Source organism: uncultured Thiocystis sp. (assembly GCF_903866365.1).
GTDB lineage: Bacteria > Pseudomonadota > Gammaproteobacteria > Chromatiales > Chromatiaceae > Chromatium.
Map to the genome: position 1 here is coordinate 1 of NZ_CAIPNF010000187.1, position 50960 is coordinate 50960.

Here is a 50960-nt window from a genome sequence, read left to right on the forward strand (position 1 = left end):
CCAACTGCCAACTGCCAACTGCCAACTGCCAACTGCCAACTGCCAACTGCCAACTGCCAACTGCCAACTGCCAACTGCCAACTGCCAACTATCGTTGTTCGATCGGCACCCACTGAAGATTCTCGACCCCGACATAATTCGCGCTCGGGCGGATGATCTTGCCGTCCTGCCGCTGTTCGATGACGTGGGCGACCCAGCCGGCGGTGCGCGAGATGACAAAGATGGGCGTGAACAACGGGGTCGGTACGCCCATCTGTGCATAGGACACGGCCGAGAACCAGTCGAGATTGGGGAACATCTTCTTCTGATCCCACATGACGCATTCGAGCCGCTCGGCGACCTCGAACATCGCCAGGTTCTGGTTGGCCTCGGACAGCCGCCGGGCGACCGACTTGATGACCTCGTTGCGCGGGTCGGCGATGGTATAGACCGGATGGCCGAAGCCGATGACGATTTCCTTGCGGGCGACCCGTTCGATGACGTCCTTCTCGGCTGCGTCGGCGCTCGCGTAGCGTTGCTGAATCTCGCAGGCGGCCTCGTTGGCGCCGCCGTGCTTGGGTCCGCGCAACGCGCCGGTGGCGCCGGTGATGGCCGAATACAGATCCGAGTTGGTACCGGCGATCACCCGCGCGGTGAAGGTGGAGGCGTTGAACTCGTGCTCGGCGTAGAGAATGAGCGAGGTGTGCATGGCGCGCACCCAGTCGGCGGATGGCGTCTCGCCGTGCAGCAGGTGCAGGAAATGACCGCCGATGGTCTCGTCGTCCGTCTCGACCTCGATGCGCCGGCCATGATGGGCGAAGTGATACCAGTAGAGCAGCATGGAGCCGAAACAGGCGATCAGACGGTCGCCGATCTCGCGCGCCGCGCCAACCGGCATGCTGTCCTTCTCCGGCTCCAGGGTGCCGAGCAGCGAACAGCCGGTGCGCATCACGTCCATCGGATGGGCGGAGGAGGCCGGAATCTGCTCCAGCGCGGTCTTCAGCGCCGCCGGCAGTCCGCGCATGGATTTCAGCTTGTGCTTGTAGGTGGCCAGCTCGGTGCGGGTGGGCAGACGCTCATGGATCAGCAGGTGCGCGATCTCCTCGAACTCGGCCCGGTCGGCGAAATCCAGGATGTCATAGCCGCGATAGTGCAGATCGTTGCCAGTCCGTCCCACCGTGCAGATGGCGGTATTGCCGGCCACGGTGCCGGACAGGGCGACGGATTTTTTCGGCTTGGGCAATGGGCTTGCGTCGTTCTCGGCCATCGTTTCCTCTCCTCGGTTAGAACCGCAAAGGTCTTTAGATTGGAACCGCAAAGGCGCAAAGGACGCGAAGAAAAACAAGGGTTTACAATATGCACGACAGTCACTCGTTGGGTGACTGCCGTCATCGAGGCAAAACATTGAAATCCTTCGTGTCCTTTGCGCCTTCGCGGTTCCAATGATTTTCGGTTTACGCCTCGGGTTGCGACTGTGCGAACAGCTCGTCGAGCTTCCGCTCGAAGCGGTGATAGTTCAGATAGTCGTACAGCTCCATGCGGGTCTGCATGGTGTCGACCACGTTGGCCTGAGTGCCGTCGCGGCGGATCGCCTGATAGACGTTGAGCGCGGCCTTGTTCATGGCGCGGAAGGCCGACAGCGGGTAGAGCACCAGCGACACGCCGACCGCGCCCAACTCGGTGGTGGTGAACAGCGGCGTGGCGCCGAACTCGGTGATATTGGCCAGCACCGGCACCTGGACCGCCGCGATGAAGGTTTCGTATTGAGCAAGCTCGGTCATGGCCTCCGGGAAGATCATGTCCGCGCCGGCCTCGACACAGGCCACCGCGCGCTCGATGGCCGAGTCCATACCCTCGACGGCCAGGGCATCGGTACGGGCCATGATCACGAAATCGTCGGTGCGCGCGTCCACGGCGGCCTTGATGCGGTCGACCATTTCGCTTTTGGAGACCACCGATTTGCCGGGGCGATGACCGCAACGCTTGGCGGCGACCTGATCCTCGATATGACAGCCCGCCGCGCCCGCCCGGCGCATCTGCTTGACCGTGCGGGCGATGTTAAAGGCACCGCCCCAGCCGGTGTCCGCGTCAACCAGCAGCGGCAGCTCGGTCGCGTAAGTGATGCGGCGCACGTCTTCCAGCACGTCATCCAAACTGGTCATGCCAAGGTCCGGCACGCCGAAAGAACCCGCCGCGACCCCGCCGCCGGAGAGATAGAGCGCCCGATACCCCGTCCGCTCGGCCATCATGGCGTGATAGGCGTTGATCGCCCCGACGACCTGCAAGGGACGTTCTTCCTGGACGGCACGGCGTAGCCGGGCGCCGGGGGTAGTCTGTTCGGTCATCGTGTTCGCCTCGTCAATTGTGAGTCGGATGGGAAAGGCCTGTTCTGAGCGCAGTCGAAGGGCGCAGCATGCCCATCTTCAGGGTTCGGCGCGTACTACCTACGGACAGGCTATGAATGGACAGGATTAACAGGATTGCGCAGGATTGCTTCAAAAGCGGTTTTTTGAATCCCCTGTAAATCTTGAAAAATCCTGTTAATCCTGTCCATTTGCATCCTTTAGCATGGGTATGAACTTGTCCGGAAATCGCCTAAGAGCGTTTCGGGTTCGCCGGTCGTTCAGGTTGGACCTGCCGCCAGCCGGCGCTCGATGGACTGCCGCGAGGCACGAATATGCCGACGCATCAGCCACTCGGCCAGTTCGCCGTCGCGCTCGGCGATGGCCTCGACGACCTGCTCGTGTTCCTTCAGCGCCTCGCGCACCCGGTCGCTTTTCATCCCGAACTGACAGCGGTACATCCGCGCCAGGTGGTAAAGATCGTTGCAGAGAATGTCGACCAGTCGGTGGTTGCCGCTGCCCTGGACGATCTGGAAATGGAAATCCAGATCCCCCTCCTGCTGAAAATAGGTCTGCCAGTCGTCGCGGGCGACCTCGTGCCGGTGGCGTTCCAGCAAAGCCTGAAGCTCGCCGATCTCCGCGTCGGACATGCGTTCCGCCGCCAGTCGCGCCGCCATGCCTTCGAGCGCCTCGCGGATGACGTAGATCTCCAGCAGTTGATCGTTGGAGAGCGTGATCACGCGCGCCCCCACATTCGGTTTGCGCTCCACCAGATTGGTCGCTTCCAGCCGTCGCATGGCCTCGCGCAGCGGGCCGCGACTAATGCCGTAGCGGGTCGCCAGGACGGGTTCGCTGATCTTGCTGCCGGGTGGAATCTCGCCCGCCACGATGGCTTGCCGAAGCTGGTCGAAGACCCGGTCGGCGATGGTCGAGCAGGCGTCGGAATCGACCCTGGCTGGATTGAGCATCTTTCTGTTGTCGACAATCTTGATAAATTAAGGTGGTAGGATAGCAATAATTTTTAAAAACTCAATAAATTGTCGACAATATTTTTTGTCATTGCGGCAGAATTGGTTTCTTTGTGAAACTTTATCGCCGTGACCCGTACAAAGGCTGCTAGCTTGTACACCGAAATCGCGTCCATTCTGGCATGCGTTGTCCGTGCCCCGATTCAAGCTTGCCTGAACCAACGGGCGTTGGGGCCGACTCGCTTTGACGCTTGCAATTTTTAATCATTTAAACCGCGTCTACTGCGAGGTTCGTTGGTTGGGGTGAGCTTGCGGTCACTCGAATCAATGCAGATCACTCTGGGCGCGGTTTCATCTTCAGGAAGAGCGTCTCATGTCCGAAAGACCGACCTCCCGCGGCTCCGCCGTTCCGAGCAAGCGACTCAGTCGTCTCTGGCATCTGGGTCGCGCGACCGGCGACCTGGCCGCGGGGATCGGGGTCAAGGGTCTGATCGAGATGGCGCGCGGTCGCGGGGGAAAATACCCCTCGCGGATTCAGATCTCCCCTGAATCGACCAAACGTTTCACCGATCGGCTCGCGCACATGCGCGGCGCGGTGATGAAGATGGGCCAGCTCATGTCGATGGACGGGACCGACATCCTGACCCCGGAAGCCGCCGAGATCCTGAGCGCGCTGCGCGACCGCGCCGAGCCCATGCCGTTGAGCCAACTTGCCAAGGTGCTGGAGAGCGAATACGGAGCGGGTTGGGACAAGCGCTTCAAACGCTTCGATTTCACGCCGATCGCCGCCGCGTCCATCGGGCAGGTGCATCGCGCCGAGACGCGCGATGGACGGCAACTGGCGCTCAAGATCCAGTTTCCGGGCGTGCGCGAGAGCATCGACAGCGATATCGACAACATGATCTTCTTCGGCAAGACCTTCGGCATGGCGCCGCCGGGAATCGACATCTCGCCCTATCTCGACGCGGCGCGCCGCCAGCTTCACCGCGAGGCCGATTATGTCGCCGAGGCCGATGCGATGGACGCCTATCGGGTCCAGGTCGGGGACGATCCGGACTTCTTCATTCCCGGTGTCCATCGGGATTTCTCGACGCAGGGCATTCTCGCGATGGATTTCGCCGAGGGCGTTCCGGTGGACCGGCTGGCCGATCCCAGTTACCGGCGCGCCGAGCGTGATCGCGCGGCGACCCTGCTGATGCGCCTGACCTTGCGCGAACTGTTCCAGTTCTCGCTGGTCCAGACCGATCCCAACTTCAGCAATTATCTTTACGACGCGACCAACGGGCGCATCGTGCTGCTGGATTTTGGCGCCACGCAGTCGGTGTCGCCGGTGCTGGTGGAGCAATATCGACAGATGTTCAAGGCATCGATCGACGATGATCGCGAGGGCATGCGCACCGCCGCCGTGGCGCTCGGTTACATGGGCGCCGACGATCCCCGCGAACAGGTCGAGGCCATGATCGACATGCTCTGTCTCTCCGCCGAGCCGCTGCGTCAGCCGGGTTATTACGACTTCGGGGCCTCCGATCTGTTCGAGCGGGTCTTTCAGCGTGGCCGCGAACTGTTCCACTCGGGTGTTTTCACGACCGTGCCCGCCGCCGAGACCATGTTTCTGCATCGCAAATTCATGGGGTCGGCCATGCTCGCGCGGCGTCTGCGGGCACGGATCGATCTGATGACGATGGCCAAAGCCTGTCTGGCGACCGGTGCGTGAGCTTATCACCGCTTTGTGTCTCCGTGAGAGATAGGCTTGTCTTCAATGTCTCTAACTGGAAAACGAGAGGGCGAATTCGATGATCGCCCTACAAACGTTGCCACGCATGTCGCCCGCAGCTTATCTGGCTTACGAGCTTGAAAGCGAATGTCGTCATGAGCTGGTGGATGGCTATTCATGAGCACTCGACGCAAACCGCCCTTGGAAGACGAAAAACCGAGGGAACCTGACTGACCGGAATACGGAAAGAACACCTACTAATGTCTGCTCAGGCTCTGCTAGAATCCGCAGAACAGCACTGATCGCTTTTAAGGAATAACCTAATCCAACGCGACGGGGCTTGGCAATTTCCTTAACCACGATCAAGTGGCGACATAATATGCGACTTTTCTTGGCGTTGGGCGCGGGCATGCTGGCGGTAGTCGCCGCCGTTCTGGCGGAACCTGAGGCAAGGCCTGCTCAAGCTGAGGTGTCTGAGTCCCGACCCGCGATCATCGGGATGCCGGCGTTGCACTTCGATCGCCTGCAGGGCATCGTCGAAGCGGTCGACCGCGACCAGCGAGAGATCAGGCTCAAGCTGCCGAACGGCGCGGAACGCCCGGTTCGCGTCTGGACCGGTGCCTACCTGCACAGTCTGCGTAACCTCGACGAGCGCCAACGCCTGATCGAGCCGCCATCCGCGTTGGATTTGCCGGTCGGGTCGAGGCTCGCGGCCTCGGGGCTGCTCTACGAAGGCGACCCGGTGCTGATCGCGAAGGAGATCGCGATCTTCGGCCTGAGCGACGAGGATTTGGTCTTCGAGCAGCCGGACTGGTGGTCGTCACAGGCGCGCGATATCGCGAACTTCTGGATTCTTCATCAGCTCGGCGCGGGAGATAACTGGGATCCGTCGAGCTACCGCACCCGCTTGGCCAAGACCGGCGCCGACCGCGACGGGGAGCCGTGGCAGGAGACGGCGACCCTGTCGCGCCTGATCTACGGCCTGTCTTCCACTTACCTGATGAACGGCAACCCGCGGGTGCTGAAAGCGGCGCGCGAGCTGGTGCGCTACCAGCGCGAGCGCATGCGGGTGGAATCGGCCGATGGCCGCTATGTGTTTTGGTTGCACGCACTGCGCGATGGCAACCCGGTGCTGCCATCGGCCTTCAACGAGGACGCGGGGACCATTCCGCTCTACGAGCAGATCTACTGTCTGGCGGGCCTGACACAGTTCTATCGCATCACCGGCGATCCGCAAGTACGCGCGGATATCGACAAGACGCTCGTCTTCATGAACCGCTTCTATTGGGATGAAGGACCACAGGACAGCATGAAGCAGGGCTACTTCTCGCACATCCATCCGGGAACCCTGCGCCCGGCGGATGCCGGAGAGCTGAATGCGAACAACAAGAACTGGAATTCGGTCGGCGACCATCTCCCGGCCTATCTCGAAAACTACTATCTGGCGACGCGCGATCCAGCCCTGCTCGCCCGGCTGCGCCTGCTCGGGGAGTTGATCGTGACGCATTTTCCCGATCCCGACAGTCCCTTCGTCAACGAGCGTTTCGACGCCGACTGGAACCCGGATCACGGCTACGCCTGGCAGCAGAATCGCGGCGTGATCGGTCACAATCTCAAGATCGCCTGGTGTCTGACCCGGCTCTATCACCTGACCGATGAGCCGCGCTTCCTCGACACGGCCCGCCAGTACGGCGACCGAATGCTCGTCTGGGGGCAGGATGGGCGCCGCGGCGGCTGGTTCGACAGCATCGAGCGGGAGCCCGATCCGGTGACCGGGCGCTACGAGCTGGTCTGGCATGATCACAAGTCCTGGTGGCAGCAGGAGCAGGGAATTCTCGCCAATTACATCCTCTATGCCGCGACCGGCGAGCAAAAGTATCTGGATTCCGCCCGCGCCGGTTCAAGCTTCTACAATCTGGCCTTTCCGGATCACGATGACGGGGATGTCTATTTCGATGTGCAAGCCAACGGCACGCCCTATCTGCTCGGCGACCGCGCCGACAAGGGCAGTCATTCCAAAAGTGGCTATCACAGTATGGAACTGACCTACTTCGCCCATCTCTACACCAACCTCTTGGTGAAACAGCGTTCGGTGAGGCTGCATTTTGCGCCGGCGCTCGAGGCGGGCGGCACGGATTTTCAGGTGCAGCCCATCTCCCTGCCGCCAGGCAAGGTTGAACTTGCATCGGTGACGCTCGATGGCAAGGAGTTCAAAAACTTCGACTGTAAGGCCATGGTGGTGCATCTGCCGGCATGGGAAACGCCGGAACTGATCGAGGTCACCCTGAGCCCGGTCGAGTGATCCTGAAGACGTCTATCGTCCGATCCCCAATCGTTAATAAGGTTTCGCTGACTCCGGGCGATCAGCGGCGCTTGATCGCGGGCATCCGTCCTCCTAGCCTCAGGCCGCAAACATGAAGCTTCTCGACATTCGCAAAGACGAATGGGACAAGGTCGTCATCACTTGGACCATGACCGCGCTGCTTGCGCTCGGCTATGCCATCGGCTGGAGCGCCGTGCATTCCATGCTGGTCAAGCGCATGGGCATTGAGTATCTGCCCTATACCTACATCGGTATCAGTCTGCTCGGCGTCCTCGGATCGATGGTCTATCTGTCCTTTGCCGATGCCGTGCGCCGCGACCGGCTGCTGATGATTTTCTGCGCCGCCACCGGCAGCGTGCTACTGCTGTCGCGCTTCCTGGTCACCGCCCGCGCCGAGGGCGAGAGCGGCTTCACCATTCCGCTGATGCTGTTCTTCATCGCCGTCTTTTTCGCCCAGGGCGTCGGCAATGCCTCGCTCGGCTCGCAGGTCTGGACCATCATCAACGACATCTTCCGACCCTCCCAGGGGCGCCGGCTATATCCGATCATCGGCACCGCCGGCACCATCGGCGGCATCGCCGGCGGCGCGTCCATCCATTACCTCGCCGGGAGTCTGGGCACGGCCAACCTAGTGCTGATCTGGGCCGGCGCAACCTTCGCGATCATTCCCCTGACAATGTGGCTGCGGCGGAGTTTCGGCGCCGAGCTGCGCGGTCAGACGCGCGGTGGCGGGGAAGCGACCGGGGGCCGGCTGCGCGAGGGCTGGGGCTTTTTCCGATCATCGAGCATGGCCCGCACCCTGGGCATCGTCGCGGTGATGTTCTGGATCGTCGGTTCCTTCGCGGATTTCCAATACACCCGCATCATGAACGCCACCTTCCCGACCGAGGCACAACTCGCCGGGTACTACGGCATCTATGGCATGGTCATCAACATTAGCGGTCTGGCGGTGCAGATATTCGTGAGCGGTTATCTGCTGCGGCGCATTGGCGTGGGTCGCGGCTTGCGCGCACTGCCGGCCACGATACTTGCCGGGTTTTCGCTGGTGGCGACCTGGTTCACCTTCTGGCCCGGTCTGTTGCTGCGTTACCTGTGGGATCTGGTCGGCATGACCATCCAAGGTAATTCCTTTCATCTTTCGATCAACGCCATCCCGGCGGCTTTGCGCGCGCGGGTACGCGGCTTTATCGACGGTGTGATCAATCCGCTCGGCGGCATCATCGGCGGCCTGGCGATTCTGCTGCTGCACTTTCTGTTCGACGCGACCGACGGCACCGGCTGGAGCGATCCGGTCACCTTAGTCGGCATGGGCTTCGCGCTGGCCTGGCTGGTCGCGGTGATGCACTCGCGGCGCGATTATCTCGACCTGATCGAACAGAACCTGTCGAGCCCCGAGCGCCGCACCGCGATGGATGCCATCGAGTGCCTGGACGAACTGGGCAGCGCACGCGCGATCGCGCTGCTGCGCCGGATCGCCGCCGATCCCGACGAGCGCAAGCGCGCGGAGGCGCTGCGCGTCCTCGCGTCCGCGGCGGCAAAGGAGGCCGAAGCCGATCTGCTGGCGGCCCTCGCCGATCCGTCGCCGCAGGTGCGCCGGGCGGCGCTGCGCGCGCTCGCGCACATCCATGTCGATGTCAAATCCGAGGCGATCGCCGCCGTCGAGCGCGTGCTGGAGCAGGATTCCGAGCCGGCGGTGCGCGCCGAGGCACTGCGCTGCCTGATCGGTCGGGTCCGCGGCCGCAAGCTGCAGGACGCGGCGCAACGCTGGTTACAGCATCCCGACGCGCATCTGCGTCAGCGCGCGGTCGAGGCGGTCGCGGCGACCGATTGGGATCATCGCGCCCTTCTAACGGGCTGCCTGGAGGACGAGAGCGCCAGCGTGCGGGCGGCGGCGGCGATGGCGCTGTGGAAGCATGGCGCGTCGCGCCCGCGCCTGGTGTCGGTGCTAGAGACGCTGTTTCAAGCCGAATCCGCGCCCGATCGGATCGCCGCCTTGCGTGCCTGCCATGCCGTTGGCCATGCCCCTAACCTGGATGCGCCACGGCACTGGTCGCGCTCGCCCGATCCGGTGGTGCGCTTTCTGGCTAACGCGGCGCTGATCCGCTTCGTTTCCGAGGGCGCGGATGCCGCTGGCCAGCGACAGGCTTGGATCGACGACATGATGGCAACGCTCGCCGATCCGGCGCATGCGCGGCGTCTGACGGACGAGGTGCTGCCGCTGATCCCGGATCTGGGCGAAACGGCGTCCGACGCCATTCTGCTTGCCGCCGCGCGGCTTCCTCCGGAGCAGAAAGCCCAGGTCTTCGCGGTGCTGCGCGACTGGTTCCGCACCCTGGATTCGCGCATCGACATTTGACATCAACCGTGCGAGGCTCCGCGATGACTCTTCATGCGATCACAACCCGCGACTGGCATAGTGGCCGCCGTGTCGCTGCCGCCCTCGGTGCCTGGCTCCTGGCTCTCCCGCTGCTCCTGGCGCCTGGCGCAGCTTCGCTGGCGGAGACTCCAACCGTGACGCCGACGCCGGCCTTCGCGCCAACCCCGGCGCTCATCGGCGACGCCGTGCAAGCGGCTGCGCGTGGCGATGCCGACTGGCTCAAACAATGGCTCGATACGGGAGGAGATCCGAATCGCGCCGATGCGAACGGCTGGACGCCCCTACTGAAGGCGGCGGTGCGCGGCCAGGCGCCGGCGGTCGCAATTCTGCTCAAGCATCCCGAACGGGCGGCGGACCCGGGGCTCGCGTTCGCGCCCTCCGGCGCTCTGCCCATCCACCTGGCCGGCCAATCCGGGGACGTGGAGACCGCGCGGCTCCTGCTCGATGCGCGCCCGGAGGATCTGGATGCGACTTGGCTGCTGAACGGTCACACGTTGCTGTTGCAGGCGGCCTTCTTCGGGCATGTCGAGCTGGCGAGGTTCGCGCTCGAGCGCGGCGCGAACCCGTCCGCGACCACTCTACGCCGGCTGACGGCGCTCGATTTCGCGCAACAGTTCCAGAATCGGCCGCTGATCGAGGCGCTGTCATCGCGCCCGCCCGACCCGGCCGCGCGGGATGTCTTTTTTCAGGATCTGCTCGAACGCATTCGCGAGCCCGTTCCCGCCGGGGAAGCGGACGCGCAGCGCCGCGCGGATGTCGCGGGTGCTGCGATCGACGAGGCGCTCAAGCGCGCGGGCGCCACCGACGAACCCATTGACGACATTCTGAACGGGCTGCTGCCCAAGCTCGATGACGTGGAGATCGACCGAATCGCCGGCGATCTGCGCCAGCCGCTGATGGTGATCGCCGTGACCGGCAACGATCCCGGCCCGGACCAGGCGCGCTCCGCCGGGCTGCGCGTGCGCATCGTCGAGGCGCTGCTCGCGCGGGGCGCGAATCCGCTGGTCAAGGAACATCACCCGATGGGGGCGACCGCGATCATCCGCGCCTCGGTGTTCGGGCACCTCGAATGCCTCAAGCGGATGGCCGCGCACCTGTCCGCCGCGCAGCTCGCCGACGCGCTGAACGAAATCCCCGCGGTCAATGGACTCACCGGCCTGCATGATGCCGTGCTGCGCGCCGGCACCGTATCGGTGGAGCGTCTGCCGCATTACCTGGAGCAGATCCGCTGGGAGGTCGGCAGCGGCGCGCGCTTCGATATCGAGGACTTTTCTGGCAGAACGCAGCGCCAATACGCCGAGGCCATCGCCGATCTGCGGCGCCGGGCGCAGGTGCTGGAGATATTCGACTCCCGGCTGCCGGTGCCGCAGTGGAATCATGTCGCGATCGCGGTCCCGGTGCTGGAAGACGCCATGGCCTGGTATGGCGATGTGTTCGGCTTCGTGCCGCTGACCAAGCCGATTGTCCACACGCCAGCCGTTGGCGCGCGCTGGCAGATGGCGGTCGCCCTGTTCGGGCCCGCGACCGAGCGCATCCGCTTCGTGCGGTTGCGCGCGCCGGCGATGCCGTTCGGGCAAACCATCGAATTTTTCGAGATCGCGCCCAAACCGACGGCGCCCCCGCCGGAAGCGAAGCGCACCTCCGGACTCGTTCATGCCTGCCTGGTAGTAGGCGATCCGGAAACCTTCGCCGCGCGCATCGAGGCACGGGGCGGAGTCCGGCTGTCCGCAGCCAACTTCGGCGAGGTCCAGGTGATTTTCTGCGCCGATCCCTGGGGCAATATCATTGAGCTGGCCTCAGGCCCCTGGTAATGTGCATGACAGCATCGACAATGATTGGGCACGACCTATGAATAGCCTTCGCGAAACTCAGGATGGCGATCTGACGATCGTCGAGCTGCTCGGCAAAATGGACGCCTCCACGACGCCGGGCATCGAGGCGCGCCTGCTCGAACTCATCCGCGCCGGGAATAAGTACCTCGCGCTCGATTTCGCCGGGGTGACCTACCTCGCCAGCAGCGGCCTGCGGATGCTGCTGGTCGTCGCGCGCATGGCCAATGCGCTCGAAGGGAAACTGGTTCTGCACCAGCTCGATGACGCCATGATGGAAACCCTGGAGATGACCGGTTTTTCGCCGTATTTCGCCTTCGCCGCGAATCGTGATGAGGCGCTGCGGCAATTGCGGGAATGACGGGCTCCGTCCTCCGTCGGCGGCCTAGTCGGCAGAACCTGGCTGGCGTTGCGCCGAAGCGATCTAATCGATCAATTTTCCATTGCGTGCAATCGCGATTGCGCGCGTTTCAACCCAAGCAGAGAGTGATAGGCAAACCATGAAACATCTCGTTTTTCTAGCGCTTGCCACGGTGTTTTCGTGCGGTGGGGCCATGGCTGATACCAGCTCGCCCGCGTCGCAGAGTCAGCGCATCCTGTTCGTCATCTCCGAATATGGCTATTGGGGCGAGGAACTGGTCGGACCGCTCGAAGCGGTCACGGCGGCGGGCTATAGCGCCGACTTCGCTACCCCCAAGGGCACTAAGCCGCTGGCGCTACCACCGAGCATGGACCCGAGCTATGTCGATCCGCCGCTCGGTCGTACCGTGACCACGGCGGAAATGGCCGACAAGGTCAAGGCGCTGGAATCCTCGGATACGCTCGCCAATCCGATCAATCTCTCCAACTGGCTGCCGCAGCGACCCTATCTGAGTTCGCCCACCTATCTCGACGATCTCTACGCCTACAACCATCGCCTCGATGAAATCGGCAAGGAGATCGCGCGTAAGTATGACGCGCTGGTGCTCGTGGGCGGGAGCGGTCCGATTCTCGACGTGGCGAATAACAAGCGCGCGCAGGATTTGATTCGGCTGTTCCTGCGCTCCGATAAGCCTGTCGCCGGCATCTGCTACGGCGTGGCGGCGCTCGCGTTCACCCGCGATGAAATCACCGGCAAAAGCATCGTCCATGGCAAGCGGGTCACCGGCCATCCGCTGATTCACGATTACAACGACGGCCACGGCTACCTGCACGTCGACGGCATTTTTCCCGGCGCGCCCTATCCACTCGAATCCATTCTGACCGATGCCGTCGGCCCGGATGGGCAGTTCATCGGCAATGTGGGCAAGGCGTATTCCGTGATCGTCGATTATCCGATCATCACCGCCCGCACGACCTATGACTCGGCGCTGTGCGGAGAGAAACTGGTCGCGGTGCTGCGACAGGGTCTGAAGCGCTACGGCTGGTAAGACCGCTCCATCATGCCGCTCTCCCTGGCGAACGTGCTGCCGCGCCGGCTGCGGGCGCGCTTCACGCTGATTGCGATCGCCTCGGCGGGGACGATGTTCCTGTGCATCGCCCCGCTGACCCTCTGGTTTGGCGAGCGTTTTCTGGTCGGAGAGCGGATTCGCGAGGTGGAAACCCGGCTCGATGCCGTGCTGAGCCGCGGCGATGCCGACCTGCGCACGGTTCATCAGCAGGCACTGGGACTGAGCGACATCCTGCCGCAATGGCGCAGCGGAGATGACAGCGAAGCGCTGGAACTGATCCGGCGCTATGTCAGGCACCTGCCGAAAGCCTATGGCGTGCGCCTGGCCTTCGAGCCGGACAGCCGGTTCGCGTCCGAAGGGGGGGCGAGCCTCTACCTGAAGCGCAACGCGAACGGCCAGTTCGAGCAGGTCATCATCCCCTACGCGCATGACGATCCCGCCTCGCCCGGCGGCACCTGGTATCTGCCGGCAAAGAACCAGCCGGCGGACTTCGCCGATGCACGCTGGAGCGATATCTTCGCCGCCCCCGAGTCGGCACCGGAGAAAGTCCTGTCCTGCGTGGTCGCAATCCAGGAGCCCACCGGGGAGCAGCCGGTCTTTGCCGGCGTGGTGGCGATCGACGTCGCCAGCGGCACGATCCGCGACCTGTTGGGAGAGTTGCGGATCGCACCGTCCTTTCAGGCCTATCTGATCCAGCCCGACCGCAAAGTGTCGATCGCCGCCGTCTCGGCCGATACTCCAGCCGGGTTGGCTGCGGATATTTACGCCCTTGGGGAGCGCAACCCATTGATCTTTGGCGGGTTTACCGCATTGCAGAACCCCGATGCGCCAGATGGCTGGTTCATCGCGCGCAATCCCGTCACCGGCGAGAAGAGCTGCTTTTTCTACGAACGACTGAGGCACAGTCGCGCGCAGGTGCTCTATGTGGTTCCGATGCGCTACTTCGCGCAGGATCGGCCCTATCTGCTCGGTGGCCTGTTTCTGCTCGGGGTGTTCAGCATCGGCGGCATGGGCCTGCTGTTGCGCTGGAGCGCGGGTATCGTCACCCGCAATCTCGACGTGCTGCTGCGCGGCGTCGGTCAGGTCAGCGCCGGCAATTTACGCGAGAAGTTGCCGCCGGCGGTGGCGCACGACGAGACGGCGGATGTCATCGACGCCTTCAACGACATGGTCGGCGAGCTTGAGCAGGCCTTCCATCGTGCCGAGGAGCTGGCGCGCCGCCAGCAGCGGGCCGACACCGAGCTTGAGCTGGCGCGGTTCATCCAGCTTTCGGCCCTGCCGGCGGCGATTGCGATTCCGGGCGGTCGCATTCGCGGCCTGACCCTGCCCGCGCAGCAGGTCGGTGGCGACTTCTACGATGCCTTCGTCCTGCCGGGCGGTCGCGCCGCGCTGGCCGTGGGCGACGTATCCGGCAAGGGCGTTTCCGCCGCGCTGTTCATGGTGCGCGCGAGCCTGTTGCTGCGCGCGGCCGCCGCGGTCATGTCGCCGGCGGACGCCCTGGCCCAAGTCAATGCCGCGCTGGTGAAGTCGAATCCGGCGATGATGTTCGTCACCTTCTTCTTCGCGGTCTGGAACCCGGTCAAGGGCCGCTTGACGTGCGCCAACGCGGGTCACAATCCGCCGTTGCTGCTGCGCGCCGATGGCGCGCTGGAAACCCTGGTCAAGCGCAGCGGCCCCGCACTCGGCGCGCTGCCCGGACAGGATTATCCGACATTCGAGGTCGCGTTCGGCGTCGGCGATCTCCTCGCCGTCTATAGCGACGGGATTACCGAGGCGCCATCGCCGGACGGCGAGCAGTTTGGCGCCGGGCGCCTGCATGAACTGCTGGCCCCCCATGCGTCCTGGCCACTGGCCGAGCTGGCGAAGCGAACCGTCACCGAGGTCGAGAACTGGCAGGGCGAGAGCGAGCGCTTCGACGACATCACCCTGCTGCTCGCCGAGGCGACGGACATGCCGCGGGCGCACACATTTCCGGCTGATCTGGAAACGCTCGAACAGGTGGTCGCCGCCGTGCAGGCGCACGCCCGGGAGGCTGGATTCGGCGACCGGGACGCGCAACAACTGGCGCTGGCCGCCTGCGAGGTTGCCACCAACATCATCACCTACGGGCTCGACTCCGATCCGGCGCGCATCTATCGCCTGTTCAGCGCGACCTGCCAGCAGGCGTTCATCCTGCGGTTCGAGGACGATGGCGGGCCTTTCGATCCCAACGCCCTGCCGCCGGTCGATCTGAGCGCGACCCTCGATACCCGCCCCGTCGGCGGTCTGGGCTGGGTGCTGATTCGCAAGGCCGTCGATGATGTAACCATGGAGCGCGTCGCCGATACCAATATCCTGACTCTGCTTCGGCATCTTCCTGACGGAGGCATCTCATGAGATTCACGACCCTTCTGCTGCTCGTAGCCGCAACGCTGTTCCAATCCCTGCCCCTGTCGGCGGAGCCGCCACCGCCGCTCAACGAAGACATGGTGCGCAACACCCTGCTGTCCTGGTTCCGGCAAACCAACGACCACCGTCCGCTGGAAGAACTCTTGCCCTATCTCGATGACCAGATCGAGATGTTCTATCCCGACCGGCCCGAGCCCTTTCAGGGCAAGGACGCCTTCGCGGACTGGTACCGCAAGGCGCTGCTGCGCTATTTCGACGAGACTCATCACCTGGAAGCGCTCGCCATCCGCATCGATGGCGATACCGCTGCGGCGGATCTCATCGTCCGCTGGGAGCGACGCGAGTGGGAGCCCGGCGCCGCGCGCAGCCGCTATACGGCTTCGCTGTCCTATCAGGATGTGGTGTTTCGCCGCGATCCCGCCACCGGCCGGCTGACCATCACCAAGAAGATCGTGAAGAAATTCGAGCCGACCGCGCCGATTTTCGGCGGGGCCGAGTAAACCCGATACGAGGCGCTCGATAAGATGCGCCCGATAAGAGGCAAATGACCGAACCATGAATCTGACGATCTCCCCCTCCAGCCATTACGCGCTGGCCGCCGTATCCGGCGACATCACGCATGCGGTATCGCCGCAGTTTCAGGAATCCCTGCTCGGGGCGCTAGCTTCCCATCCGGCCTTGGTGCTCGAATGCTCCGGCATCGGCATCCTGACCAGCGCCGGGCTGCGCGCCCTGCTGCTGTTGCACCGAGCCGCGCAGACCGATGGCAAGCGCCTGGCGCTGGCCGGCGTCCCCCAATCGGTGCGGGACGTGATGGAAATCACCGGATTCTGGACTCACTTCGCCGTCTTCGAGAGCGAGGATGCCGCCGCGGAGACCTTGCGGCAGCCCGCCTGAACCCCATTCACTTTATCTGGAAGCAGCCTGATGGAAGCGCGAATCGATCTGTACCCGACGCAAACCATTTCCGGTTATTCCGTCCGCCCCGGACGTGCGCTGCCCTATGGCGCCACCCTGGTTCCTGGCGGGGTCAATTTCTCGATTTTCTCCTCGGTTGCCACGGCCTGCACCCTGGTGCTGTTCGAGAAAGACGGCGGCGCGCCGCTCGCGGAGCTGCCGTTGCCTGATGCCTTCCGCATTGGCGATGTCTGGAGCATCACGGTGTTCGGACTCGACCCCGAGGCCTTCACCTATGGCTTTCGCATCGACGGACCCAATGACCGCGGCGCAGGACATTGGTGCGACCGCTCGCAAGTTCTGCTCGATCCGCGCGCGCGCGCCATGACCGGCCGCGATTGCTGGGGCGTGGAACCCAACCCGGACGATCCCTATCCCTATCGCGCCTTCGTCGCGCCGGAAGACTTCGACTGGCAGGGCGACCAGCCGCCCGGCTATGCGCTGGAAGACCTGGTCATTTACGAAATGCACGTGCGCGGCTTCACCCGCCATCCGTCCTCCGGGGTCAAGCATCCCGGCACCTATGCCGGGCTGGTCGAGAAGATCCCCTATCTGGTCGAGCTGGGCGTGAATTGCGTCGAGCTGCTGCCGATCTTCGAGTTCGATGAGTTCGAGCTGTCGCGCCCCAACAGCCAGACCGGCCGGCTGAACATGAACTATTGGGGCTACAGCACCGTCGGCTTTTTCGCGCCCAAGGCCGGCTATGCCGCGACCGGCGCGGCGGGTATGCAGTGCGATGAGCTGAAAACCATGGTGCGGGCGCTGCACGCGGCGGGCATCGAGGTCGTGCTCGATGTGGTGTTCAACCACACCTGCGAGGGCGACCACCGCGGCCCGACCATCAGCTTCCGCGGGCTGGATAACAAAACCTACTACCTGTTGACGCCCGAGGGCTTCTATCACAACTTCAGCGGTTGCGGGAACTCGATGAACTGCAACCATCCGGTCGTGCGCGAGCTGGTGCTCGAATGCCTGCGCTACTGGGTGGCGGAATACCACATCGACGGTTTCCGCTTCGATGCGGCGGCCATCCTCGGACGCGGCGCGCATGGCGGGCCGATTTCCAACCCGCCGGTGCTGGAGGAGGTCGCGACCGACCCGGTGCTGAGCAAGACCAAGCTCATTGCCGAGGCCTGGGACGCCGGCGGCCTCTATCTGCTCGGGCAATTCCCGAATTACGGGCGCTTCGCCGAATGGAACGGCAAGTTCCGCGACGATGTGCGCGATTATCTGCGCGGCGAGCCGGAACGCGCCGGCCTGCTCGCGACCCGGCTGGCCGGCTCGCCCGATCTGTACGAAGCCTCCGGTCGCGGTCCGCGCGCCTCGGTGAATTTTGTCACCTGTCATGACGGTTTCACCCTGCGCGATCTGGTCAGCTACAACACCAAGCACAACGCGGAAAACGACGAAGGCAACCGCGACGGCATCGACGACAACCGCAGTTGGAACTGTGGCGTCGAGGGCGACACCGACGACCCCGAGATTCTGGCTCTGCGCGCGCGCCAGTGCCGCAACGCCATGCTGGCGCTGATGGTCAGTCGCGGCATTCCGATGCTGCTAATGGGCGACGAGGCGGGACATACCCAGCGCGGCAACAATAACGCCTACTGCCACGACAGCGAAGCCTATTGGCTCAATTGGTCGGCGATGGACAAGGACATGCTGGCCTTCGCCCGCCAGGCCATCGCTCTGCGCCGCCGCCATCCGGTGTTGCGCGTGCCGGCGCACCCGCGCTCCGATCGCCCCGGCGCGCTCGGCTTTCCCGAGGTGTCCTGGCACGGCTGGCAGCCCGGGCAGCCGGACTGGTCCTCGCGCCTGCTGGTCGGTGTGTTCGCCGGCGAGTTCGCGGGTCAGGCCGATGTCGTGCTCTTTGGCTGGAATAGCGGCTGGACGGCGGAGGACATCGAGCTGCCCGCGGCGCCGTCCGGATACGCCTGGTTTGCCGAAATCAATGTCACCGCCCCAACTGCCGCGCGCGAGCCGCTCGGCGCGCGGTTTCTGATTGGCCCGCGTTCGGCGATCGCGCTGGCGCTCGTTCCGCTCGACGAGGGGGGGCGGGCATGACCGCCCGCTGCGGCAAGAACCCCGCGGGCGGGCGCTGGCTGGGACTGGCGCGCGCGCTGCTCGTCGGCCTTGGCGCGCTGCTCGCGGTCGGCTGCGACCCGCCCCCGCCGGCCGCCGTGCTCGCGCCGCATCCGGTCGTCACGGTGCAGCCGCGGGTCGCGCGGGTACCGGTCTATATCGATGAGATCGGGCGCTGTCTGCCGACCAATCGGGTCATGATCCAGCCGCAGGTCTCCGGCCTGTTGCTGTCATCCCATGTGCGCGATGGCGCGGACGTACATCGGGGCGATCTGCTGTTTGAGCTTGACGCCAAGACCTATCAGGTCGCGCTCGACCGTGCCAACTCCAAGCTCGCCGAGATCGAGGCCAAGGCCGAATTCGCCAAGGCGCAGCTCGCGCGCAACACCAAGCTGCGCGAGCGCGACGTGCTCGCGACCCGCGATCTCGACGACGCGCGCAAGAGCGAGCTGGAAGCCGAGGCCGAGGTGCTGACGGCGCGCGCCGATATCGAAGCCGCGCAGATCGACCTCAAGTACTGCGCGATCCGCTCGCCAATCGATGGCCGCGCCGGTCATCGCCTGGTCGATCCGGGCAACATCGTCAGCGCGAATGCGACCGAGCTGATCGAAATCCAATGTTTCGATCCGATTTTCGTCGAGCTGGCGTTGCCCGAGGAACAGCTTCCGGAGGTCCGCGAGCACATCGCCACGGGCGAGCTGAGCCTGATCGCCGCCTACCCGGACGCCCCGTCCGTCGCGCGCGAGGGGAAGCTGGTCTTTCTCGACAGCGCCGTCAACGCGCGCACCGGCACCGTACTGCTGCGCGGCCTGTTCGAGAACAAGGATCGCGTCTTCTGGCCCGGCCAGTTCGTGACGGTGCGCATCCTGCTCGACTGGCTCGATGACGCGCTGCTGTTGCCGAAAGAAGCCGTGCAGACAGGCGTCGATGGCCCCTATCTGTTCGTCGTCAATACCGATGACACCGTCTCCCAGCGCCCGATCCGCATCGGGCAGCGACACGGCGATGACATTCTGGTCACGGAGGGCCTGAAGCCGGACGAAACGGTCGTGCTCGTCGGGCAAATCGGTTTGCGCGAGGGTGCCAGGGTTCGCGTCCAGCCGGCCGGCACCTCCCGATGAGCGGCCACCTGTCGGAGCCATTTGTCCGCCGGCCGGTGATGACCAGCCTGCTCGCGCTGTGCGCGGCGCTCTTTGGCGTCCTGGCCTATTTAAGCTTGCCGATCAACGACCTGCCTGCGGCCGATGTGCCCGTGATCACGGTCAGCGCGAGCTATCCGGGGGCGACGCCCGAAGCCATGGCCAGCCTGATCGCGACCCCGCTGGAGAAGCAGTTCCTGCAAATCCCCGGCATTCGCCTGATGACCTCGAGCAGCCAGCAGGGATTTACCAGCCTGGTGCTGGAGTTCGCGCTTGAAAAGAGCGTCGATGCCGCCGCCACCGATGTCCAGGCCGCCATTGCCCAGGCCAGCGCCAGTTTGCCAGCCGATCTGCCCGCGCCACCGGTGTTCTCCAAGTACAACCCCAACGACCAGCCGATCTATTACTTCTCGCTGAGCAGCGAGACCATGCCCGAGGCGGAACTCTACGATCTGACCTCCACTCAGGTCGCGCGCCGGATCGGCACGCTGCCCGGCGTATCGCGCGTAGACATCTACGCGCCGCGCGGCGCCGTGCGCATCAAGGCCGATCCATCCAAGCTGGCCGCGCGCGACCTGACCCTGACCGACTTGGTCGCGGCGGTCGAGCACGGTACCGCCTACGAAGGCTCCGGCCAGCTCGACGGCGCGGCGCGCTCCCTGCTGCTCAAGCCCTTAGGCCAGCTTGAAACCGCGGACGACTACCGGAGCCTCATCATGGCGGTGCGCGACGGCTCGGCGATCTATGTCGGCGATGTCGCCGAGGTGGTCGATTCGGTGCAGAACGAGCGCCAGAAGACCGTGGTCTGGGAGCGCGGCGCACCCAATCGCGGCTCCGCCATCGTCGTTGGCATTTCGCGCCAGACCGGAACCAATGTCATCGCGACCGCCGACGCGCTGCAGAAACTGCTGCCGGAACTGCGCGACAGCCTGCCCGGTTCGGTTACCCTGACCGAGCTGTACGACCGCGCGCAAATCATCCGCGACTCGATCAAGGATGTGCGGGAAACCCTGCTGATCGCCTTTCTGTTGGTCGTCGCCGTGATCTTCCTGTTTCTCGGTCGCGTGCGCGACACCCTGATCCCGGCCATCGCCCTGCCGGTGTCGCTGTGCCTGACCTTCATCGCCATGCGGGTGCTGGGCTACAGCCTCGACAACCTGTCCCTGCTCGCGCTGACGCTGTCCATCGGCTTTCTGGTCGATGATGCGATCGTGTTTCTGGAGAACACCGTGCGCCGCATGGAGGCCGGAGAAAACGCGGCGGACGCAACCCTCGCCAGCGCGCGGGAAATCAGCTTTACCATCCTGTCGATGACCCTGTCGCTCGCCGCCGTCTTCCTCCCGCTGGTGTTCATGCCCGGCGTGCTCGGCCGCCAGCTCCAGGAGTTTGCCATCGTCATCATCATCGCCATCCTGGCCTCGGGGATCGTCTCGCTTACACTGACCCCGCTGATGTGCGCGCGCCTGCTGCGCGGGCACGCACCGGGCGAGCAACGCGGGCTGGAGGGTCTGTCCCAACGCCTGTCCGCGCGCCTGGCGCAAGCCTACGGTCGCTCGCTGCGCGGGGTTCTGCGCTATCCGCTGGTTTCGCTTGGCGTCTGGCTGCTGTGTCTGGGCGGCAGCGTCGCGTTCTTCGTGCTGGTGCCCAAGTCCCTGCTGCCGACCGGCGACAGCGGCTTTGTGCGCGGTACTCTGCAAACCCAGGAAGGCACCTCGCCCGCGCGCATTGAGGAATTTCGCAAACAGGCCGAGGCGATCATGCGAGCCGACGAGGCGGTGCAGACCACCCTAACCTACACCGGCGTCACCGGCACCGGCCTGGCATCGTCCCAGGGGCGCTTGATCGCCTTCCTCAAACCGCGCGCCGAGCGCCCGCCCATCGACCGCGTGATCGCCCGGATGGCCGCCCCCATCAACGCCATCCCCGGCGCTCAGGCCGTCCTCCTGGCCAGCCCGGTGTTGCAGGTGAGCGTCGGCGCCACTCCGACCAACCAGGGCAAATTCGCCTACGCCATCACCGGACTCGATCGCGCCGAGGTCAACCAGGCCGCGCTCGCGCTGGTCGATCGTCTGCGTGCCTATTCCGGTTTTTTGTCCGTCAATACCGATCTGCGCCTGAGCACGCCAATGCTCGACATCGAAGTGCTGCGTGAGCGCGCGTCGAGCTATGGCGTCGCGGTGTCGGCCATTCTCGACACCATTCGCGTGGCGTATTCGCAGAACTACGCCTACCTGATCAAGAAGGGCAACGACCAGTATCAGGTGATCGTCGAGGTTGCCGATCGTCTGCGCGACGACGCCGCCGACCTTGGCCGGCTCTATGTGCGCAGCCTGCATGGCGAGCTGGTGCCGCTGCGCGCGGTGGTGCGCTGGACCGAAACGACCGGCCCGCAAACGGTCAACCATATCAATCAGTTTCCCGCCGTTACGGTGTTCTTCAATCTGGCACCAGGCACCAGCATTGGCGAAGCGGCGACGGTGGTCGAGGCGGCGGCGAAAGAGATCCTGCCCCAGGGCGTCTCGGGCCGGATGCAGGGCGAGGCCCGGATCTTTCAGGAGACCATGGCCAGTCTCGGCATTCTGATGCTGTTTGCCGTGCTGGCGATGTATGTGATCCTCGGCATCCTGTATGAAAGCTATCGCCATCCGCTCACGGTTCTGAGCGCCCTGCCGGTGGCAGCGGTGGGCGGTCTGGCCTGTCTGCTGCTGCTTGGCCTGGAGGCGTCGCTCTATGCCTATGTCGGCATGTTCCTGCTGATTGGCATCGTCAAGAAAAACGGCATCATGATGGTCGATTTCGCGCTCCAGCGCATGGCCGAGGGCCAGGATGCCGTGGCCGCCGTGCAGCAGGCCTGCGTGGAGCGCTTTCGCCCGATCATGATGACCACCTTGGCCGCCGCCATGGGCGCGGTGCCGCTCGCACTCGGCTATGGCGCCGACGGCGCGTCGCGTCAGCCGCTCGGCGTGGTCATCCTCGGCGGGCTCGCGATTTCCCAGCTCATCACGCTCTATGTGACCCCGGCGATTTTTCTGCTGCTTGAACCGCGGCGGAAAGCCGCGCATTCGCTGGCGCAACCATCCGACTGATGATGGTCGCGCCGGGATTCTCATCGCGCTTCACTCAACCCCCTGATGGATGGATCACTATGAAACCGTTTCTGCCCGGCCCATGGCCCGACCTGGGTATACTCTTCCTCCGCCTCGGCGCCGGCATCACCATGATGGTTCATGGGGGGCTCAAATTTGCTGGCGGACAGTCCTTTCTCTCCACTGTTGGAGCCAACTGGTCCGCCGCCATTGGCATTCACTTCGCTCCACTGTCCTGGGGTATCTTCGTTGCCCTGGTCCAGACCCTCGGCGGCTTGCTGATCGCCGTCGGCTTCCTTTCCCGCCCCGCGGCGATCCTCCTCACGTTCGTCATGGCGGTTGGCGCGGTCATGGTCTATCAGAAAACCGGCATGACCTTTAAGGAATGGTCCCATCCTTTGGAGGCGGCGCTGACCTGCCTGGCGATTTTTGTCATGGGTAGCGGGCGCTTCAGTCTCGAAGCAAACAGGATTCGCGGGCGATCGGCTGGCCCCAATCTATAGGTGCTGAATCAGCTCAACCCCATATTCGCCGGTGATCACATTCGCGCGGAACCGATAAATGCCATCGCGCGGGCACTCGAAAGTCATCGCCGGCGGATTGCCGTGCGTGGCGAGGCGGCGATAGCCGTCATAGGGATAATCGGCAAAGGCCCAGAACCAGCCGGCGCCATTGGCGGCATATTTGTATTGGTAGGCGCGGCCGGCCTTCAGGCGTAAATCCTTGCTAAATACGCCATCGCCCGCCGGTGTCATGTGGTGCATCGGATCGAGCGGGTTCCAGCCCTGAGCACCATCCGCCGCAAACTCAATAAAATCCCCGGCAATGGCCAGGGTCTCCACGTTGATCGCCGGCTCGACCGGCGGATCGAACCAGTAGATCCCGTCGGCCGGATTGAGCGTCACCCGATAGGCGCCATCCGCCGGGACGCGAAAGTGAATGTTCGATTCCTGCGGGGCGGAATGCCAGGTCTTGCCCCAATGACCGCCCGTGCCGATGCTGTCGAGCGCCCAACTCCCGTCGATGGAAAAATTCATCGTATAGATGCCGGTTCCGGCGGCGCCGGTGGTCTTGAGGTTCAGTGTCTTGTGCCAAAGACCATCCTCACCGCTGTCCATATCGTGCTCCGGAGCCAGCGGATTCCAGGGATCGGCGACGACATCGCCATCGATCTGGTATTCCTCCACCTGAAAGAAGCTGACCGGCGGCTTGATCTCGAAGCGATAGTCCTCGGGCCATACCGTCAGGGTGTAATCGCCATTGCGCGGTACGCGGAAAATCAGCGCCGTTTCCTCGATGTGACCCACGCGGCTATCGTAGCCGTTGCCGCCCGCGAGTCGCCCCGGCTGATTCAGGATGGCACTGAAGCCATGATCGGAATTGTGGTTCGCCGAGATCAGCGTCTGGTAAACGCCATCCCCTTCGTGCCCACCCTTGGTCGTGAGCGGCAGCGTGATCGACCAGGAACCGTCCGCATTGCGGTGTAATTCATGCGCCGGCACCCATTCGTCCCAGCGCTCGGCGGGGCGCATGCGCCGACCGTCGAAGCACTCGAAGGCGCCCTCCCGGTCGTGGACGAAGCCATTCCACTGCATGGATTCGATCCGGTCGAACTCCTCGACCGGCGGAGAGATCTCGTAGCGGCGCCGATGCGGATCGAAGATCACCTGATAGGCGCCGTTGCTCGGCACGCGGAAGATGACGTTTCCGGCAAAGGCCGAATTGGTGCCACTGAGCAGTTGACCCGCTTCGCGGCCACGCTTATAGACCTCCCGCAACTCCTGGTTGGTAAAAAACCGTATGGCATAGACCCCGTCCGCGTTGCGCCCACCCGTGGTCCTCAGTTGCAATACTTCAGTGAAAGTGCCATCGCCCGCCGATCGCATCGCATTTGTTTCAACGAAAGGATTCCAAGACCCCCGACTTTCTCGAACGGTCCCAACAAGCTGCGCCGTGGCTATGGGCTGAGCAATAGCCTTTTCGGGGTTAGTGCCAATAAAGAAAAGAATTCCACTCATCACGAGCAGTGCTTGCAGAAATTTCGGAATCATGATCTCGAAGTCTTTTATCATGTAGATCACCAATATTTTATAGTCAGTTAATGTGAGATCCGGATGTTAATTGTTCGCCCCCTGGAACGGTCTCAGGCCGCCAGGGCAAGACGCCGCACCGCGCCAAAATCGGTTTTGCCACTGCCGAGCTTGGGGATCGAGTCGACCCGCAGAACCTGCGAGGGGATGCTCAGCGGATTGAGACCGGCCGCCAGCAGCTGCCGGCGCAGCCCGTCCGGATCGATGTCCCCGGCAACCAGCAGCAGGATGCGTTCGCCCTTGCGCTCGTCGGGCAGATTCACCGCCGCGACCTCCAACTCGGGCTGGCCGAGCGCCCGTCGTGCCTGTTCCTCGACCGCGCTCAGGCTGATCATCTCGCCGCCCAGCTTGGCGAAGCGGGAGTAGCGGTCGACGATGGTCAGGAAGCCGTCGAGGTCCAGATGTCCCTTGTCGCCGGTCTTGTACCAGCGCATGCCGTCCAGCTCGACGACCGCCTCGGCGGTCTTCTCGGGTGCCTGGAGATAGCCTTTCATGACCTGCACGCCGCCGATCAGGATCAACCCGTCCTCGCCCGCCGGCAGCGTCTCCAGCGCGACCGGATCGACGACGCGGAAACTGGTCCCCGGTAGCGGCATGCCAACGGTGCCGGGGCGCGAGCCGGACTGGATCTTCCAGGTCTCGGTCTCCAGCGCGTCCGGGACGTTGACGCTGGCGACCGGCGTGGTCTCGGTCGCGCCATAGCCCTCGTAGATCGGCTTATGGAACTTGAGTGCGAAGGCTTCGCGCACCTCCGGTCCCAGTCGCTCGGCACCGGCGACGACGATCCGCAGCGACTGGAGCATCAGCGGATGCACGCGCTTGTTGCGGGTGTAGAGCCGCAGGAAGGTCGAGGTGCTGCACAGCACCGTGGCGCGATGACGGGCGATGGCTTTAGCGGTGCCGGGCGCGTCGGTGGGGTCGGGGTGACAGACCATGGGGATGCCTTCCAGCAGCGGAAGGAAGGTGGTCGCGGTCAGCCCGAAGGCATGAAACAGCGGCAGGTTGGCCATGATGACGTCGCTGCGTTCGGTATTGAGCACGTCCGAGATCTGGCGCACGTTGGCCATGATGTTGCGGTGCGTGAGTTCGATCCCCTTGGGCGCGCCCTCGCTGCCGCTGGAAAAGAGGATCGCGGCGGTGTCGTCCGGCTTGGCGTGGTCGCCGAACAACCAGAGCAAGGCGCGCGCGGGCAACAGACTCGACAGCCCCAGCATGGCCAGGGCGCTCAACCGGCCGATCCCGGCGCGCATGCCTTCCATCGGATGCAGGGTCACGTCCGGCAGGGTCGCGCCGAGATCGATCCCGCGCTGTTCGAGCTTGCGCAGAAAGCGGTCGGCGGTGATGACATGCCGAATGCCGGCCTGCGCGACACCGGCCCGTAACGCCTCGGCGCTGGCGGTGTAGTTCAGATTCACCACGGTCTTGCCCGCCATCAGCGCGGCCAGGTTGGCGATGGCCCCGGCGCTGCTCGCGGGCAGCAGGATGCCGATGGCCGGCTCCGGCGCGAGCCGGCGCACCCGTCCGGCGAACAGCAGCACACCGACGATCAGACGGCGATTGGTCAGCGAGGTGCCGATGGAGTCGATGATCGTCACGGCGCCGGGATCGCGCTTGGCGGTCGCGAGCCAGGCTGCCGGCAGGGTTGGCAGGCTCGTCACATAGGTCTGCCAGGAGGTGACCGAGAGCTCGAACACTGCCTGTTTGACCCGCTCGGCGGTGGCATCCAGCGGCAGGGTGGGGCCAAAGGCGACGATGACCTCGCACATCCGACCCTCGCGACGATTGGACTTGAGTTTGTCGCTGGCATAGGAGAAGCGGCTGCCCCAGAGACCGCGCTGATAGAAGGGCAGGATGACGCCCGAGCTGGCCGCGCGCGCCGACAGCTCGAATCCGCGCTTGAACTCGGAGAGCTGGCCGTTCTTGCTCAACGTCCCTTCGGGGAAGATGCACACGACCTCGCCCGCGTCCAGCAGCCGGGTCACGGTCCCGATCGCCTGCCGGCTGCTCCCCCGCGAGATCGGAATCACGCCGAAGAAATCCAGAAACCAGCGCAGATACCAGCGTTCGTAGATCACCCGTTCCATGACGAAGCGCACCGGGCGCGGGCTGGCCATCTGCATCATCGCCCAGTCGATCCAACTGACATGATTGCCGAGCATCAGCACGCCGCCCTGCGCCGGCAGGTTTTTCAGGCCCATGACATTGAGCCGGTAACGGGTCGACATCGCGCGGCCGATGAGAAAGCGCACCAGCGACTGCGGCAGTTGATAGAGCGTGTAAAAGGCGCCGAGCAGGGCAATGACGGCCAGCGCGAGCATCAGGGCCAGACCGCCGATGTGGAGATAGGCCGCGGCGACCGTGAGGGCGAGAAAACTCAGCATCAGGATGTTCTGGATGAAATTGTTGGCCGCCAGCACCCGCCCCAGATCGTCCTCGCCCGCGTTGAACTGGATCAGCGCGTTCAGCGGTACCAGATACAGTCCGGCCAGAACACCGAGCAGCAGAAAGTTGATCCCATGCGCCCAGGCCGAGCTAAGTCCGGGCAGCAGGAACAGGGTCGCGGCGATGCCGAGCGCGCCGATCGGGATCAGCGCGGTCTCGATGTGATCGCGCGAGACCCGCCCGGCGACGATCGAACCCAGGATGATGCCGAGCCCCGAACAGGCCAGCATGCCCTGTATGACCACAGTGTTGGTCTCGCCCAGCGTCTCCTTCGCGAAGGCGGGGAAGACCGCCAGCATCACCTGCGAGATCGACCAGAAGATCGCCAGCCCGACGATCGACAGCCAGATCACCTGATTGTCCCAGGCGTCATGCAGATTGTGTCGCAGATACCGCCCGCCGAGGTACTGACTCCAGTCGAAGCGCATCGCGGCGCCTGGATTCCTCTGGGGCAGACGGTAGGCCATGAAGACTTCGGTCAGCGAACAGAGCACCAGGATCCAGCCCAATGGCGCGATCAGGCCCATGACCTCGCCGGGCGTGGCAAAGCTGGTGTCGCTCAGACGGCCCTCGAAGAGGATGGAAAAGACGAAGATTCCGGCCAGAATCGCCGTGGTGGTGGTTGCCTGGACCCAGCCGTTGGCGGCGGCCAGCGCTTCCTTGCCGACCAATTCCTTGATGTAACCGTATTTGGCCGGCGAATAAATGGCGGCCTGCGCACCCAGCAGAAAGGTCATGGCAAAGGCCGGCCAGAACCAGCCGAGGTAATAGCAGAGCGTGATCGCCAGGGTGAGCGCGACCGCGATCCAGGCGCTCACGCGCATCACGCGGTTCTTCGGGAAGCGGTCGGCCAGGAAACCGGACGGCGTGAACAGCAGCACGAAGGGCAGCAGGATCAATGCGTTGACGATGGCGGTCAGCAGGATCTGCGCCTCGCCGTCATAGGTTTTGAACAGCGTATTCTGGATGACGATCTTATGCCCCAGGTCGACGAAGGCATTGAGAAAGAGCATCAGGATATAGGAGAGAAAGCCGGTGATGCGAAATAACTGACCCATGGACTGTGCCTTATTGATGCGCCGATCCCCGTGGATCCTTGGCGCGGAATGGATAGGATTAACAGAACTCGGATGCCTTTGTGCGGTTCGCCTTTCTGGCCGGCGTATCCAAATTCAGCATCCTCAGGCGTCCGCCCTTCACGGCTGGGCCGGTCTGTCCGGAAACCAGGTCTCCGCAAGGATCTCCTCCGGACTCCAGGGGCAGGTCTCCGGGAAATCGGAGAGCCCGGTTGCCTCGGCGGCCTGCGCGATCCCGTCATCCCACACGGCGTTCCACCAGGCGGGTTCCTTGAGTTTGACGCGCAGGCTGGGCGTCTCTTCCAGGCGCCTGAGGATCCCGCGGCGCTGATTGCGGATCGTGATTTGCCAGCTCGCGCCCCGGCGTTCGGGCTGAAACCGCCATTTGAGCAGATGCGCCAGTAACACCGCCATCCGGTTCGTCAGTTCGCGCTGCTCGCTCTTGCCCACGTCCTCGATCTCCTCGGCGATGTGTTCCAGGTCGAGCAATTCGAAACGGCGCGCGCGGATCAGCGCGGCTTGCTCGTTCGCCCAGGCAACGATGTCTCGATCATAGGTTTGCATCGGTTTCACCCATTTTCCTCAAGATCATCCCATCGGACAGGAATCGGTCAATCGAATGCGCCGCTCGTTGGTTTCCTGAGTGCCCGCAGATAACGCTCGGCGCTGCGACTTTGCTCATATTCTGCAACGGCGCCGCGCAGAGTCGCCGACGGGAGCGGATGCTCCAGTGTTGTCCGCATGGCCTCGGCCATCGCCTCCACGTCGCCCACCGGCACCAGAGGTCCATAACGTCCGCCATCCAGGAGTTCGGAGGGACCGCTCGGGCAGTCGGTCGCGACCACCGGCACCCCAAGCGCCATCGCTTCGGTCAGCACATTGGGTGAACCTTCCCAAGCGGACGACAACACGAAGACTCCGGCCCGTGCCAAAAAAGGATAGGGGTTTGTCTGGAAACCGGGCAGGTCGACGCTGTCGCTCAGTTCCAGTTCGGCAATCAGTGCCATCAGTTTGGCGCGTCCGGAACCCTCGCCAAGGATCAGCAGCCGGCAGTCGCCGGTCTCACGCAGTCGCGCGAAGGCGCGAATCAGGGTCGGAAAATCCTTCTGACGTTGCAACCGTCCCGCGCCTAGGATCACCGGCGGTTGACCGGGCGCCAGCCAGGGGTGCGGGCAGGAAGCCGCCGCCTGGGTCTCCAGCTCCGGGGTAATGACCGGATTACGGATGACTCCGATCCGTTGGCGCGGGATGCGGGCGATGTCAGCGGTGTCGTCGGCGACCCCATTCGACACGGCGATGATGCGGTCGATCCGCGGATAGAGCAGACGGATCGGCGCATACCGCAACCAACGCTCGGGGGGGGTGCGCTCGGCCATGGCGGTCGAGAGATTGGTTCCTAAACGAAGCAGGATGCGCGTGTCGGTTCGCGCCAGCGCGCGCGCCAGCACGGCGGCGCGTCCAGCCCGATCCTTGGCTGCCAGCAAGGCGGCCGGACGACGCTCGCGTAAATAACGGGCAAGCGCCGGAATCGCGAGAAAGGTGTGGTCTGCCTCGAGTCGAATCTGGTTGACCTGAGCGGGTAGCCGGGTCAAATGGGGACTGTCGGCACGCACGAGAACCAGATCGACCGGCTGTCCCAGATCCACGAAGCCACGCAGCAGATTGATCAGCATGCGCTCGACGCCGCCGCTCCCCGAGAAGGAGGCGAAGACGGCGATGGGCGGCGGTGTCGTGGACATGGAGACATCCGGTCTGTGGGAGGACATTGGCGGGATGATACGCGATCATAGGCGTCCGTCGACTGCCGCTGGCCGGCGACCGCCAGCGCCGCGACTGTTCATGGATTGTTGCTATATTTGGCGAGGGCGCATGGCACTTTGGCGGGAGGATAACGGGTGTGATCCAGGTCACTGCCGTGCATGTTCGTGAGCGTCCATTGGTGGCGAAGCCGCTTCAGGTGTCTTATTCTCCGGTATTCCAACGCAAACAATTATTTCGCAGGAGTCGTCGAGATGGAAATAACACGGCTGACCGGAAGGCTGGCCTTACTGATTCCGCTGATCATCTCCGGTATCGCCTCTGCGGTGGATGTCTTTCCGGAACAGAAGATCGCGGGCGTGACCGCGCAGGCGCGCCAACTTGAGCAGAAAACCGCCTTGCAGCGCTTGCAAACCCTGGTCGGACAACGCCCGACGACCGCCGCCGCGCGGGCCGAACTGACCTCGGACGATCGGGAGAGCATCGCGCGGTACAACCAGACGGCCCCCAGCGGAGCGCCGCTGAAGGTGGGCGTCGTCAAGCCGATCCAACTCGACATTGACCTCAAGCCGCTTGACGTCGCCGCGATGACCGAGCAGACCTACAGCTTTCTCGGCGGCACGGTGCGGCGTACCGGCGGTCTCCTGACCCTGGCCATCCGGCTGGACACCGAGGGCGCCGCGGTTTCGCGGGTGCGCATCGACAACCTCCGCTTACCCGAAGGCGCGGTGATCCACGTCGACAACAATACCAGCGAAGCGCGCTCCTATTCTGGTCGTCAAAGCAGTTTCTGGACGCACTCCATCTCGGGAAATCAGATCTATCTCCAGGTTGAGTTGCCTGATCAAGCCTCTGACGACGCGAGTTTCCAGATCGGCGCCGTGATGCTGCTCGACACCGCCTCCCAGGCGTTCTGCCCGATCAATGCCGGCTGCATCCAGGACGGATCCTGTTATGACACAACCGATTGGAGCGAAATTGACAAGGTTCGCAAGGCTATTGCGCGCATCAACTTCATTGAGGACGAGGGAGGGTATCTCTGCACTGGCGGCTTGCTGGCCGACACCGACCAAGCGACCACCATCCCCTATTTCCTGACCGCAAACCACTGCATCAGTACCCTCGAGGTCGCTGCGACGGTGGAGACCTGGTTTGACTACCGGACAGCGTCCTGCGGTGGAGAATGCCCCAGCGCGCCAGGCGCGTCCTCGACACTCGGTGCAACCCTGCTGCACCATTCGGCGGTCGACGATCACAGCCTACTCCTCCTGGATGAGGATCCGCCGGCGGATTCCTGGTATTTGGGCTGGACGGAAACCGCCGTTGAAAGGGATGAGGGGACGATGCTCTATCGTTTGAGTCATCCGCAAGGTTCGCCCCAGGCCTTGACGACTCACAGCATCGACGCTGGCGCCCCAATCTGCGGTGGATTGCCACGAGGAGAATTTATCTACAGTCGCGATGTGATCGGTGCGACCGAGGGCGGCAGCAGCGGGTCGCCGGTCATGCAGGCTAACGGTCAGGTGGTGGGGCAACTCTATGGTGCCTGCGGCTCGAATCTTGACGATGTCTGCGACACGGAGAGTAACGCGACGGTCGATGGGGCGTTTGCCAGTTACTACGCGGATGTCGCGAAATGGTTGAATCCGGATCCGCTAAAGTTGCCGTTGACGGTCCAGAAATTGGGTAGCGGCGAGGGGCGAGTGGTTTCGTCCCTGGCGGAGAGCGCGGACACTGATGCGCCCCTATCGCAAACTCAGTCGATCGCACAACCGAGGCTGGTCGGCGGGGTGGCGGTCGAGAGCACGGAGTGGCCCTGGCAGGCCGCACTGGAAATCAGCACCTGGCGGATCAATGGCGACCGCCCGTCCTGTGGCGGATCGGTGATCGACGCCAATTGGATCTTGACCGCCGCGCACTGTGTCGTCGATGCGAACGTCAATGACCCCTACAACCCCTATGTCACGGTGGCACCCGCGAATATCGACGTTCGCACGGGATCCGACCGCTTCGACGTCGGTGGTCAGGCATCCAAGGTCAAACGCATCGTGAGGCATCCCGAATACAATCCGCTGACTCTGGAAAACGACATTGCGCTTCTGGAACTCAAGGGGCCGGTTTTCGTGGAGCCGGTGCGTCCGGTCACGCCGGAGCGTGAAGAGACGCTCGCCTGTCTTGGCACTGAAGGGTCCGTCACTGGCTGGACTCCCAGCGATTTTTGCGGCAATCAGGTGACGCTTCTGTCGAAAGTGGATGCCACCCTGGTCGATCCGTCGAACTGTCGGGATGCCTACGAGAACGTCACCAATGACATGATCTGCACCGAATCGGAGGTTGGCGAGACCGAGGATTGTCAGCTCGACGATGGCAGCCCGCTGGTGGTCGACAATGGGCGGGGCGGCTTCGTCCAGGCCGGTGTCGTCAGTCGCGGCAACGATTGCGACTCGGCCGGCGAGCCAACCGTTCACATACGTCTCGCCAACTATGTGGAGTGGATGGAAGAAGTCACCGGCCTGGATCTCACCTCCGATGTTGGCGATGGCATCATCGACTGCGGCAGCACCTGTTCCGCCGAGTATCCCAGCGGAACCTCTGTCACCCTGACCGCGACGCCCGAGCCTGGATCAACCTTCGCCGGGTGGGGTGGCGCGTGCAGCGGCCTGGAGACCTGTGCGGGGGTTCTGACACAGGCGCAACATGTGACCGCGACCTTTAATTCGATCGAACCTCGCAAGCTCTCCTGCCCGACCATCTCACCCTGAGACTGACGCACAGGGGACTCAAGCGGCGTTCAGCCGACTTGAGTCTCCATCGGCTGCACGCACAGCAACACTTCGATGAATCCGCGAGTTTCCTCATCATGCAAACGACCGCTGACGAGGTTTGGGCCTTATTGCGCGAATTGATTGAAGCGCAGAAGGAGACCGACCGGAAATTTCAGGAAACCGACCGGAAGTTTCAGGAATCCAGCCGGAAAACTGACCGCCAGCTCAAGGAGCTGGGCAAGCAAATCGGGGGTCTGGGCGAAAAATTTGGCAGCTTCACCGAGGGTCTGGCCTTGCCCTCAATGGAGACGCTCCTGCGCGAGCGTTTCGGGATGGAAGTGGTCAGCCCGAGCGTGAGGATCAGCAAGGCCGGTCAGCATCTGGAAATCGACGTCTTGTCCTATGCCAATGGTCCGATCAACGCGGCCTATGTCGTCGAGGTGAAAAGCCATCTGCGCGAGGAAGCGATTGCGCAGTTGAAGGCGTTACTGGAACGCTTCCGTACCTTTTTTCCCGAACATCGCGACAAGCGCGTGTATGGCATCCTGGCGGCGGTGGATCTGTCGGCCGCCATGCGCGAGCGGGTGTTGAGCGAAGGCTTCTATGTCGCGCGCATTCACGATCAGGTTTTTGAGCTGGATGTGCCCGAGGGCTTTCAGCCAAGGGCGTATTGAACCGCGCCAAGGGCATCATGCGTCGTTATTGGATCGAACCTAAAAAGAGCGGTGGAACCGCAAAGCAACGACAACGACAACGATGGCGCCAAAGCCAAAGCAGGGTACGTACTGCGTACCATTAGGCGCATCGAAAAACCGCTGTGTTCAGGGAAAAAACACGGTGGTTCAATCAAGTGTCCGTGCCAACAATCGGCGTCCGCGCCGATTGAGGCGTAAGGTACGCACTGCGTACCTACCCGGCTTGTTTGGGATTCGCTGGCCTGTAGTAGGGGCGAATTCATTCGCCGCGTTGGTTGCGCGGAGACAGGGGCGAATGAATTCGCCCCGATCAAGGATGCCGCGCAACCTTCGCGTCGAGCGCATCGATCCTAGCCTTGGAGCATTGGCGGGACGGCGATCATCCCACACGAAGACCATTGATGACACGCCCTCAGAACGGAGCATGCCAGTGCGTGAGGGCGTTCAAGGCGGGAAACACGGCCGATACGGTGCCGTGAGGCGGTCGCGGTCGGCGGAGGATGGGCAGGTTCCGTTCGACGTTTCGGGGTGCGGAGCGCCCCAGGAGGCGAGACGCCGCGGAGCGGTGTCATGAGTTCAAAAACGAAACCGCCGGCAGACGTGTAAACGGCTGCCGGCGGTGTTGCGTTGAGAGATCGAGGAATCAGTTATAGGGGTTGGGCCGGTTCAGGAAGTCCTCGTAGGCGTCCGTGTCGATGGTGTTGGGGGGTAATTTGGTGCCGTGCCAGGTGAAGTTGTAGGGGCTTGAGTATGCATTCTCAGGAATCTCGACGACACCGCCATATTGACTGCAACTGCAAAGCGCCTGTGTTTGATAGGTATCGCAGGGCTCGATATTCCCTTCCTCGTCCTCTACGCCGCATCCTGGCGGAACATCCTCTATGATTAAACACCCTGTCTCGATGCCGGCAACGCATTCCGTTGGAACATTATTACAGGACAGCCCCTCGCCCCCCTCGCAATCAGCAGGGACATAGCAGGAGTTTCCGCTCTCGCATTCACAGGATCCGACAAAGCCGGTTTCCGAGGTCGTGGAGACAAACTGATGGCTCAGGCAAGGCGCGTTAAAGAGACGCTTGTGGCTGACCCGCATTAAATAAAAATTTGGATCTTTCAGCCCGAGTCGGTAGGTGGCGGATGGGTCGTTGGTGGTATCGGTATTAAAGGCGAGCAGCGGTTGGACGTTCTCTCGGGATTCTCCATTCTCCAATCGTTGCGCGGTTGCCCGATCATAGATTTCCACGAACCAGTTGCCGGGACCGCATTTTTCCTTGGCGCAGAACACCAATGTCACGATCTCATTGCCGGTGGACTGATACACATACCAATCATCCTCGCCCTGGCCCCAGACAAAGGTATCCTCGGTCGGTACGGGGAAGTTGAACGTCAGGTTGACCAACCCATACATCGTGACGCTTGTGGCCAATGGAGTGGCGTTGCTCGGGATATTGTTCGGTTCGATCTCCGAATCGTAGAAGCCCACGATGGGTTGATTGGTATCGAGCGAACTGTCCTGCAGCAAGGCCGAGATGTAGTAGGGCGAGAAATTCTGGTTACAGTCTGGATCGCTCGGCTGAATGATGGTGCAGTCGGCCGGCGGAGTGGGCTGGACTACAATGTAATAGGTGCCGATCAGTCCGAGCGTGACGCGGTAGGTGACCGCCTCGTCGCCTTCCTTGGTGGGCACACCCCCCGAAACGGCGGTATTGAAGTTAGCGAAAACATTGCCGGCGGCATCGCGAATCGTCATCTTCCAGCCCGCGAGGAGTCCGCCGGGTACCGAGAAGTTGACGATCAGATTCTGGTTGGCGACCGTGGTCTCGGTGTAGAACCAGTCCTGGTCCGCGGCGCCATAGCTCTGGCCCCAGAAATTCGCGCCCAGTTTTAGCGGGTCCGCCGCGATCAGATTGTCGTTGGGCTCCGTCTCCCCGTAAACCGGGTCAGGGATGCAGGAGGCCAGGGTGATCCCGCAGCTTTGCGGATCCGCGAGACACTGGGCGAGCTGCTGCGCGGTGCCAGCGCCGAAACCGTCGAAATAACCCAGGTTATACCTTGAGTCAAACCACTCATTGTAGGCTGACTGCCTGCCCGCATTGTACCCGTCGGTAAAGCTGGCCTGCCGATCCGCCAGACAGGGATCGCCGGGATCGGGTAAAGGGCTGAGTGTGTTGGCATGAGCCGCCGCGAAGGACATCAGCAGGACGAGACCGAGAGCCGCATGGGCGAGAGTCTTCATAGTTCATTCCTGATTCGACAGACTGGTGAGTGCCGCGCTCGGATGCTCCGGACTCCAGCGGATTCAAGGGGCAGGGCCGGCACACCCGGAGTTTAGCGGAATGGCAATTCCGATCAAGTCGACATGCCGAGAATTGACAAGCGCTCCACAGTATAGTGCGTCGATCTCGTGCTTGGTTTATCGTATGCCTCCCTTGCCATCAACGCAGTCGAACGAGTCCGCAACCGTTTTGGTCCTGATCCCCGCCCACAACGAGGCCGCCACCGTTGGCGCCATCGTCGCCGAAGTCCGTCATCGCTGGGATCTTCCGGTGGTCGTCATCGACGATTGCAGCACGGACGACACCGCCGAGGTCGCGCGCGCCGCGGGCGCCATCGTGCTGCCGCTGACCTTACAGCTCGGCGCCTGGGGGGCGATTCAGGCCGGTCTACGGTACGCCCTGCGCCAGGGCTGCCGGGTCGCCGTGACGCTCGATGCCGACGGTCAGCATGAGCCGGCCTCTCTCGGCGTCTTGCTGGAGCCCATCCGGGCCGGGCAGGCGGATGTCGTCATCGGTGCCTTTCCCGCCCGCGCCAGCCGCGCGCGCCGGCTGGCCTGGGAGTATTTTCGCTGGATCACCGGGCTCGATCTGGAAGACATTACCTCCGGTTTTCGCGCCTACAACCACGCGGCCATGACCCTGCTGGCGTCGCGGGAGGCCAGTCTGCTCGACTATCAGGATGTCGGCGTGCTCATGATCCTGCGCCGTCGCGGACTGCGCACGCTTGAGGTACCCGTGCCCATGCATCCACGCGCGCAGGGGGCGTCGCGGGTGTTCGGTTCCTGGTGGATCGTGGGAACCTACATGCTGCAGACCAGTCTCCTGTGCATCGCCCGCGTCGGCTACGGTCCGCTGCCGGCCTCAAGACCAGACCCCGAGCCTTTGCGATGACCTATCAAATGACCTCCATGGCGATCGGGATCGGGCTTGCCGTCGTCATTCTTTGGCTGGTTCGACGGGATCACCTGCACGGTCCTTACGCCGTCTGGTGGATCGGCGCGGCGGCGACCGTCTGTTTGCTTGGCTTGTTTCCGAATTTTTTCGATGTCGTCGCCCGCTATCTGGGTGTCAGTTATCCGCCAGTGCTGGCCCTGGTGCTTGGTTTCGCGATGCTGATCGTCAAGATTTTGACCATGGATGTCGAGCGATCGCGCCAGGAGCGCCAGATCCGCCGTCTGGCCCAGCAACTGGCCATGCTGGAAGCGCGCCAGCCCCTGCCGGACGAGGCGCCTGGAGCCCATGCGGGGACCGGTGACGCCCGGCGGACGGAGCCGGGCGCATAGCCGCGATGCGTGTCCTGCATGTCGGTAAGTATTATCCGCCCTTCGCCGGTGGCATGGAGTACTTCCTGGCCGATCTGCTGCGCGCGCTGCCGGAGCAGGGCATCGAGGTCGCCGCGCTGGTGCACGATGAAAGGCGCGGCGGGCAGGGCGCGCGTCCCGCCGCGACCGACGCCATCCCCATCTACCGCGTGCCCTGTCATGGCCGCCTGCTCTATGCCCCGCTAAGCCCCGCCTTTCCGTTCTGGCTGAGCCGCGCGATCCGCGAATTCCGGCCCGATCTGCTCCATTTGCATCTGCCCAACACCTCCGCCTTCGCCGCGCTGCCGCTACCGGCCGCCCGCCGTCTGCCCTGGGTGATCCACTGGCACGCCGATGTGGTGTCCTCCGTCATCGACCGTCGGCTGGCACTGGCCTATCGGCTCTATCGACCCTTCGAGCAGCGTCTCCTGGCCGCCAGTCGCGCCGTGATCGCGACATCGCCGCCCTATCTCGACTCCAGCGCCGCTTTAGCGCCCTGGCGCGAGCGCTGCCGGACGATCCCGCTGGGTCTGGATCCGTCCCGTCTTCCCGATCCCGCGCCGAGCGACCTGGCGCAGGCCGAGAGCCTGTGGGGCGGGGCGGGGTTGCGGGTGCTGGCGATCGGTCGGCTGACCTATTACAAGGGGCACGATACCCTGATTCGCGCCGCGGCCGAGTTGCCCGAGGCGCGTTTTCTGATCGTCGGGTCTGGCGACCAGCGCGAGCGGCTTGCTGCGCTGATCCGCTCGCTGGGTCTGGACGAACGGGTCCATCTCCCCGGTTTTCAGCCCGATGCGACGCTCAACGCGCTGTTGGCGAGCTGCGATCTGCTATGTCTGCCGTCGCTGGAGCGAACCGAAGCCTTCGGACTGGTTCTGCTGGAGGCGATGCGCTTCGGCAAGCCCGTGGTCGCGAGCGATATTCCAGGTTCGGGCGCCGGCTGGGTGGTTCGTCAGGCCGCGCACGGACTGCTGACGCCGCCGGGCGATCCGGTCCGGCTCGCCAGCGCCTTGCGAAGTCTCCAGATGGATCCCGACCGCCGGCGGCGGCTTGGCGAGTCGGGTCGGCGCGCGCTGCGGGAGCGCTTCGGCATGGCGCCGATCGCCCGCGAGGTGGCTGAGGTCTATGCCGGGCGATGAGCGCGTCCGCCTTCGGGACGCGGGCCGTCAAGTGCCGCCAGCCGCGCGTGTTCGCGACTCCCACAGGGTCAGCATCCAGAAGACGAAAGCGGGCACGAACTGTAGAAACAGCCGGTTGATACTGGTGGATTTGGTGGCCCAGAGATGGGCGTCGGTCAGGAAGAACAGCACAAAAAGCGCGCTCAACGCGCCGAGCACGAAGACCGTTCCGGCCCGCAGCCAGGATGGCGCACCCCGCCGGGTCGCGGCAAACAGCCCCCAGCCGATGGCCAGCACCAGCACATACGTCAAGAGATGCCAGTTGTCGTAGACGAAGAGATTCCGCCAGACCGCATCCCAACTGTCGTGGTACGTCAGTACGAAGCGGCCCACAGAGGGCAGTTCGATCAGGGAGGGCGTCAACTGAACGACGCCCGCGCCTGGAACGCCGAAAGACACCCCGCCCATCGTCCAGGCGACCGCGCCTGTCGCCATCATCCCTCCCAGGAGCGCCAGCAACCAGTGTCCGCGCAGCCGCGCGACCAGCAGCGCCGGGATGAACAGGAGCAACCAGACCGCGCCTTCCTGCTTGATGAAAGGACCGGCCAGCACGAACGCTATCGCCAACCCACCCTGACGCCAATCGCCATCCCGCGCCCATTGCAGCAAGGCGAAGAACGCCAGGCCAAGGGTGGTCGCCAGCCAGAGATCGGCATAGCCCGCCAGCGCGAGATGGCTGTCCAGCAAGGGCAGCGACAGCAGCAGCCAGAGAAAGACCAAGGCGGTCAGCGGCGCGGCGCCCCACAGCCGCGCCTGTCCGTAAAACCCCAGTCCCAGGGCCAGCGCGCAGCCCAGCCAGGGCAGGTTGGCGGCGGTTTCGTTCCAGGCGCCATCGGCCAGCGTGGGCCAGAGGGCCAGCAACGAGACCGTGGCGGGATACTGCCAGGCGGCAATGGTGTAGGCCTGTCCGCCAGGATTGGCCAGCCAGTCTTGCGGCGACACGAAGGGCACCAGTTGGTGCAGCTCCGACCAGACCCGCGCACGCACCGCCCAGGTGGTCCAGGCGTCCCAGGGAAAGAGCGGATGCCACCAGACTTCCAGCGCAAGCCCGAGCAGTCGCAGCCCGAGCCACAGCAACAGAACCCCGAACAGAATGCGCTGCCAGACGGGCGCGCGCTCCAGCGCGGTTCCTTTGTCGCGTGTCTGGACCGCCGGCCGCTGCCGGAGTCGCCGCCCGCCCGCCACCGCCAACAGGGCAAACAGCAGGATCGGGCCGATGAAGCCAAGCGACAGTCCCAGCGCATCCATACCGCGCAATACGAGCGTGACCCCCAGCATGCTCAGCACATATCCGTAGCCGAGCGCCAGCGGCCACACGCCGGGCGCCGGTTCGCGCCAGAGCAAACGCAGCCAGAGCGCGCCCGCCAGCCAGGGCACGCCCAACGAGAGTCCCACGCCCCACCAGCCCATCGTCATGGTCCCTCCCGGAGGCGAAACAGTGCGCCCTGAGCGGCGGCGTGCAAGAGGTCCGCCGGTCGTTGTCCATCCTTAGAGATCAATACACCATGATCGCGATCGTAGCGGACCGGTTTCATGGGCGACAGGAGCAACACATAATCGCCGGCGCGCGCCTTGGTGTCGCCGGGCAGGGTGGCGGAGGGGAGCGAAACGTTGTGGGGGAAAAGATGATAACGCACGCGCCCGGCGTTGGCGCCGCCGGGATCCGCGCTGACAATGAAGACCCGCGCCGGAGGTTCCGGCAGATGGTGCAGAACCTCGCGCAGGAAGGGATAGAGCCTGCGATCCGGCCCGGCCAGATACCGCGCGGTCTGGTCCAGGCCGGCATAGGTGGCCGCGGTCTGGCTCAGACGCTGGCTCAACGCCCACTGCCAGCGCAGATCCAGCGCCAGCCACCCCAGCAGCAGAAACACGGCATAAGGTGCCAGCGACTTGAAACCGCGCCAGGGCGGAGCGATCAGCGCGGACAGCAGGCTGCTGAAACCGACCCAGAGCGCCACGAGCAGGACCGGCGGAAAGAGCGCGTCGCGTGGCGCGCCCTGGTTGAAATTGATGGACCGTCCCGTCCAGCCGTCGACCTGCATCCACTCGGACGCGACGGCTTGGAAGAGCCGGGTCAGGGTCGGCGCAACCAGCGGGTCTCCAGAGCGATAAAATAGCCACAGGACAAGCAATGTCAGCAGTGCCCCGCCCACGCCCGCCGCGACCGGACGACCGACGGCACCCAACCTGCTTCTCGATCGTTGCGCTTCCATCGACAAATAGCCTTTGTTCCAGTGATTCTCCAGCGCGGAGGCTGATTGGGGCCGGCGCTTAAATCTTGATGATGGTGTCGCTATAGAGTGCCACCAGGGAATCGTGGGTCATCAGCCGCATCGGTTCGACAAGTGCTTGGGCAACGAGGATGCGGTCAAACGGGTCTTGGTGGTGAGCAGGCAATTCTTCAACCGCCACGGCATGTTCGGCTTCTACCGCCAGGAAGCGATAGCCAGACTCTCGGAAATAGCGCGCTGCGTCCTGACTGGACACGGGCATGTCACCTCGGCCAAGCGCGTGCTTGATGGCGATCTCCCAAACGCTAGCGGCGCTGATCCAAACGGTCGTCTTCGATGACTGGATCAATTCTCGCGACTTTTGCGGCAACTGCGGGTTATCCGTAATCGCCCACAGGGCAACATGCGTATCCAGCAGTACGTTCAAGTTTCCGATCCCATGAACAACCGTGCGACTTCTTGGTGATGAGCGTCGATGGTGTCCGGAACTTCGAACTTTCCCTTGGCGACGCCGATGCGCCGGCTCGCCGACACCGTATCCATCGGGACCAGCTTGGCGGCAGGGCGACCATTGCGGGCAATGATGATTTCGCGCTCCTGCCCCTGTTCGATCGCTTCCACCAATCGGGATAGCGAGGACTTGGCTTGCAACATATTGACGGCTTGCATCGTCGTAGATCATCCGCTCCAGAAACAATTAGGTTAGTCTAGTCTGGCTAATTCTAAAGACAAGTAGTCATCCTTGATCCCCAGCGGTGAGATTTTTGCTCTAAGCGACGCCTCTTCGCCCCTGCCATCCTCCAAACTTCGTCGAGCACGCTCCAATTAGAGTCTTTCGAACCTCGGCGATGGATTCAGATCGCATACTCCACGGTTTCGTGCACGATGGCGGCCCGCGATGCAATAATATTGATTGCAGCGCAGAGGCATCGGCCATCGACTCGCCGTCCATCGAATTCGTGGGCCAGCTCATGTTTTCGCGGATGAATTGCTGTTGGACTACGCCTCGGTGCGCGCGAACTCGACAGGCACGAACAAGAAAGACCGTCCAGCGCCCCGTCGCAACCCCGACGCGCGCAGGGAACGTTCAGTGACAGACCAAAATACCGATCCATCATGACTTAACAACGGTTCAAACCGAACCGATACCGGGCCAAAACCACCCAGCGCATCCCGCCAACCGCGTCAGCGACGATGCCGGATGGTTCACCTGCGTATTCTTTAGAGGCGGATCGAACCTGTCGATCGGAAATTTCTTCGAATCCGCCAGAGGCACAGCCGTATGACCTATTATTCGCAACATGGCCAGGACCGATATCTGCACGAGACCTTCTTCAAGGAGCGTTCGGGCGGAACCTTCATCGAGTTCGGGGCGCTGGATGGACTGCTGGATAGCAACACACTCTTTTTCGAGCGGAATCTGGACTGGACCGGCATCCTGATCGAGCCCAATCCGGCGGCATTCGAGCTGTTGCTGAAGAACCGCCCGAATTGTCAGCTCGCCAACGTCGCCATCTCGAACCAAAATGCCACCCTGCCATTCCTGAAGATTGCCGGCGGCTTTTATGGCTGGTCGGGCCTGGCGGACGACATCGAGCCGCAACACCATGACCGCATCGATCGCTACATCAAACGGGACGAACTCCAAACCATCCAGGTCAGCGTGCATGACCTGGCCTGGCTGGCGGAGCGATATCAGCTGACAAATGTCGACTTCATGAGCATCGATACCGAGGGCACGGAGGAGAAAATCATCCGCGCCTTTCCCTGGGAGCAGTTACGGGTCGGGGTGTTCTGCATCGAGAACAATTTCCAGAATTATGACATCGACGAGCTGATGGCCTCCCATGGCTATGTCAAAAGCGCGCGCATCGGGCCGGACGACATCTTCGCGCATCGCTCGCTGACGGCGTTATGACGCACCTCTGATGCGCGTCGTCGTCTCGCTCACCACCATCCCGGGCCGTTCTGACCTGCTTGCGCGGGCCATCGCGTCACTGCGGCGTCAGACGCGCCCACCCGATGCCATTCATCTCTGGCTGCCGGAGGAGCATTTCGGGGCGGATGGCACGGCCTACCGGTTCGCCGGCGTCGATGTCCGCTCAGGTCCGGACCTCGGCCCGGCGATGAAAATTCTGCCCCTTCTGGCCATCGAAACCGACCCCGAGACGCTGATCGTCCCCGTGGACGACGACATCGAGTATCCGCCGGATCTCATCGAAAAACTGGTCGGGACGTCGGCGCTCCTCCCCGAGCACGCCATCGGCTTCACCGGTTGGGCGCTGGAGTGGGGCGCGAGCGGCGTGGATATCCGCCATCTGAACGAAGAGATTCCCGCCGCGGCCATGTTCCAGCCCGTGCATGTTCTGGAGGGCTATCGCGGAGTCCTGTACCGGCGCGGTTTTTTCGAGATGGATATCTTCGATCACCTTGACGCGCTCGCGGCTTTCCGGTTTCATGACGACATTTTGTTGAGCGGATACCTCGCCAATCGCGGTATTCCCCGGACCGTGCGCTGGTTTGGCGCCGCGCCGGCTTCGGCCTCGGAGTATTGGAAGCTACATGGACAGCAGATTGGACTTCACACCGCGCCCGATTGGCGGCAGCACGGACAATCCTGTGTCGAACACTGGATGCGACGCCACCCGGATCTTTTCCCCCCAATCATGACGCCACCGGTTCGCGAGCGACTCCAGCTCTGCGCGGATGCACTCCCGCGCGCTGGATTCATGCACCACGGACTCCCTGGATCTTCCGTCCGGCTGGATGTCGAGCACGATCTCCGCGAAATGCCCTGGCCTTGGCCCGATGCTTGCTTTCAAGAATTGATCGCGCTCGATCCGCTCGCCACATCCTGTATCGACGGATCCCACGAGATCGCTGTTCCCGACTGGTTGCGCGAGTGCCGAAGATTGCTGAAGCCAGGCGGCTGTCTCATGGTCCGCCTCCCGCGCGATCAGGGCGCGGATCCTGGCCGGGAGCGGGAGCCGAGACGGCATCCGATCCTGAATTGGCTCGGATCCAGCGCCCGTCCATGCGGATCGCTGTCGACGGATCCCGACGACCGCGACAGGCGTTCGGGTCAATTCCAGGGCTGGCGGTTTGGCTGGGAGTGCGACTGCGACCATTGCCTGCTGACGCTGCTGCGGTCAGCGCTTTGAAAAGCGCGCTCCAGGCGGTTCAAATAACCATTCTTTGGTTATGGAATGGTCGGAGTCGGGGAGCGCCGAGCGATTTCGGCGCTTGTTCAGCGTGGCGGCGGGTCGCCAAGGTCGAGGTTGCGAGCACGCGGAGGGGGTAAACAGTATGATGATTGCAGGTGCGGCGGCTCCAGTAAAGCCGGCGCCAATCTCTCGAAGGGTTGTCGCGATTTAGCAACGAGATGATCTAAAAATCGTCCTGGGCCTTTGGACCCAGCCGGAGTTGAGGTGACGGCGGATCTCTGAGCGACGGGATCGCGCGAGCAAAATGTCTCGCGAACGCATATCCAAGGCTGGATTTCGAGATCACGCCGATTGTCCGGAGTGACGTTCGGTCTTGTTCTGTGAAAAAAAAACGACAGATGCAAGGTAGCAACAAATTTCGTGTTGGGCTGTTGACTTTTGCGGGGCATGCGGCATAATTGACTCGCAACCGATCAAGGCATGTCGCGCAGGGCCTTGTCGTCCGGTTCCCTCGACCGACCCCAGGACTCATAATCAAGGAGAGTCGATGGGATTTGGCAAGTCGACACACATCTTCTAGCGCAAATATTGAGGTGATTTGAAATGACTCAAAACTTTAAGAAATTGGCCATCGCGGCCGGCGTATCGGTTGGTATGGCTGCGCTGAGCATGCCTTCTCACGCCACGATCACTGGCTCCGTTGGCGAGGCGTTGCTGGTTCCATTGGTTGTGTATGCGACTCAAGATGTGAGCGGCTACTACGCAAACACTTATATTCAGGTTAGCACTCCAGGTGCCATCGGCTTCGACGATGTTCCAAACATCTTCGTCGCCCCTAATACGACTCCTACCAATGCCGACGCTACCCTGTTCCCGCTCGATGCGGATCTGCAGAGTAAGACGACTGGTATCATTCACTGGTACTGGTTCGACGCGCGCAGCATTCACAGACTCGACAAGCCCCTTCCAGTCACCGCGAACGACGTCGTGACGATCGATTGGGCTGATGCAGCAGCGAGTTCGGGGATTCAATATGATGGCGTTGCTGGATACATGGTGGTTGGAACCGAGACGGCTCGTCGTGGTGAAGCGGCTAACTTTGACATGTTCGGCGACGCTTGGCTGGCGATGGATGTAACCGCCCTCGACGGCACCGAAGCTGTTCTGGCTAGCATTCCTGTCTATCCGCTGTCCGACGGTGTCGATGCGGAAGATGCGGATGGCGAACCTCTGCTCACCATCACCGATAGCGTTCATTATAAAGGCGGCATCCCGAATGCCGTGTCCCCCCTGATCGCTGGCATGCGGACCAACCGTTCCGACGGAATCGCTGATCTGACCGCATTCGATCTAACTCTGTTATCACGTTTGGAGCCATCGATCCATGTCGTCTGGCTCGATCAGAATCTGGATGAAGTTGATGGCTACTCGACTGATATTCCGGTCGATGTCTATGACTCCGATGAGGTTGCCTGCTCCGCGACGGTGTCGATCGAGAACGAGCTCAACGTTATCTGGATCGATGAGATTGGTGTTGACGGCATTCCTGTCGATGCAGACGAGATCTTCTTTGCGCAGACCTCCGAGTCCCTCTGTATCCCGAATTATGTGGATGCGGCCGGTCTGAACGTTTCCAGCTTCGTGACCTATTACATCGACGAATATGTCGACACGGATGTTGACCGTCCTGAGTCCGCTGGTGTGGCCTTTACCCTTGTCTGGGCTGTAGAGGGCAATAATGTCGACACCACTATTGGAAAGGACTGGTTTAACTACACTGCTTTCGGTCAGACTATGCTCTTGGGTCATGAGCGCGCTCTCTTCCGTCAGTAAGGTCTAATAAGCCTTGAGAAAGCGATGCGCAGCGATGCGCATCGCTTTTTTTATGAAAGCGAGTTCTCTAGAATCTTGTCAAACAAATCTTTATTGTTGAAAGAATATATTCATTCAGACTGTGAACATCGCTTAATGACCGAGCGAAATTCTCACGAATTGGACTGACAGAAAATCCTGTAATATATAAAAATTCCATCTGGCTATTATCGCATGATCACCCATTCCTGCTCTCACTAGGCTGCTTCACATGCCATCAGACTCAACCAACGTGCGGTGCGCGGTTATCCTGATCTCGCTCATGGCCGGCGTATTCTTGCTTGGCTGCGACGGTGACAAGCCAGTTCCCGAGGCATCCGATCCCAGTCCATCCGGTCAGGCGGCCTCCGCACCCGGCCAGACGTCCCTGGGCTCGTCGGTGATCGCCTATCTTCCTCTGAATGCGCCAGCACACAGTCTCCTGATCGATGATATCGATGGAGACGGCCGTGAGGATCTGGCACTGACATCGCACCATGCGAGTTATACGCAGGTCTTTTATCAGCAAGAGCCCCGCTACTTCACGCCAGGTCCAACCGTCGATGCGGTCGGTTTTCATCCAGGCGATCTGCTGCGTTTGCCGGCGTCGAATCGACGGCTCTATCTGATGAACGCCGAGGGCGAAAATCGTCTAAGGGTGTTCGAGCCATCCACCGACGGCGGTTTGAATACGGTTTCGGAACTTTTCGTACCCGCTCCGCGAACCAGCTCCGTCTTTCACTGGCCCGATTGGGGGCTGGGTCTCGCCATCGGCCCTTTTGCCATGAGTGCGATTTTCCTGGCCAAGGACTTCGATCCGCTGACTGGTCAGCATGGAGGCGGCGCCGAACTCAAGTTCAACCCCGGCGTGGCGCATGCTCACAGCGTTGCCGTCGCCGACATCGATAGCGACGGCAGCGATGAGTTGTTCTTTGCCAACAACATCTCGAATCATATCTACATGATTCGCGCCCCTGAACCGGGCACCTCTCCGGTCATCGAGACCCTCTGGACTTTCCAGCCAGGCGGGCGCGCGGATGACGTGATTCCTGCCGACATTGACCAGGACGGTGATCTCGATCTGCTGATTCCTGACGCCACCGACAAGCGGAAACTCGACCGCACGGATGTCAACGTGCTCGTCAATGATGGGCAGGGACAGTTTCAGCTCACCCAGATCCCATTTCCCGCCAGAACCCGAAGCGAGGGGGGCATCCCAGGAATCAATGCCTTCGATGCGGGTAAAGATCGGGATAACTTTACCTACCTTATCGGCGCGAGCAACGAGACACTGGTGCTGATGCGAGTTCCCGCCGGCTGGGCCGGCGAGCCACCCGAGACGCGCAAGCTCCAGTTCCAGGGTGGTCAGGTCATGACCAAGGCCCTTCTCCGTGACATCGATGGGGATGGCTGGCTCGATCTTGCAATGACGCGCGCCGCTGCTCGAAATTCAGGAGTCATCCTCTACGGGCCTTTGTGGGAGAATGCTGGCCGACTAGAGGCTGATGGCGTCAGGATCGATTGACGGAACCAACCGTCATCGATGGCGAGCCGGCAAGGATGTCCCCATTCTTTTTATAAACCCGAGTACTGGCATACCGCTGGAAAGGGTTGTATCACTTCAGTTTGACATTGCGGGAGAAAAAATGCGGTATTTTTTATTGTTTTTATTGCTTTGGACCACCTCGGTTTTCGCCCTTCAGTCGCCGGTGCCGTCGCCCGCCGCTCAAACCGAGCAGGCACCCAAGGAGATGCCGCGAGTCATCATGGCCCGCGTCGGAACGCGCGAGATCACCGTCGAGGAATTCATGGGATTTCTGGCGAAGAACCCGACGCGCGTGAAGGAGGCCACGACGGACGAGGGCAAGGCCGGTCTCTTGCGCGAAGCCATCGGGAACGAGTTGCTGATGCTGGCCATGCGGGAGGAGGGGTTGCTGCCCGAGAATCCCACCGAGGCGGATCAGAAAAAGGCGTTCGTGCAACTCATAAACAAGCACTTTCCACCCCCGCCAACCCCGGATGACGCGACGCTTCGCGACTACTATCAAAAACATACGTCGGATTTCGGAATTCCCGCATCGGTGCGACTGAGCCAGATCCAGATCCGGGTGAAGGAATCGCCCAGCGAGGAAGACAAGGCGAACGCGCGCCAGCGCGCCGAGGCCGCGCTGGCGCGCATCGAGGCGGGCGAATCCTTCGCTGCGATCGCCGCCGAACTGAGCGAAAATCCTCGCGCCAAGGCGAATCAGGGCGACGTCGGTTTTGTCTGGCGCGACGGAAATGCATGGCTGACTCAATCGCTCAAGGGGTTGAAGAAGGGCGAGCACACGGGCGTTCTCGAGTCTCCCGTCGGTTACGACATCCTGATGCTCACCGACGAGCGCGAAGCCATCATCACGCCGTTCGAGGAGGCGCGCGACTCGGTCGCCAAGAAGCTCCAGGTCAAGCAGCAGGCGCAGGCGAGGAACGCCTATGTCAAGCAACTCGCCGACCGGGTCGGGGTCGAGATCGTGCTGGACGAAATGAAGGGCTCCTTCCCGAATGGCGTGTTTCCGTAAGGCGAAAGAGTCGCCACCCGCACGCCGGTCTTGCCGACCGGCGGCGCCCTCCGTCGACATCGATCCGACTTCCTGGATCCCGCACCGAACCGAATGGTGACCACGATGACTAAAATCGTCCAATTTCTGCTGATCCTGTTTTTCGCCGGATTTCTTGCCCCCCTCTACGCCGAGGAGGCTTCTCCGCCGGATGCCGAACAGGCGCGGGTCGAGCAGCGTGTCCGCGCCTATCTGGATGCGCTCAAAATTCAGGATCTGCACACCGCTTATCGGATGGAGTCCGGGGCGGTGGATGGTACCCTGACGGCCGATGCCTTCTTTCGTCGCTTCAAGTCCTCTCCGTCCGTCTTGCTTAACTACGAGATCCAGAAAGTGACCATGGAGTCCGATAAGGCAACCGTCGAGTTCAGCGGCACCTATCAGTATCCTCAGCTCCATGAGCCAGCCACTATGCCGCGACGTGCGGAATGGGTGTTGATCGATGGCGAGTGGTATCACTCCAAGGGTCAGGTTCGTCAAAAGTTAAAGGCAGCCCCGCCGGCTGACCCCGGTTGACGATCACGCATGACAAGGCTCGGCGAGCAGTTGATCCGGATCCTGCCCGAGACGACCGGCGCGCTGTTGCTGGTTGGTCCCGCGTCCGAGGGTCTCGCGCCGCGCCTGCGGGATGCGGGTCATCGGGTGGTCGAAGCCCCGCTGAGTCCGGATGATCGGATGGCGCTTGCGCGCGGCGAGCTGCCTCAAGCGTTTCTCTCCGCCGGATTCGCCCCCGTCGATGACGGGCTTTTCGAGGCGATCCTGGTTCTGGATCACCGCCTCCCGCTCCCGCCGCTGGCCCTGCTGAATGCCGCCCATGATCGCTTGCGCACTGGCGGCATGCTGGTGATTTCGATGGCGGCCGATTCGTTTCCGGCCGATCCGGCACAACGTCGAAGCCATCTGGGCTATCTGGGCGCGCTCGCGACGCGCTGCGGATTCATCGTCGAGGATCGCTCCGAGGATCAGCATCCGTCCACCGCCCTCGTCGTCTGCCGGAAGGGCGAGCGCGCGCCCCGCTGGCGGCTCGATTTGCTGGACGAAGGCGCGATTGCAGGATTTGCCGACCTCTTCAGGAAGGCCTTCAACACGGATATCAGTCTGCCGCTCTGGCACTGGAAGTATGGCGATGGCCGGGGACATGGCATCATCGCCCGCCGCGACGAGCGCGTCATCGCTCATTACGGCTGCACCCGTCGGCGGGCATTGTTCTTTGGCCATCCCATTTCCGCGCTGCAGATGTGCGATGTCATGGTCGATCCGCGCGAACGCGGCGTCATGACCAAGCAGGGTGCGATGTTCCTGACCACGGCCACCATGCTGGAACTCTATCTCGCGCTGCAACCCGACGATCTGGCATTCGGTTTTCCGAGCAGCCGCAGCTCCCGGCTTGGCGAGCGCCTGGGCCTCTATGCGGAAGTCGGACGGATCGCGGAGATCCGCTGGCCTGCCGTGTCGACACGCCCCCGGCTGCGCACCCGGCTGCGGGCCATCGACCGGGACGATTCCGGCGACCGGGCGCTGATCGCGGGTCTCTGGTCGTCGATGAGCCGGGATCTTGAGGGTGCGATCGTGGTGATCCGTGATTGGGAGTATCTCCGCTATCGGTATCTCGATCACCCGCAGCATCGCTATGAGCTGATCCTGATGACCTCGCGGCTCACCGGCAGGCCGCTTGGTCTATTGGTCCTGCGTCAGGTGGGCGAGGCGTTCGAACTCCTGGATCTGGTGGGACCGCTCGCGCACATCCCGCTGCTGGTGGACCAGGCGCGACGCATTGCAGCGCGCGCGGGGGCGTGCGCCGTGTTTGCTTGGATCACGCGCCAGCATGTACCGCGCTTCATCACCAAAGACGCAACCGTCACCGACCCGGACGTGTGCATCCCGACCAATGTCTGGGTGGACGGCCCTCGCGTCGAGCAGCTCCAGGACAAATGGTGGCTGATGTCGGGCGATACCGAGTTCCATTGAGCCGAACTTGCCAATTTTTGCCATCGGCGCTAATTTCCCGGCATGATCACCATGAACATCTCCCTCCCGGACTCGCTGAAAACCTACGTCGATGAACAGGTTTCCGGTCGGCGCTTCGGTACCAGCGACGAGTACGTGCGCGACCTGATCCGCCGTGATCAGGATCGGCAGCGTCTGCGCGGACTCCTCCTCGACGGGGCCGCTTCCGGACCAGCAGCGGCGGCGGACTCGACATACTTTAGCGCATTGCGCAAGCGCGTTTGTCAAGGCACAGCTGATCGCTGGCGGCTGGCGGCTCTTTCCAGATTCAAACGTCGGCCTGAATCGGGTGAAGCAACGCTGGCGGTAATTCCTGCCGGGACCGATCCAACATCCGTCGATAGAGCGATTCCAGATTGCGGGCGAAGCGATCGGTCGAGTAAAAGGCCGCGTGATGCCGGGTGGACTGGAGTTTCTGCCGGATTGCCGCGAGCGCTTCGGGATGTGTCGCGAGATGGCGGGCCTGCCGCTCGTATTCGTCCAGCGTGTCGACAACGAGTTCTGACATGCCGGCGGCGGTCAGCAGACTGGCCGCGACGCGCCCGGGGAAGGTCTCGCCGGGGCAGGTCAACATCGGGACGCCGACCCACAGCGCGTCGGAGGCGGTGGTATGGGCGTTGTAGGGCAGGGTATCCAGACAGAGGTCGGCCAGGGCCAGACGCGCGAGATGTTCGTCTTGCGGAAGTTTGGGAGCAAACACCAGGCGTTCGGGGCCGATGCCGCGGGCGGCGACCTCGCGGACCAGATTTTCCGGCGCCTTGTCGTTGCTGGCGAAGAGCCAGAGGACTGAATCCGGGATGGTCCGCAGCAGTCCGCACCAGCGGTCGAAGAGTTCGGGCGTGATTTTGTAGGGATTGTTGAAGCAACAAAAGACGAATCCCGTCTCGGGCAGTCCGGCTTCGGCGCGGGTTGGCG

37 protein-coding genes and 1 pseudogene are annotated in these 50960 nt (G+C 62.9%); 25 read left to right on the top strand and 13 right to left on the bottom strand.

The genetic code is table 11. The features are described 5' to 3' along the window. Positions 1-88 precede the first annotated feature (88 nt). From prpC to QZY07_RS10595, 3 genes are all read right to left on the bottom strand, one after another. Positions 89-1246: a 2-methylcitrate synthase gene (prpC, locus tag QZY07_RS10585; protein WP_295402270.1), complete on the bottom strand. Its 1158-nt coding sequence runs from the start codon at positions 1244-1246 to the stop codon at positions 89-91. 187 nt (positions 1247-1433) lie between these two features. Continuing rightward, positions 1434-2324, bottom strand: a complete 891-nt coding sequence (gene prpB, locus QZY07_RS10590; RefSeq protein WP_295402272.1) for a methylisocitrate lyase — start codon at positions 2322-2324, stop codon at positions 1434-1436. 278 nt (positions 2325-2602) lie between these two features. Beyond that, the gene (locus QZY07_RS10595) at positions 2603-3289 is read right to left on the bottom strand and encodes a GntR family transcriptional regulator (RefSeq protein ID WP_295402274.1); all 687 of its coding nucleotides are present in this window, start codon (positions 3287-3289) and stop codon (positions 2603-2605) included. Positions 3290-3662: 373 nt separating this feature from the next. Here QZY07_RS10595 and QZY07_RS10600 point away from each other — a divergent pair, with 373 nt between their 5' ends. The 13 genes from QZY07_RS10600 (at position 3663) to QZY07_RS10660 (ending at position 23117) form a co-directional block, all read left to right on the top strand. Then, positions 3663-5003 carry an AarF/ABC1/UbiB kinase family protein gene (locus tag QZY07_RS10600; protein WP_295402276.1) on the top strand — a complete coding sequence of 447 codons (1341 nt, stop codon included), beginning with the start codon at positions 3663-3665 and terminating at the stop codon, positions 5001-5003. Positions 5004-5382: 379 nt separating this feature from the next. After that, a complete protein-coding gene (locus QZY07_RS10605; protein WP_295402278.1) occupies positions 5383-7305 on the top strand; it encodes an AGE family epimerase/isomerase in 1923 nt (640 codons plus the stop codon). Between the two features lie 112 nt (positions 7306-7417). Next, a complete protein-coding gene (locus tag QZY07_RS10610; RefSeq protein ID WP_295402280.1) occupies positions 7418-9682 on the top strand; it encodes an MFS transporter in 2265 nt (754 codons plus the stop codon). Positions 9683-9705: 23 nt separating this feature from the next. Continuing rightward, positions 9706-11514 (top strand): ankyrin repeat domain-containing protein, encoded by a 1809-nt coding sequence (locus tag QZY07_RS10615; RefSeq protein ID WP_295402282.1) that lies wholly within the window; start codon positions 9706-9708, stop codon positions 11512-11514. 37 nt (positions 11515-11551) lie between these two features. Continuing rightward, positions 11552-11893: an STAS domain-containing protein gene (locus tag QZY07_RS10620; protein WP_295402284.1), complete on the top strand. Its 342-nt coding sequence runs from the start codon at positions 11552-11554 to the stop codon at positions 11891-11893. A 193-nt stretch (positions 11894-12086) separates the two neighbouring features. Then, the gene (locus QZY07_RS10625) at positions 12087-12941 is read left to right on the top strand and encodes a type 1 glutamine amidotransferase domain-containing protein (RefSeq protein ID WP_295402286.1); all 855 of its coding nucleotides are present in this window, start codon (positions 12087-12089) and stop codon (positions 12939-12941) included. Positions 12942-12953: 12 nt separating this feature from the next. After that, on the top strand, positions 12954-15338 hold the full coding sequence (locus QZY07_RS10630; RefSeq protein WP_295402288.1) for a SpoIIE family protein phosphatase: 2385 nt from the start codon (positions 12954-12956) through the stop codon (positions 15336-15338). Next, on the top strand, positions 15335-15850 hold the full coding sequence (locus tag QZY07_RS10635) for a nuclear transport factor 2 family protein (protein ID WP_295402290.1): 516 nt from the start codon (positions 15335-15337) through the stop codon (positions 15848-15850). Before QZY07_RS10630 ends, QZY07_RS10635 begins: the two co-directional genes overlap by 4 nt. Before the next feature lie 55 nt (positions 15851-15905). Further along, positions 15906-16247, top strand: coding sequence for an STAS domain-containing protein (locus QZY07_RS10640; protein ID WP_295402292.1), 342 nt, complete (start codon positions 15906-15908; stop codon positions 16245-16247). Between the two features lie 30 nt (positions 16248-16277). After that, positions 16278-18371, top strand: coding sequence for a glycogen debranching protein GlgX (gene glgX / locus QZY07_RS10645; protein WP_295402294.1), 2094 nt, complete (start codon positions 16278-16280; stop codon positions 18369-18371). Beyond that, entirely contained in the window at positions 18368-19510 is a 1143-nt protein-coding gene (locus QZY07_RS10650; protein ID WP_295402295.1) for an efflux RND transporter periplasmic adaptor subunit, read from the top strand. Before glgX ends, QZY07_RS10650 begins: the two co-directional genes overlap by 4 nt. Then, entirely contained in the window at positions 19507-22614 is a 3108-nt protein-coding gene (locus QZY07_RS10655) for an efflux RND transporter permease subunit (RefSeq protein WP_295402297.1), read from the top strand. Before QZY07_RS10650 ends, QZY07_RS10655 begins: the two co-directional genes overlap by 4 nt. 59 nt (positions 22615-22673) lie before the next feature. Beyond that, positions 22674-23117: a DoxX family protein gene (locus QZY07_RS10660; RefSeq protein ID WP_295402299.1), complete on the top strand. Its 444-nt coding sequence runs from the start codon at positions 22674-22676 to the stop codon at positions 23115-23117. Here QZY07_RS10660 and QZY07_RS10665 read toward each other — a convergent pair. From QZY07_RS10665 to QZY07_RS10680, 4 genes are all read right to left on the bottom strand, one after another. After that, positions 23112-24464 carry a hypothetical protein gene (locus tag QZY07_RS10665; RefSeq protein WP_295402300.1) on the bottom strand — a complete coding sequence of 451 codons (1353 nt, stop codon included), beginning with the start codon at positions 24462-24464 and terminating at the stop codon, positions 23112-23114. The genes QZY07_RS10660 and QZY07_RS10665 overlap by 6 nt on opposite strands. A gap of 293 nt (positions 24465-24757) precedes the next feature. Next, entirely contained in the window at positions 24758-28204 is a 3447-nt protein-coding gene (locus QZY07_RS10670) for an acyl-[ACP]--phospholipid O-acyltransferase (protein WP_295402302.1), read from the bottom strand. 138 nt (positions 28205-28342) lie between these two features. After that, a complete protein-coding gene (locus QZY07_RS10675) occupies positions 28343-28786 on the bottom strand; it encodes a DUF29 domain-containing protein (protein ID WP_295402336.1) in 444 nt (147 codons plus the stop codon). Positions 28787-28833: 47 nt separating this feature from the next. After that, on the bottom strand, positions 28834-29961 hold the full coding sequence (locus QZY07_RS10680; protein WP_295402304.1) for a glycosyltransferase: 1128 nt from the start codon (positions 29959-29961) through the stop codon (positions 28834-28836). Positions 29962-30234: 273 nt separating this feature from the next. Between QZY07_RS10680 and QZY07_RS10685 the strand changes: the two genes are divergently transcribed. Together QZY07_RS10685 and QZY07_RS10690 are read left to right on the top strand one after the other, a co-directional pair. Then, positions 30235-32742, top strand: coding sequence for a trypsin-like serine protease (locus QZY07_RS10685; protein ID WP_295402306.1), 2508 nt, complete (start codon positions 30235-30237; stop codon positions 32740-32742). 98 nt (positions 32743-32840) lie between these two features. Then, complete coding sequence (locus QZY07_RS10690; protein WP_295402308.1) at positions 32841-33419, top strand: DUF3782 domain-containing protein; 579 nt, start codon at positions 32841-32843, stop codon at positions 33417-33419. Positions 33420-34083: 664 nt separating this feature from the next. Here QZY07_RS10690 and QZY07_RS10695 read toward each other — a convergent pair. Continuing rightward, positions 34084-35676: a hypothetical protein gene (locus QZY07_RS10695; RefSeq protein WP_295402311.1), complete on the bottom strand. Its 1593-nt coding sequence runs from the start codon at positions 35674-35676 to the stop codon at positions 34084-34086. Between the two features lie 229 nt (positions 35677-35905). On the opposite strand from QZY07_RS10695, the gene QZY07_RS10700 reads away from it, so the two are divergent. Genes QZY07_RS10700 through QZY07_RS10710 form a run of 3 tightly spaced genes read left to right on the top strand, consistent with a single transcriptional unit; the run spans position 35906 to position 38156 of the window. Then, positions 35906-36607, top strand: coding sequence for a glycosyltransferase family 2 protein (locus QZY07_RS10700; protein WP_295402312.1), 702 nt, complete (start codon positions 35906-35908; stop codon positions 36605-36607). Further along, positions 36604-36999, top strand: coding sequence for a DUF2304 domain-containing protein (locus tag QZY07_RS10705; protein ID WP_295402314.1), 396 nt, complete (start codon positions 36604-36606; stop codon positions 36997-36999). Before QZY07_RS10700 ends, QZY07_RS10705 begins: the two co-directional genes overlap by 4 nt. 5 nt (positions 37000-37004) lie before the next feature. Beyond that, positions 37005-38156 carry a glycosyltransferase gene (locus QZY07_RS10710; protein WP_295402315.1) on the top strand — a complete coding sequence of 384 codons (1152 nt, stop codon included), beginning with the start codon at positions 37005-37007 and terminating at the stop codon, positions 38154-38156. A 27-nt stretch (positions 38157-38183) separates the two neighbouring features. Here the strand turns inward: QZY07_RS10710 and QZY07_RS10715 are convergent, their stop codons facing one another. From QZY07_RS10715 to QZY07_RS10730, 4 genes are all read right to left on the bottom strand, one after another. Further along, positions 38184-39611, bottom strand: coding sequence for a hypothetical protein (locus QZY07_RS10715; protein WP_295402317.1), 1428 nt, complete (start codon positions 39609-39611; stop codon positions 38184-38186). Continuing rightward, positions 39608-40381, bottom strand: a complete 774-nt coding sequence (locus tag QZY07_RS10720) for a hypothetical protein (protein ID WP_295402318.1) — start codon at positions 40379-40381, stop codon at positions 39608-39610. The genes QZY07_RS10715 and QZY07_RS10720 overlap by 4 nt, the downstream gene beginning before the upstream one ends. A gap of 85 nt (positions 40382-40466) precedes the next feature. Beyond that, positions 40467-40853, bottom strand: coding sequence for a type II toxin-antitoxin system VapC family toxin (locus QZY07_RS10725; RefSeq protein ID WP_295402320.1), 387 nt, complete (start codon positions 40851-40853; stop codon positions 40467-40469). Further along, positions 40850-41095 carry a type II toxin-antitoxin system Phd/YefM family antitoxin gene (locus QZY07_RS10730; protein ID WP_295402321.1) on the bottom strand — a complete coding sequence of 82 codons (246 nt, stop codon included), beginning with the start codon at positions 41093-41095 and terminating at the stop codon, positions 40850-40852. Before QZY07_RS10730 ends, QZY07_RS10725 begins: the two co-directional genes overlap by 4 nt. Positions 41096-41708: 613 nt before the next feature. Between QZY07_RS10730 and QZY07_RS10735 the strand changes: the two genes are divergently transcribed. The 7 genes from QZY07_RS10735 (at position 41709) to QZY07_RS10765 (ending at position 50006) form a co-directional block, all read left to right on the top strand. Continuing rightward, positions 41709-42344, top strand: a complete 636-nt coding sequence (locus QZY07_RS10735) for an FkbM family methyltransferase (protein ID WP_295402323.1) — start codon at positions 41709-41711, stop codon at positions 42342-42344. 10 nt (positions 42345-42354) lie between these two features. Continuing rightward, the gene (locus tag QZY07_RS10740) at positions 42355-43587 is read left to right on the top strand and encodes a hypothetical protein (RefSeq protein ID WP_295402324.1); all 1233 of its coding nucleotides are present in this window, start codon (positions 42355-42357) and stop codon (positions 43585-43587) included. A 606-nt stretch (positions 43588-44193) separates the two neighbouring features. Further along, complete coding sequence (locus QZY07_RS10745; protein WP_295402326.1) at positions 44194-45423, top strand: hypothetical protein; 1230 nt, start codon at positions 44194-44196, stop codon at positions 45421-45423. 301 nt (positions 45424-45724) lie between these two features. Beyond that, a complete protein-coding gene (locus QZY07_RS10750) occupies positions 45725-46966 on the top strand; it encodes a VCBS repeat-containing protein (RefSeq protein WP_295402328.1) in 1242 nt (413 codons plus the stop codon). A 121-nt stretch (positions 46967-47087) separates the two neighbouring features. Continuing rightward, on the top strand, positions 47088-47999 hold the full coding sequence (locus QZY07_RS10755; protein ID WP_295402330.1) for a peptidyl-prolyl cis-trans isomerase: 912 nt from the start codon (positions 47088-47090) through the stop codon (positions 47997-47999). 105 nt (positions 48000-48104) lie between these two features. Next, positions 48105-48554, top strand: a complete 450-nt coding sequence (locus QZY07_RS10760) for a hypothetical protein (protein WP_295402332.1) — start codon at positions 48105-48107, stop codon at positions 48552-48554. A 9-nt stretch (positions 48555-48563) separates the two neighbouring features. Next, positions 48564-50006: a GNAT family N-acetyltransferase gene (locus QZY07_RS10765; protein WP_295402334.1), complete on the top strand. Its 1443-nt coding sequence runs from the start codon at positions 48564-48566 to the stop codon at positions 50004-50006. 307 nt (positions 50007-50313) lie between these two features. Here QZY07_RS10765 and QZY07_RS10770 read toward each other — a convergent pair. Further along, a pseudogene (locus tag QZY07_RS10770) lies at positions 50314-50960 on the bottom strand (hypothetical protein); the annotation flags it as partial.

What these genes read in the sequence shown, in the direction of transcription:
- QZY07_RS10635 (WP_295402290.1), top strand. Translation starts at nt 15,335, where the DNA reads ATGAGATTCACGACCCTTCTGCTGCTCGTAGCCGCAACGCTGTTCCAA.
- QZY07_RS10715 (WP_295402317.1), bottom strand. Translation starts at nt 39,611, where the DNA reads ATGACGATGGGCTGGTGGGGCGTGGGACTCTCGTTGGGCGTGCCCTGG.
- QZY07_RS10625 (WP_295402286.1), top strand. Translation starts at nt 12,087, where the DNA reads ATGGCTGATACCAGCTCGCCCGCGTCGCAGAGTCAGCGCATCCTGTTC.
- QZY07_RS10705 (WP_295402314.1), top strand. Translation starts at nt 36,604, where the DNA reads ATGACCTATCAAATGACCTCCATGGCGATCGGGATCGGGCTTGCCGTC.
- QZY07_RS10685 (WP_295402306.1), top strand. Translation starts at nt 30,235, where the DNA reads ATGGAAATAACACGGCTGACCGGAAGGCTGGCCTTACTGATTCCGCTG.
- QZY07_RS10765 (WP_295402334.1), top strand. Translation starts at nt 48,564, where the DNA reads ATGACAAGGCTCGGCGAGCAGTTGATCCGGATCCTGCCCGAGACGACC.
- QZY07_RS10610 (WP_295402280.1), top strand. Translation starts at nt 7,418, where the DNA reads ATGAAGCTTCTCGACATTCGCAAAGACGAATGGGACAAGGTCGTCATC.
- QZY07_RS10615 (WP_295402282.1), top strand. Translation starts at nt 9,706, where the DNA reads ATGACTCTTCATGCGATCACAACCCGCGACTGGCATAGTGGCCGCCGT.
- QZY07_RS10760 (WP_295402332.1), top strand. Translation starts at nt 48,105, where the DNA reads ATGACTAAAATCGTCCAATTTCTGCTGATCCTGTTTTTCGCCGGATTT.
- QZY07_RS10690 (WP_295402308.1), top strand. Translation starts at nt 32,841, where the DNA reads ATGCAAACGACCGCTGACGAGGTTTGGGCCTTATTGCGCGAATTGATT.
- QZY07_RS10745 (WP_295402326.1), top strand. Translation starts at nt 44,194, where the DNA reads ATGACTCAAAACTTTAAGAAATTGGCCATCGCGGCCGGCGTATCGGTT.
- QZY07_RS10710 (WP_295402315.1), top strand. Translation starts at nt 37,005, where the DNA reads ATGCGTGTCCTGCATGTCGGTAAGTATTATCCGCCCTTCGCCGGTGGC.
- prpB (WP_295402272.1), bottom strand. Translation starts at nt 2,324, where the DNA reads ATGACCGAACAGACTACCCCCGGCGCCCGGCTACGCCGTGCCGTCCAG.
- QZY07_RS10755 (WP_295402330.1), top strand. Translation starts at nt 47,088, where the DNA reads ATGCGGTATTTTTTATTGTTTTTATTGCTTTGGACCACCTCGGTTTTC.
- QZY07_RS10655 (WP_295402297.1), top strand. Translation starts at nt 19,507, where the DNA reads ATGAGCGGCCACCTGTCGGAGCCATTTGTCCGCCGGCCGGTGATGACC.
- QZY07_RS10595 (WP_295402274.1), bottom strand. Translation starts at nt 3,289, where the DNA reads ATGCTCAATCCAGCCAGGGTCGATTCCGACGCCTGCTCGACCATCGCC.
- QZY07_RS10600 (WP_295402276.1), top strand. Translation starts at nt 3,663, where the DNA reads ATGTCCGAAAGACCGACCTCCCGCGGCTCCGCCGTTCCGAGCAAGCGA.
- glgX (WP_295402294.1), top strand. Translation starts at nt 16,278, where the DNA reads ATGGAAGCGCGAATCGATCTGTACCCGACGCAAACCATTTCCGGTTAT.
- QZY07_RS10680 (WP_295402304.1), bottom strand. Translation starts at nt 29,961, where the DNA reads ATGTCCACGACACCGCCGCCCATCGCCGTCTTCGCCTCCTTCTCGGGG.
- QZY07_RS10605 (WP_295402278.1), top strand. Translation starts at nt 5,383, where the DNA reads ATGCGACTTTTCTTGGCGTTGGGCGCGGGCATGCTGGCGGTAGTCGCC.
- QZY07_RS10740 (WP_295402324.1), top strand. Translation starts at nt 42,355, where the DNA reads ATGCGCGTCGTCGTCTCGCTCACCACCATCCCGGGCCGTTCTGACCTG.
- prpC (WP_295402270.1), bottom strand. Translation starts at nt 1,246, where the DNA reads ATGGCCGAGAACGACGCAAGCCCATTGCCCAAGCCGAAAAAATCCGTC.
- QZY07_RS10630 (WP_295402288.1), top strand. Translation starts at nt 12,954, where the DNA reads ATGCCGCTCTCCCTGGCGAACGTGCTGCCGCGCCGGCTGCGGGCGCGC.
- QZY07_RS10640 (WP_295402292.1), top strand. Translation starts at nt 15,906, where the DNA reads ATGAATCTGACGATCTCCCCCTCCAGCCATTACGCGCTGGCCGCCGTA.
- QZY07_RS10675 (WP_295402336.1), bottom strand. Translation starts at nt 28,786, where the DNA reads ATGCAAACCTATGATCGAGACATCGTTGCCTGGGCGAACGAGCAAGCC.
- QZY07_RS10670 (WP_295402302.1), bottom strand. Translation starts at nt 28,204, where the DNA reads ATGGGTCAGTTATTTCGCATCACCGGCTTTCTCTCCTATATCCTGATG.
- QZY07_RS10650 (WP_295402295.1), top strand. Translation starts at nt 18,368, where the DNA reads ATGACCGCCCGCTGCGGCAAGAACCCCGCGGGCGGGCGCTGGCTGGGA.
- QZY07_RS10735 (WP_295402323.1), top strand. Translation starts at nt 41,709, where the DNA reads ATGACCTATTATTCGCAACATGGCCAGGACCGATATCTGCACGAGACC.
- QZY07_RS10695 (WP_295402311.1), bottom strand. Translation starts at nt 35,676, where the DNA reads ATGAAGACTCTCGCCCATGCGGCTCTCGGTCTCGTCCTGCTGATGTCC.
- QZY07_RS10750 (WP_295402328.1), top strand. Translation starts at nt 45,725, where the DNA reads ATGGCCGGCGTATTCTTGCTTGGCTGCGACGGTGACAAGCCAGTTCCC.
- QZY07_RS10660 (WP_295402299.1), top strand. Translation starts at nt 22,674, where the DNA reads ATGAAACCGTTTCTGCCCGGCCCATGGCCCGACCTGGGTATACTCTTC.
- QZY07_RS10730 (WP_295402321.1), bottom strand. Translation starts at nt 41,095, where the DNA reads ATGCAAGCCGTCAATATGTTGCAAGCCAAGTCCTCGCTATCCCGATTG.
- QZY07_RS10620 (WP_295402284.1), top strand. Translation starts at nt 11,552, where the DNA reads ATGAATAGCCTTCGCGAAACTCAGGATGGCGATCTGACGATCGTCGAG.